Source organism: Pseudomonas sp. EB271-G4-1 (assembly GCF_058791355.1).
The window spans coordinates 1-56,444 of the sequence record NZ_JBYTEO010000036.1 but is presented as its reverse complement, the minus strand read 5'-3'; the positions used below and the strand labels follow the sequence as shown (position 1 = coordinate 56,444).

Sequence of the window (56,444 nt, the reverse complement as noted above, 5' to 3'; positions counted from 1 at the left end):
AAGGCGATCCAGGAAGCCTTCTCCCAGCCAGGCGAGCTGGACATCGATCGGGTCAACGCCCAGCAGGCGCGTCGTTTCCTCGACCGCGTGGTGGGTTACATGGTGTCGCCGCTGCTGTGGGCCAAGATCGCCCGTGGCCTGTCCGCCGGTCGTGTGCAGTCGGTTGCCGTGAAGCTGGTGGTGGAGCGCGAGCGTGAAATCCGCGCGTTCATCCCGGAAGAGTACTGGGAAGTCCACGCCGACCTCGGCACCGCCAAGGGCGCGACCGTGCGTTTCGACGTGGCTCGGGAGAAGGGCGAAGCCTTCAAGCCGCTCAACGAAGCCCAGGCCATGGCGGCGCTGGAGAAGCTCAAGTCTTCCAGCTACAGCATCGTCAAGCGCGAAGACAAGCCGACCAGCAGCAAGCCGTCGGCCCCGTTCATCACGTCCACCTTGCAGCAGGCTGCGAGCAACCGCCTGGGCTTTGGCGTGAAAAAAACCATGATGATGGCCCAGCGTCTGTACGAAGCCGGCTACATCACCTACATGCGTACCGACTCCACCAACCTCTCGGCCGATGCCGTGGCGATGGCGCGTACTTATATTGAAAGCGAGTTCGGCAAGAAGTACCTGCCGGAAAACCCGAACGTCTACAGCAGCAAGGAAGGCGCACAAGAGGCTCACGAAGCGATTCGTCCGTCTGACGCCAACACTGAGCCAAGCAAGCTGTCGGGGATGGAGCGTGATGCAGAGCGCCTCTACGAGCTGATCTGGCGCCAGTTCCTCGCCTGCCAGATGCTGCCGGCGCAATACCTGTCGACCACAGTCACCGTCGGTGCCGGCGACTTCGAGCTGCGTGCCAAGGGCCGTATCCTCAAGTTCGACGGCTACACCCGCGTCATGCCGCAAATCGCCAAGCCGGGCGACGACGACGTGCTGCCGGACATGGCCCAGGGCGACGCGATGAAGCTGATCAAGCTTGATCCGACCCAGCACTTCACCAAGCCACCGGCGCGTTACTCGGAAGCCAGCCTGGTCAAGGAAATGGAAAAACGCGGCATCGGTCGTCCTTCGACTTACGCGGCGATCATTTCGACCATCCAGGACCGCGGCTACGTGGCGCTGCACAACCGTCGCTTCTATTCGGAAAAGATGGGCGACATCGTCACCGAGCGCCTGGCCGAAAGCTTCTCCAACCTGATGGACTACGGCTTCACCGCCGGCATGGAAGAGCACCTCGACGACGTGGCCCAGGGCGAACGCGACTGGAAAAACGTGCTCGATGAGTTCTACGGCGACTTCAAGAAGAAACTCGAGGTAGCCGAGAGTCCGGACGGTGGCATGCGCGCCAACCAGCCAGTGATGACGGATATTCCGTGCACCACTTGCGGGCGTCCGATGCAGATTCGTACCGCGTCGACCGGCGTGTTCCTCGGTTGCTCGGGCTACAGCCTGCCACCGAAAGAACGCTGCAAGGCGACCGTCAACCTGGTGCCGGGCGATGAAATCGCCGCAGACGACGAGGGTGAGTCGGAATCGCTGGTGCTGCGTGGCAAGCACCGCTGCCCGATCTGCAGCACGGCAATGGACGCCTACCTGCTGGACGAGAAGCGCAAGTTGCACATCTGCGGTAACAATCCGGATTGCGATGGTTATGAAATCGAAGAGGGCACCTATCGCATCAAGGGCTATGAAGGTCCGAGCCTGGAATGCGACAAGTGCGGCAGCGAGATGCAGCTCAAGACCGGCCGTTTCGGCAAGTTCTTCGGTTGCACCAACCCGACCTGCAAGAACACCCGCAAACTGCTGAAAAGTGGTGATGCGGCGCCGCCGAAGATGGATCCGGTGAAAATGCCTGAGCTGAAATGCGAAAAGGTCAACGACACCTACATCCTGCGCGACGGTGCGTCGGGCCTGTTCTTGGCCGCCAGCCAGTTCCCGAAAAACCGCGAGACCCGCGCACCGCTGGTGCTCGAGATCGTGCCGCACAAGGATGAGATCGATCCGAAGTACCACTTCCTGTGCGAAGCGCCAAAGAAAGATCCGGATGGCCTGCCTGCCGTGATCCGTTACAGCCGCAAGACCAAGGAGCAATACGTACAGTCCGAAGTCGACGGTAAGCCGACTGGCTGGAAGGCGTTCTACGACGGTGGCAAGTGGAAGGTCGAGGACAAGCGGCCGGCTGCGAAGGCGTAAAAGTCGCCAAACCAAAAAAGCCGCATGAGAACCTTCGGGTTTTCATGCGGCTTTTTTGTGCCCGTTGTCTGCGGAGTTTCGGGTTGCCGGCGAAGGCGGCCCGCCAGCCGACCAATCCCTCGCGGACATACCCGATTTACTGTAGGAGCCCGGCTTGCCGGCGAAGGCGTCCTGACAGACGATCTATTGTTTGTTGACGCGTACATATCCATTCCTGCGGTAACGGCCACTTATGGTTTCGCTCTTACAGCGAGTCACTTGGAAGAGCCCCAAGTAACCAAGGGCTCTTGCCCCTGGCGTTCGGCCCCTCGCTAAGGCTCGGCATGCCCTCGCTCCGGTCCTGCTCCGTGGGCCCGCCGCGATGGGCCATCCTTGGCCCAACGCGGCTAAACCGGCATCCATGCCGGTTTACCCACTGCCCAGAACCTCCACTCGGCCTCTCGATGGGGCAAGAAAATCAAAAGCCAGATCAAGATCAACCGCGAAAGCGAGGCGGCCTTAAAGCCGACCTGATTGCAGGGCTGTCCGCGATCCCATTGTGGGAGCCAGCCTGCTGGCGATGGACTACCAGGCAATGCGTTCATCCAGACAGGGCGCGTTATCGTTGACCTCCATCGCCAGCAGGCTGGCTCCCACAAGGAATTAGGTGCAGCCGTAAAAGTCAGGTCGGCTTTAAGGCCGCCTCGCTTTTGTTTTTGATCTGGGTGCCCCGTTAACCACGATGGCCGAACGCAGGCATTGCGCAGTGGGTAAACCGGCAGGACGCCGGTTTAGCCGCGCTGGGCCATGGATGGCCCATCGCGGCGACCCACGGAGCAATGCCGGAGAGAGGGCATGCCGAGCCCTAGCGAGGCACCAAGTGGTGGGGCAAAGCCTTTTGCTTACTTTTTGGTGTTTCCGGTTTTGAAAAGTGAGTCGCTGTAAGAGCGAAACCCTAGGTGGCCGTTACCGCAGGAATGGATATGTACTCAGACAACCATTTCCCACAGGCTTTGACGCGGGGTCGGCCGCCCTGATCGGGAGTGGTGCACTTTTTCTGCAAGGAGCGGTTTCATTCACAAGGATGGTGGCAATTTATTGAGTGGGAGTGTCATTCGGGATCAGACAATGCTTGCGGGAGAAGGAGTTGATCCACGACACTGTCTGACCTGCGTGAAGCAATTATTTCGTTGTGGAGGCTGCCGTCATGGCCCACGAACTCTATACCCGTACCAACCAGAAGATTTATTTCGCCGGCCTGTCGCTGGAAGCGCTCGCCAAGGCCGAACAGGGGCGGGCGATGAATGCCTTGGCGCTGATCCAGGCGGAGCGAGAATCGGCGTTGTTTCATCTCTACGGAGCCTTGTTGGGCTTGTGTCACGAAATCGCCGGTTTCTATCGTTTGCCCCAGGCTAATGCTTCCCGGGCCGAATCGTTGCTGACCCGCGAAGTGCTGGAAAGTATCGCCATTCCGGAAATGGCCGAGATGGTCGAGCTGGCCAACAACCCGGAAACCTGGCTGGCCAAGTTGCTGGCTGCCCATGCTGTGTTGTTCCAGCCGCCTCGAGCGCCGCGCAAGCCTAAAGGTGATGTGACGCAGCCGTTGATCGTGGCGGTAAATCTCGATGAAGAAGAGGCGCCTCAGGAGCTGGGTCGTGAGGAGCTGGAGAGCTGGCGGCAAAACCTGAAAAGCCTGGCCATCCGTTTTCGCGAAGGCTTGAACGAGTGCTGATCAACTAAACAGCGCAGCAGGCGACCCTTGGGGTTGTTTGCTCGGCTGCCGAGTCATTTTTGCAAGGGTATCTGGTCAAGATCCCGAGCGAAGCTTGGCTGATGCCTATATAATGCTCGCCTTCCGTGGAGAACAGACCTTTATGCCAACGTCCTTTCTAGAAATTGTCGAGTTACCAGACGGCCGAATCGAACTGCGCAGGGCAGAGGACGAGGGTTCTCTGGTTACTTTGGATTTCTCCGAGGATGCCAAGGCGTTCCTGCAAGGCCAGCACGTGGAAGTCGCCAAGGCGATGTTGAGCGTCGGTGTGCAGATGGCGGGACGTATGGTTGAAGGTGAATTCGAGAAGGAAGAGGGGCCGCGGGTCCTTCATTGATCTCCGCCTGTCGGTTTTTCCGGCACTGCCTTCAATAGGCTTCTCTATCCTTGCAGAAGCCCCTCGCGTTCAGCGTGTGCCGTTAACCCAGTCGAATATTCAGGCTTTGAGCGTCCCCGGTCCGGGCGGCGCTGATCAGTTGTTGCCGTGAGATTTTGCTCAACGGGTTGAGCCAGCTGACCACTGTGTGGCTGCGACCAAGGCGAAGGGCTTCGCAAGTCAGTTGCTGGGCGCTTTGGGCGCCACGGGGTTGTAGCAGCAGGATGCGTTCGCGATTGAGTCCGGCATCCCTCAGCCAGGCCTGGGTCAGGCTGGCAGGCGGGGCGATCAGGGTCAGCCAGCGAGCATCCTGGTCCTGGCTGAGCTCGCGCAGGATCGGCGCCAGAAGGTTCAGGCAGTTCCCGGCTGCACCACGCAAAGACAGTTCACTGAACACTTCGGGTTCGGCGCTCCAGGGCGACTCCACTTCCTTCAGGATTGGCGCCATTGGCTGTGCCATGAATGCCTCGAACTGAAGCGGCAGTTGTGCTTGCTGTGATGTGTAGGGGAACTGCATAAAGCCTCCTTTAGCGGCGAATGACGCCGACGCTCAAGCCTTCGATCACCAGTTCCTGATCTTTCAGGTTCACTTCGATAGGGGCAAACTCGGGGTTTTCAGCCAGCAACCAGACTTTGCTACCGTCGCGCTTGAAGCGCTTGACGGTGACTTCGTCGCCGATTCGCGCAACCACGATCTGGCCGTTGCGGGCTTCGCGGGTGGTGTGGACGGCCAGCAGGTCGCCGTCGAAGATACCTACATCCTTCATGCTCATGCCGTGCACGCGCAGCAGGTAATCGGCGCGTGGGTGGAAGAACGCAGGGTTGATGTTGCAGGACTCTTCAACGTGCTGCTGGGCGAGGATCGGCGCGCCAGCCGCGACGCGGCCAATGATTGGCAGGCTGGAGTCGTCGGCCTTGGCCTCGAAACCGGGAATGCGAATACCGCGCGAAGCTCCCGGAGTCATCTCGATCGCGCCCTTGCGGGCCAGCGCCTTGAGGTGTTCTTCTGCCGCGTTAGGCGATTTGAAACCCAGTTCCTGAGCGATTTCCGCGCGGGTCGGCGGGTAGCCGTTGTCTTCCAGGCAGCGTTTGATAAAGGCCAGAATCTCGGCTTGGCGTGGCGTCAGCTTTAGCATATTGATCGCTCTGTCTTTTTATACAGTGACTGGGATTATATACAGTGGAACGGTCTTGGCAATGCCCCTTTTTTTGTGCGCCGCCAGACGGTCGCTCAACCGGCTGATGGAAGCTTTGCGGTTGTGTGGTTAAATGCATGACCGACCATTCCCGAAACGAACTGCCAGACTTGACAACGCACGGGCTGAAACGTATGTTTCAAACAAGTGTTTGTCAGGCGGAGTAGCCATGGCCCAGTCGGAAACCGTTGAACGCATTCTCGATGCTGCCGAGCAGTTGTTCGCGGAAAAAGGTTTCGCCGAAACCTCGTTGCGTTTGATCACCAGCAAAGCGGGTGTGAACCTGGCGGCGGTGAACTATCACTTCGGTTCCAAGAAGGCGCTGATCCAGGCCGTCTTCTCGCGCTTCCTGGGGCCATTCTGCATCAGCCTCGATAAAGAGTTGGAGCGGCGCCAGGCCAAGCCAGATAACAAGCCTTCGCTCGAGGAATTGCTGGAAATCCTCGTCGAGCAAGCCCTGGTGGTGCAGCCACGCAGCGGCAACGACCTGTCCATTTTCATGCGATTGCTCGGACTGGCCTTCAGCCAGAGCCAGGGGCATTTGCGCCGCTACCTGGAAGATATGTACGGCAAGGTGTTTCGCCGCTACATGTTGCTGGTCAACGAGGCTGCCCCGCGCATCCCGCCGATCGAACTGTTCTGGCGCGTGCACTTCATGCTGGGTGCGGCCGCGTTCAGTATGTCCGGTATCAAGGCCTTGCGCGCCATCGCCGAAACCGACTTCGGGGTCAATACCTCCATCGAGCAGGTCATGCGCCTGATGGTGCCGTTCCTGGCAGCCGGCATGCGTGCCGAATCCGGTGTCACCGACTCGGCCATGGCCACCGCGCAACTGCGTCCTCGTAGCAAATCGACACCGGTTGCCGCCAAGGTTTAGCCGCTCATGGGTGGGCGCGGCAGCTGACATCCGATAAGCTAGCCGCCCATGCCGACTCTCGTTTTGAACCCGTTCCCACCGATGATCGCCGACCTCCCGGGTGCAGCCCAGGGCGGCGTATCGTTGCGAGCCGGGTTTATCGTTATCAAGGAATTGTTATGACTGCTGGCCTGCAAGGCTCGTTGATGGTGGACGTCGCCGGTACCTGGCTGACGGCTGAAGATCGCCAATTATTGCGCCAGCCCGAAGTGGGCGGCCTGATCATTTTCGCCCGCAACATCGAACATCCGCGCCAGGTCCGCGAGTTGAGCGCGGCGATCCGCGCCATTCGTCCCGACCTCCTGCTGGCGGTGGATCAGGAGGGCGGGCGGGTCCAGCGCCTGCGCCAGGGCTTCGTGCGCCTGCCGGCGATGCGCGCCATTGCCGACAACCCGAACGCCGAATACCTGGCCGAACAGTGCGGCTGGATCATGGCCACCGAGGTGCTTGCCGTTGGCTTGGACCTGAGCTTCGCCCCGGTGCTGGATCTCGATCACCAGCGCAGCGCCGTGGTCGGGACCCGTTCGTTCGAAGCGGATCCGCAGCGTGCTGCGCTGCTGGCCGGTGCTTTCATTCGCGGCATGAACAGCGCGGGCATGGCCGCCACCGGCAAGCATTTCCCTGGCCACGGCTGGGCCGAGGCGGATTCCCACGTCGCGATCCCCAATGACGAGCGCAGCCTCGAGCAGATTCGTGCCCATGACCTGGTGCCTTTCGCCAAGTTGAGCAAACAGCTGGCCGCCGTCATGCCTGCCCACGTTATTTATCCACAGGTCGATACCCAGCCGGCGGGCTTCTCGCGGCGCTGGCTGCAGGACATCCTGCGGGGCGAACTGCAGTTCGACGGGGTAATTTTCAGCGACGACCTGTCCATGGCCGGTGCCCACGTGGTGGGCGATGCCGCCAGCCGTATCGAAGCGGCGTTGACCGCCGGCTGCGACATGGGCCTGGTGTGCAACGACCGCGCAGCCGCCGAACTGGCCTTGAGTGCCGCCCAGCGTTTGCAGGTCAAGCCGTCGGCGCGCATTGCACGGATGCGCGGCCAGGCGCATGCGAGCACCGAATACCGTCAGGACCCGCGCTGGTTGGCGGCCGTCGGTGCGCTCAGGGATGCACAACTTATCGATTGAGAAGGGGGCGCCATGACGGTTTACGCGATTATCGGCGGCAGCGGCCTGACCCGGCTGGAAGGCCTGCAGATTCGCCAGTCATTGGCGCTGGACACTCCCTACGGTGCGCCGTCTGCAGAAGTGCAGATTGGCGAATATGCCGGCAGCGAAGTGCTGTTTCTCGCCCGTCGTGGTCACCCGCACCGTTTTGCGCCGCATCGGGTGAATTATCGCGCCAATCTCTGGGCGCTGAAGCAGGCCGGTGCCGAGGCCATCCTGGCAGTCAACGCAGTGGGCGGCATCAACGGGGCGATGGGTACCGGGCATTTCTGCGTGCCGCATCAATTGATCGACTACACCAGTGGCCGCGAGCACAGCTACTTTGCCGATGACCTGGAGCCGGTGACCCATATCGATTTCACCTACCCCTACAGCGAATCGCTACGCCAGCGCTTGATTGCAGCGCTGGTGGTCGAAGGCGCGGGTTTCAGCGATCGGGGCGTCTATGCCTGCATGCAGGGTCCGCGGCTGGAAACCGCCGCCGAGATCCTGCGCCTGGAGCGCGATGGTTGCGACATCGTTGGCATGACCGGGATGCCCGAAGCGGCCCTGGCCCGCGAGCTGCAGCTGGATTACGCCTGCCTGGCGCTGGTGGTGAATCCGGCAGCGGGCAAGTCGGCATCGGTGATCAGCATGACAGAGATCGAGCGAGCGTTAGGAGAGGGGATGGTTAGGGTGAGGTCGACGTTGGCGCGGGTGCTCCGGGCTGACTAGCCGATATACCGAGTCGCTCCCTTCGCGAGCAGGCTCGCTCCCACAGGTTCGGTGACATTCCTGTGGGAGCGAGCCTGCTCGCGAAGACTATTTGTCAGGCGCTGCAAACTTTAACGCTTCTCCAGCTTATCCGGCAACGGCGCAAACAGCGCCTCGATGTCATCGCTCTGCAACTTCCAGTCCCCGGCCTGTCGTCCATCCAGCACGCCCGCCGCCAGGTCGGATTTTTCCTTCTGCAGGTGCTGGATCTTCTCTTCCACCGTACCGCGGGCGATCAGTTTGTAGACGAACACCGGCTTTTCCTGGCCGATGCGATAGGCGCGGTCGGTGGCCTGGTTTTCCGTTGCCGGGTTCCACCAGGGGTCGTAATGGATCACGGTATCGGCTTCCGTCAGGTTCAGGCCAACACCACCGGCCTTCAGGCTGATGAGAAAAATCTGACGCTTGCCGCTCTGGAATTCCTTCACCGGTGTACGACGGTCGCGGGTCTGTCCGGTCAGTAGCGCGTAGGGCACGCCGCGCTTGTTCAGTTCTTCTTCGATCAATGCCAGCATTGAGGTGAACTGCGAGAACAATAGAATCTTGCGGCCTTCCTCGAACAGCTCTTCGAGCATTTCCATCAGGCTGTCGAGCTTGCCCGAGGTGCTGCCCCGCGCCGGAAGGGTGGCTTCATTGACCAGGCGCAGATCGCAACACACCTGGCGCAGCTTGAGCAGCGCCTCGAGGATGATGATCTGGCTGCGTGCCACGCCCTTGCGGGTGATTTCGTCGCGGACTTTCTTGTCCATGGCCAGGCGCATGGTTTCGTACAGGTCGCGCTGGGTTTCGTTGAGTTCGACCCAGTGGATGATCTCGGTTTTCGGCGGCAACTCGGTTGCCACCTGTTCCTTGGTGCGACGCAGCAGGAAGGGTTTGATCCGGCTGTTGAGGTGTTGAAGCCTGACTTCGCTGGCGCGCTTTTCGATGGGTACCCGGTAATCACTGTTGAAGCTTTTGACGTCGCCGAGCCAGCCCGGCAGCAGGAAGTGAAACAGTGACCACAGTTCGCCCAGGTGGTTTTCCAGTGGCGTGCCGCTCAGGCACAGGCGCTGGCGGGCATTGAGCTCACGGGCAGCCTGGGCGGCCTTGCTGTTGGGGTTCTTGATGTATTGCGCTTCGTCCAGTACCAGCACGTGCAAGGGCTGCGCCGCCAGGCGTTCCACGTCTTTGGGCAGCAAGGCATAGGTGGTCAGGATCAGGTCGTAATCGGCGAGGTTGTCGAAATGTTTTTTGCGACTGGCGCCGTACAGTGCCAGTACCTTGAGTTGCGGAGTGAAGTGCGCCGCTTCGTCGAGCCAGTTGGGAATCAGGCTGGTGGGCATCACCACCATGCAGGGGCGATCGAGGCGACCGGCGTTTTTCTCGCTGAGGATGTGCGCCAGGGTCTGCAGGGTTTTGCCCAGGCCCATGTCGTCCGCGAGGATGCCGCCGACTTCCAGTTGGCGTAACGACTGCATCCAGCTCAGGCCCTCGAGCTGATAGGGGCGCAGTGTCGCGTTCAGGCCGTCCGGCGCCGAGGCGGTGTAGTCCTTGATGTCGCGCAGGCGTTGGGCAAAGCTGCGGATCTGCTCGCCACCTTCCCAGAGCAGTGGCAGGTCTTCCAGCGAGTTGAGACGCGTGGCGTCGGCCTTGCTCAGGCGCAGCGTGGTTTCGCCAGGTTCTTGAAGGTAGAACTCGCCAAGCGTCGCCAGTACCGGTTTCAGGCGGCCGAAGGGCAGGGCGACTTGCAGGGGGCCGTGCTCGGCGTTCGGCCGGCTGGGTATGTTGACCAGGATCAGCTCGTCGTCGCGCCGGCGAGCGAGGCGTTCCGGATTGAGCAGTTCGGTGTGGGAGCGCATCAGGTTCAACAGGATCGGCAACAGGCTCAGCCGCTCGCCATTGACGATGATCCCCAGCTCCAGGTCGAACCAGTCGCGCTCCGGAACCTGTTCGACCGTGGCGTACCAGTCGTCCACGGCAGTCAGGTCGAAGCCGAAGTTTTCGTTGATTTGCAGCTCCCAACCCTGGGTGCGCAACTTTGGCAACTCATTGAGGGTGAAGGTCAGCCAGGCGCTGTCGTTGACCATCTCGAACAGTTCGCCAGCGCTTTCCGGCAGGGCCTTGCTTTGCCGGGTGGCGATCTTGAAACCGAGGATTCGCAGCTGCTCCCGGTAGGACTGTTCGACGTCCGGGTGGCGTTTTATCCGCAGTGTCTGGGTCTCCTGGCGAATCAGGATGTCGGCATTCTTCTGGCCTGAAACGTACTCGTCCAGGTAACCGAAAGACAGCGCCGCGCGATGCTGGATGTAACGCTGCATTCGCCCGTTGCGCGGTTCGAAGGCGCTGAACTCAATGCTCGCCAGCCACAGGCGCGGTACCGGTTGCACGTTGTCCACCAGCACTTGCGGTGGTGCCTTGGGGCTGCGGTTTTCCAGCACCGCCTGGAGTTTTTCCAGGAGTTCGGCGTCTTTGGCGGCGGCGGGGTAGTCGAGGGTTTCCTGGATTTGCAGGAGCACCGCTGCGCAATGTTTGCAGTTGCTGTGCACCGGGCAGGAGCAGGTGGCATCGACCATCAGCAAGGTGCCTTTGGCCGACTCGCGCAGGCGAATGGTCTGACGGTAAACGTTACCGCCAGAGCCTTCGCACGCCGCGGTGATCGTCGCGTCGCCGACCTCGACGATCCTGACGCGATTCTCCAGGGCATACCGGCGACCGCGCTCCAGGCTCTGTTCCTTGAATCGGCTGACCCAGGAAGGTGCCAGGGGTTTGCTCAGGGTCGCGGACATGGGGGGGGCTCGATCAGTCCGGGACGACTTCAGGGGCTTCCCGGGGAGCGGGCGCCGTCAATGAGGTGATCTTGATCAGCAGGCCCAGGTGGCCGTTGTCGAGGAAGTTGAGCTGGCCGTTCTTGGTATGGCTTTCCTGTTTCAGGCGTTCGCTGGCGGTGACCAGGCCGTCTTCGTTGAACTGGTTGACCCAGAAATCGGCATCTACATCGGTGAAGCGTCCCAGCGTCAGGTTCAGGGTGCCTTCGATCGGGTACTGGCCGTACTGTTCCTTGCCGTCGCTGACCGCCACCTTGACCGGTGTCTCGCCGAGCGTCTGTTGCCACGCCTTGTGCAGCAGCACGCTGTATTCATTGCTGGCGGTGAGTTTTTCCACTTCGTTGTTGAGGCTCGGCGTGCGCAGGCTGTCAGGGCTGACGGTTTGCGCGCCTGCGGCCCAGTCTTCCGGCGCGGCACGGCTGATAATCGCCGGCACGGCATTCTGCCGCACCAGAATCATTTCAATCTGATACAGGTCATCGGCAAACACCGAAGGGGCGACCAGGGTTATCAACAAGGTCAGTGAGCGAAACAGGCGCATGCGGCGTCCTTCAAGCAGTTTTCGGGATAAGACGCTCAAACAGCGCCTCTACAGTATTAAAGCGTTCTTCCGGGCGCTCCATCGGGACCTGGAATTTAAACATCGTCGCGCCTTCGAATTTGTAGCGCTTGGGCTGGCTCTGGATCAGCTTGATCAGGGTCAGCGGGTCGACCGGGGTTTGTGTCGCGAATTCGATTCGACCACCCTGCGGGCCGCCGTCGACTTTCTTGATGCCCAGCAATTCGGCCTGCAATTTCAGTGCGGTGATGCGCATCAGGTTCTTGGTCGGCTCGGGCAACAGGCCGAAACGGTCGATCATCTCGACCTGCAGGTCCTTGAGGCCGTCCTCGTCGGTGGCCGAAGCGATGCGCTTGTAGAGAATCAGGCGGGCATGGACGTCCGGCAGATAGTCTTCGGGAATCAACGCCGGTACGCGCAGGTTGACTTCCGGACCACCGCCCAGCGGTTGATCGAGGTTGGGCTGTTCACCCTTGCGGATCGACTTCACCGCGCGCTCGAGCATTTCCATGTACAGCGTGAAACCGACCGCCTGGATCTGCCCGCTCTGGCCGTCGCCAAGCAATTCGCCGGCGCCGCGGATTTCCAGGTCGTTGGTGGCGAGCACAAAGCCCGCGCCGAGGTCCTGGGTGTTGGCGATCGCTTCCAGGCGCTTTTCCGCGTCCGCGGTGATCTGCTGGCGCGGTGGCGTCAGCAGATAGGCGTAGGCCTGGTGGTGACTGCGACCGACCCGGCCGCGCAACTGGTGCAACTGCGCCAGGCCGAACTTGTCAGCGCGCTCGATGATGATGGTGTTGGCGCTCGGCACGTCGATGCCGGTCTCGATGATGGTCGAGGCGATCAGCACGTTGAAGCGCTTGTGGTAGAAGTCGCTCATCACCTGTTCGAGTTCGCGCTCGCGCATCTGCCCGTGGCCGATGCCGATCCGCGCTTCCGGTACCAGCTCGGCGAGGTCGGCGGCGCATTTCTCGATGGTCTTGACGTCGTTGTGCAGGTAATAGACCTGGCCGCCGCGCAGCAGCTCACGTAGCAGGGCCTCTTTAACCGTGCTCTTGTTCTGCTCCATGACGAAGGTGCGCACCGACAGGCGACGGGCCGGCGGCGTGGCAATGATCGACAGGTCGCGCATGCCCGACACGGCCATGTTCAGCGTGCGCGGAATCGGCGTGGCGGTCAGGGTGAGGATGTCGACTTCGCTGCGCAGCGCCTTGAGCTGTTCTTTCTGGCGGACACCGAAGCGGTGCTCTTCATCGATGATCACCAGGCCCAGGTTTTTGATTTTCACATCGTCGGACAGCAGCTTGTGCGTGCCGATGACGATGTCGATCTTGCCTTCGGCCAGGTCGGCGATCGCCGCGTTCACCTCTTTAGCCGATTTGAAGCGGCTCATCACTTCCACGCTCACCGGCCAGTCGGCGAAGCGGTCGCGGAAGCTGTTGTAGTGCTGCTGGGCGAGCAGGGTGGTCGGTACCAGGATCGCCACCTGGCGACCGCCGTGCACCGCAATGAACGCTGCGCGCATGGCCACTTCGGTCTTGCCGAAGCCGACGTCGCCACACACCAGGCGATCCATCGGCTTGGGCGCGAGCATGTCTTCGCGCACCGCTTCGATGGTGCTTTGCTGGTCTGGCGTTTCTTCGAACGGGAAGCCGGCGCTGAAGGTGGCGTAATCGGCTTTCGGGTCGGCGAAGGCATACCCTTCACGAGCGGCGCGGCGTGCGTAGATATCGAGCAATTCAGCTGCGACGTCGCGCACCTGTTCGGCGGCCTTGCGCTTGGCTTTTTGCCAGGTCTCGGAGCCCAGGCGATGCAATGGGGCGAGGGCGTCGTCGCTGCCGGTGTAGCGGGCGATCAGGTGCAGGTTGGCCACCGGCACATAAAGCTTGGCGTTTTCCGCGTATTCAAGGGTGAGGAATTCGGCGGCCTGGTTGTCGATTTCCAGGATCGTCAGCCCCAGGTAGCGGCCGACACCGTGATCGATGTGCACCACCGGCGCGCCTTCGCGCAGCTCGGTGAGGTTCTTGATGACCGCGTCGTTGTTGGCGTCGGCGCGCTTCTCGCGGCGCCGGCGCTGCATCACGCGCTGGCCGAACAACGGGCTTTCGGCGACCAGCGCCAGGGCCGGATCATCCAGCAGCAGGCCTTCGTCCAGCGGCGCGATGGTGATCGCCAGGCGCTCCTTGCTGGCGACAAAGTCCGGCCAGCTGTCGACGGTCTTCGGTCGCAGCTTCAGGCGCTCCAGCAGTTCGAGCAGCACTTCGCGACGGCCCGCGGATTCGGCAGTGAACAGCACGCGCCCAGGGAACTCGTCGAGGAAACCCGAGAGCGCCGCCAGCGGCTGGGTGGCCTTGGCTTCGATGGCCAGGTTCGGCAATTCCCTTGCGGGGAAGCGCTCGCGGCCAGCGCCGGACTCCACATCCTGTTGGCTGGCGACCACTCGCGGCCAGTTTTTCAGGCGGGCGAAGCAGTCTTCTACTGGCAGGAACAATTCAGCAGGCGGTAATAAAGGACGCGAAGGATCGACGCGCCGCTCTTCATAACGATTGCGCACGTCGTTCCAGAAATTTTCCGCGGCCTGCTCGATGCCTGGCAAGGAGAACACTTGGGTGTCCTGGGGCAGGTAATCGAACAACGTCGAGGTTTCTTCGAAGAACAGCGGCAGGTAGTACTCGATGCCGGCGGGGGTAATCCCGCTGTTCAGGTCCTGGAAGATCGGGCAGCGCCGGAAGTCGACATCGAAGCGCTCGCGAAACCGTGCCTTGAAGCGGGTGACGGCTTCTTTCTCCAGCGGGAATTCCTTGGCCGGCAGCAGCTTGACCGAATCGACCTTGTCGATGGAACGCTGGTTTTCCGGGTCGAAGGTGCGCAGGGTTTCGATTTCGTCGTCGAACAGGTCGATCCGGTAAGGCAGCTTGCTGCCCATCGGGAACAGATCGATCAAGGAGCCACGCACGGTGAATTCGCCATGTTCGTACACGGTATCGACGTAGCGATAGCCAGTGGCCTCGAGGCGGGTGCGCATTTGCTCGACGTCGAGCTTCTGGCCGACGTCCAGGACCAGGCTGCTGCCGAGCAAAAATTTGGTCGGCGCCAGGCGGTGCAGCGCAGTGGTGATCGGCACCACCAGCACGCCATGACTCAGTTCCGGCAATCGATAAAGCGCCGAAATGCGCTGGGAAATGATGTCCTGGTGCGGCGAGAACAGGTCGTAGGGCAGGGTTTCCCAGTCGGGGAAATGCAGCACAGGCAAATCGGGGGCGAAGAAACCCAGCTCCTGTTCCAGTCGTTCGGCACTTTGGCTGTCGGCTGTGAGCAGCAGGGTAAAGCGCTTGGCAGCGCTGGCGGCCTCGGCGATGGCCAGGCTCAGGGCGGCACCAGGCAGGTTGCCCCAGTGCTGTTTACCTGCCGCGGCAGGGAGAAGCGGTAGACGCAGAACGGGCACGGAAGGTTGAGCTCCAAGCGTTGCGACAAAGTCGGTAATTGTAGCGGTCCCGGGTGCCGGCTGTCAGTCGCAGATGTGTCTATTACGCGGGTAAGGAAAAATGTAGTGGTAAAGACAAAATCGCGGTGTTTTTTACCGGAAATTAGCGATTATGTAGTGGCAAAACCAACCGGTGTTACGGATGGTTACGGATAAGGTTGCGCTGTCCCCAAAAAATTGACGAAGCTGGAGGCCCCGGTTTCATTGGGTTTCAGCGGTGCGCGATTTTTTTGAAAGGGAATTTGTTACTGACGGTGCGACAAGCGCGCATTGCTACACGAGGCGCGCGGCGGCATAATGTAGCCCCTTTTTTCTGCCCCTACATGTGGAAGGTTCCCGTGACTCAGAAGCCCGACCAGTGTCTTGGTGAATGGATCGACCGTGAAGCACTCGCAGAAGCGATGATTCCGCTTATCGGTCAGCTTTACCGCAATAACAATGTGGTGAGCTCGATCTATGGCCGCAGCCTGATCAATCGTTCAGTCATTGCGATTCTCAAAGCTCACCGCTTTGCTCGTCACCGTCAAACCGACGATACCGAGCTGTCCGTCCACGAAACATTCCCGCTGCTCAAGGCGATGAGCGAGCTCAAGCTCGGCGCCGCTTCGGTAGACCTGGGCAAGCTGGCAGCCAAGTTCAAGGCTGAAGGCAATGGCCGTACTGCCGAGCAGTTCGTGCGTGAAGAACTGGCCGACGTGGTTGGCCAGCAGAACGCTTCCGCCCGCAAAGGCACCGACGTTGTCCTGTACGGCTTCGGTCGTATCGGCCGTCTGCTGGCGCGCATCCTGATCGAAAAAACCGGTGGCGGCGACGGCCTGCGCCTGCGCGCCATCGTCGTGCGCAAGGGCGCCGAGAACGACCTGGTCAAGCGTGCCAGCCTGCTGCGTCGCGACTCGGTTCATGGCCCGTTCGATGGCACCATCACCATTGATGAAGCCAACAACACCATCACCGCCAACGGCAACCTGATCCAGGTTATCTACGCCAAGAGCCCGACCGAAGTCGACTACACCCAGTACGGCATCGAGAACGCACTGATCGTCGACAACACCGGTGTATGGCGTGACGCCGACGGCCTGGGCCAGCACCTGGCCTGCCCGGGCGCTGCCCGCGTGATCCTCACCGCACCTGGCAAGGGCGCACTGAAGAACATCGTGCACGGCATCAACCATGGCGACATCAGCCCTGACGACAAGATCATCTCGGCCGCTTCCTGCACCACCAACGCCATCGTGCCGGTGCTGAAGGCTGTGAATGACAAGTTCGGCATCGTCAACGGCCACGTCGAAACCGTTCACTCGTTCACCAACGACCAGAACCTGATCGACAACTTCCACAAGGGCAGCCGTCGTGGCCGCGCCGCGCCGCTGAACATGGTAATCACCGAGACCGGTGCCGCCACCGCAGCCGCCAAGGCACTGCCAGTGCTCAAGGGCAAGCTGACCGGCAACGCGATTCGCGTTCCTACGCCAAACGTGTCGATGGCCATCCTGAACCTGAACCTGGAAAAGGCCACCACCCGCGAAGAGATCAACGAGTACCTGCGCCAGATGGCCATGCACTCGGACCTGCACAAGCAGATCGACTACGTCAATTCGCAGGAAGTGGTTTCCACCGACTTCGTTGGCTCGCGCCACGCAGGCGTCGTGGACGCTGAAGCGACCATCACCCAGGATAACCGCGTTGTACTGTACGTCTGGTACGACAACGAATTCGGTTACAGCTGCCAGGTGGTTCGCGTGATGGAAGACATGGCCGGTGTAAACCCGCCAGCTTTCCCGCGCTAAGCTCCTTTAGCTGCACGTGAAAACGCCCCGACCTTGGTCGGGGCGTTTTTGTTTGTGCGTGAAGACTTTTTCTTACGGAATAAATGCTCTTTAGAAAGACTCTTGTAGGAAAAGGATTGTTTCTTTCGGCGAAACTTCTGAATCGTCTTTTTGACCCTGCCGTGAGGCTCCCAACGCTGTTAGCGTCCGCTGCATTATTTCTGAACACCCTTCCAATGATAAGGAGTTTGAAATGAATGCACCCTTGCAGCCTTCGTATACCAACGACGTTTCCCCAGAGTACCTCCGCAGCCTGGACACCCCGCACTTCACTGAGCAGCAAATTGAGCAATTCCATGAGTAAGCCCAAGTGGCTGTTCGTCATCAGCAGACGTACATCGACACTCATCCCGCCATCGCCATCTTCCGGTGCGCCGCCGAGGGCAGCCAGACTCGTAAAGGTGGGGTGATTCAGCAAGGGACAGGGCCGCTGGCCTTCAAGTTGGAAAGTGGGTTGTCGGTGCGCGTAGCGCTCAAAGGCGACTACGTCAGGTATGCCGATGGCAGTACGGCGCAGATCATCACAGGTGCCGGGCAAGCCAACAATGATGTGGCGCTGGTCGGCAGCGTGCTCAGCAATGGCGACGAGATCATCAATACGCCACAGGGCGGCTACGTATTTATTGCGCGCGAAGGTGTCTCGATGGTCGAAGATTTTCTGCCAGCTATCGCGCACTGAACGATCAAGTCTGGCGCTGCCCACGGCCGTCTCAGTGCGGCGTTGCTTGAATGCTGACGCAGCTGACGGTCGCAACCCCTCGCCGTAAACCTTCTGGACTCTACCGGAAGTCATGGAGAAGAAGTTCAATGAGAGAAGGACATTTCATCGGTTTGAATGACCGAAGCACCTGTGGCGGCACAGTTCTCGATGGTGACACCCGGATCATGATGTATGGCGTTGCCCACGCCTGTGATGGTGATCGAGTCACCTGTGGAAAGGGCAGAAAGACCTATCGGATCGTCGGTGGCATCTCGTACATGACCAGTCATGGAAGGCCCATGGCTGGCACCCTGGATAGCTACAGTAACTGCCCTTGTAGAGCCGGTCTGATCCCCTCGGTGCTCACGGCAACTTACACGAAAGCGGATGCTGCACCGCCGGTGTCCAGAAAATCGGCTGAGCCGACCGCCCCCGTCGCTAGCACTCAGCCGGCAGTGCCACGTCAATCCGGATTCGCCCCTTCAAGTCATCCGGCTCCAGCCGCATTCAACAAAGCAGACCTACCGGAACCCGGATTCTACGTTGTCCCCAACAGCATGACCCGCGAACAACTGGAAGCCACGCTTTTCCCCTCGCGCCAACACGCGACCATGAGCAAGTTCCAGGCGCTCAACCCTGATCGAAGCGACCTCAAAGCCGGTTCAATGATCGTGCTGAGCGATCCGAGCAACACTTCCTGTACCTACCAGGAAGCCCAACTCATGCAAACCGCTCAACAGGTCAAGGCAGCCCTCGATCCCCTGACGCCAGCAGAAGCGGAATTCATGTTTCGCCACGGCGCCGAAATCGCCAGTTTTACCGGCGAGACTTCGACCTGGCTCGGTGTCAGTTCGGCGGTGATGGAAAAACACCTTTCCCGACTGCGTGACACCCTTCAAGCGATGGAACGTCTGCATCAAGCAACCTATCGCCAACACGGCCATCTTAAATCACCGCAATTCTTCGCCGAGCGCCAGCGCCTGCTCGCCCAGCTGGAAGCCCATCTACTGAATTCCACGCGCCTTCGTGGGGTGACCACATTGGGTGATCATCCCAAATTGAAGACTGCCCTCGGCATTTCCAGTCGTAGCCTGGTGCACCACTGGGACAAGGCCGGGGCGCCTGGGCAGATACCGGGTTATGCGACTCATGTGAATACGGTCAGTCGGGCTGCCAAGTACATGAGCACTGGTGGATACATCGGTATAGGAATTGGCGGGGTTTCTTCATTGTTGGCCATACAGGCGGTTTGTGTCGGGGATTCTGGCGCTGCTTGCGAGAAGGTTAAGTTTACTGAAGGGGGGAAATTTCTAGGGTCCACCGGTGGCGGCATTCTGGGCGCACGGCTAGGCCTGGTTGCCAGTGGTCCAATCTGCCTGGCACTTGGAGTCACTACAGGTATTGGAGGGGTTGTCTGCGTCGCTACGCTTATAGGTGTTGGGGCTTGGGTGGGTACGACCGATGGAGGTGAAAGGGGAGAGGTCATCGGTGAGACACTGTATGAGGCTATGCAGCCATGAACAGCAGTTGGCCTGTCTGGGCGGTTCTGATTTTCAATGGCGGGCGAATACTGCTGGGATTTGTGAGTTTCGCGTACGCCCTATACCTGGGACGTCACCTGGATGCCATGATGGAGGCTTTGAAGAACAGTCGTTGTATCTATATTTGGGGGCCAGGTCTGCGGAAACAGGGTTGGTTTGGGTGCTTTCTCTTAGTGACCAAAATTACCGGAGTGGTAATGATGCCAAAAACGTCAATCCGCCTCGGTGAACTGGACCCTGTCGATATTGAAAACTTTCCTCCATATCTAAAACGACTTCTGCAAGTTGATGCGGTGATACTGGTTGGTGGTGCAATTTGGCTGGTGGTTGCATGCTTACTGGTAAAAATATAAGGAGCTTGGTGGATATTCCAGTCTCTACAGGTATAGGTGGTGTCGTTTGTGTCGCAGCAATAGTTGGGGTTGGCGCGTTGGGGGGGACGATTGCTGGCGGTAAGGTAGGAGAATGCGTAGGCGAGAAGTTTTTTGAATCTATACAGCCATGACCAGTATTGATACCTGGTCTCCCTGGGTTGCAATCATTGTTGTTGGTGGCCCAATCCTACTGAGTTACGTGAGCTTCTTTTACAGTCTGTACTTGAGTCGCTGTCACTTGGAGCGCCTTGTTGAGGCCTTGAGCGGTAGTCGCGATATCGTTATTAGCGCTGCAGGATTGATGCAAGGCGGATGGCTGAGTCGGATGATGTTAGTTGCAAAGATCACCTTTGTGGTGATGTGGCCCGGGCCGAGACTTCGTGCAGGGGATCTTGATCCTGATGATTTCCGTAACTTCCCTTTGAGCTTGAAGCGACTGCTAAAAGCGAAGGCCATTCTGATGTGCGTCATTGTGGTTTGGGGAGCGATTGCGTTCGCACTAGTGGAGCTTAGGTAATTTAATGCTTGGCCATCCCATGCTGGAATCGGCCCAGGTAAATTTCAGTAAAAATCTGGCGTGTCCCAGGGGAGATCTGTTCGCCAAGCCAATAAGCGCAGAAATGTGAACGGCACCATAAGGTGCCGTTTTCATTTGTACTTGATTCCCTTAAACGCACCAACGCCTGAATGCAGGTTGTTCTACAAGCCGATCACGGGTGACTTATATCGTTTTAATCTCTCCACTAAAAATTTAAGAATTATCTAGAAATCGATACAAAGTTCATTTCGCAATAAAAAATAAAAATCACTAGTAAAAATAACAGCTTGGCAATCAACTCAGCTGAAACGGCTTATGTGGATCCAATCATCGGGCCGCTACATATTTGACGCCATTTAATTGCTCCATTCATTTACTTGACACCCCAAGGCACTGAATCTAGTGTCGCCAATGACACCGCCCGCTCTGCCTCGGGCAACACGAAAGTCACGCTCCACAGCAACTCTCCAAAAAGACGGGAATCCCATTACCGCTCACCTCACAATAAAATCATATCAATCAGCGTCGGCTTAATTGCCGTCCAGCGATCAATTGCGTTTGCTCACCCTGCCAAAAGTGTTTTCGCAGTCAGGCCTGCTATTGCCTGGCTGTTATGCGGTTGGTCTATCGGGAGAGTCGAACATGGCGCAAGAACGCTCGAAGTTGTTATCGCTGTTACCGCGCCTGGTGGGATTGGGGGTGCTGGGGTTTATCGTCTGGCTGTTGCTCTCGACCTTGCTCATGCCGCTGGTGTCGGCCTCTGCCACCCGGGCGATTTTGAATGCGCCGGTGATTCTGTTGACCACGCCGATCGATGGCGTGGTGAGTTCCCTGGCGGTCAAGCCCGGGGTGACGTTTAGCCAGGGCCAGAAGATTGCCGTGGTGGAAAATCCGCGGGCGAACCAGGAAACCTTGCTGACCCTGCAAACCCGGCGCCTGACCCTGGAGCAACAGCTGTCGTCTTCGGCCAGCCAGGCCGAGCACGATCAGCGTTATTACGAGGAGCTGGAGAAAACCAGCCAGCGTTACCAGGCCGCGTTTCACACCCGCCAGCTTTACACGCAAAAAGCCTTGAAAGCCGAGAACAGTGCCGCCAGCGCGCGGTTGATCGATGCCCAGGAAACGGTCGAGCGCAATCTCGAGTTGTTCGTCCAGGGGGCGGTCAGTGGTGCGGTGGTGGCTTCGTCGAAAGCGCAGCTGGCTTCGTTGCAAGGCGCGGCCGAGTCGGTGCGTTCGCAGTTGCGGATCACCGATGGTGACGTCAGTGCCGCCAATAAACAGGTGTACCTCGATCCCGATCAACTGCGCATGTTCGATCTCAGCGCGCAAATGACCACGCTGAAACTCAGCCTGGAGAATCAGGCGCGCAACCGGGTGACCTATCAACAGGAACTCGACAATCTCAACCAACTGATCGAAACCGAGCAGAACCGCGTCCGGATGATGGCCGGCTACGACGTCGTGGCGTATTCGCCCGGTACTGTCCAGGAACTGCTGGCGCCCCAGGGCACGCTGGTGCAGGCCGGTTCGACCTTGCTGCGGGCCACCGATTGCGCGCAGAGCTATGTGATCGCGGTGTTCCCCGAGCGCATGGCCAGCAAGATCGACCGCGACAGCGTGCTCACCGTGAAAATTCGCGGCCTCGACCAGCCCCTCAAGGCCAGTGTGGTGCAGTTGTTGTCCAGCGCCTCGGATATCCGCGCCAATACCTACAGCGTGCCGTTTCCCTATGCCGAGCAAAATTCCGTGTACGTGGTCGGCACCTTTGCCGCTGACCTCACGGACAGCCAGCGCGCCATGACCTGCAACCCGGGGTTGTGGGCCAGTGCCGAGGTGTCGCGGCCATGAGCATTGTATTGCGAGCGATGGTGGGGCTGATGTTGATGATCGGCACGGCAAGCGGATGGGCTGCACAAGCCCAACCGCAACTGGCGGCAATGACCTGTGCGGCGCTGGATCAGGCCGTGACATCGCAGCCGGCGGGGCCGGTGCTGGTAGCCAGTTATCCGCCGCTGGATGGCCAGCCTGCGCCGATCCTGGCGTTGCGCGGCGTGGCGTTCACCTATGACAACGCACTGGCGAGCATTGCCTTGTTTGCCTGCGGCAAGGCCGGGTCGGCGCGGCGGATCGCCGATGCATTGGCGTTCGCCACAGGCCATGACCCGGAGTACCGGGACGGACGCCTGCGCAACGCCTACGCCGCCGGCCCGGTGGCGGCGCCGTCGATGAAGTTGCCGGGCTATTGGAGTGTCGAGCGCAATGCCTGGAACCAGGACGCCTATCAAGTCAGCAGCGCCACCGGCAATCAAGCCTGGGCGGCATTGGCGCTGCTGGAAGCATTTCGCCAGAGCGGTGAGGCGTCCTACCTGGAAGCCGCGCGAAAAGCCCTGCACTGGTCGCAGCAAAACACCTACGACGGGCAAGCGCCCGCCGGATTCAGTGGTGGCTATTACGGGTACTTTGACAAGCAGGTCCAGCAGAACTGGAAATCCACCGAGCACAATGTCGACCTCGCGGCGGCGTGGTCGGCACTCGACGCGGTGGCCCCAAATCAGGAGGCGGCAAAGCAAGCGCAAATTGCCCGGCAGTTTGTCTCCAGCCAATGGGACGCCGGGGAAGGGCGTTTCCTGATCGGCACGGGCGCGGACGGCCAGACCTCGGACCGCGTGCGCTCGGGGCTGGATGCGCAGATCTGGCCGTTGATCGCCCTGCATGAGCCACCCAAGGACTGGCGGCGCGTTTTCGCCTTCATCGACCGCGCTCACCGTGCCGGCGAAGGTTACGGTTTCAATCGCGATCCCGATGGCCTGTGGACCGAGGGCACCGCCCAGGCCGCTGCCGTGGCGCGCTTGAGCGGGCTCAGTGACAAGGCGCAACCGTTGTGGAGCGTGCTGCTGGCCCAGCAGGCCGGCAACGGCTGGCTGTTCGCAACACCGGCAGAACGCATCAGTACCGGGCTGGCCATAGGCCCGGACTCGGTCAGCAACGATTTTTTCTACTACCACCTGCCTCACCTGGGCGCCACAGCGTGGGCGGCCATTGCCGCCACCGGCGTCAATCCCTTTACCGGTTTGCGAGAGGCTGACTGACATGCAGGCACTGGACTCGCTGCAACTGCTGCAAATCAATTTCTGGACGCTGGCAGCGGTGATTCTGTTCACCTGCCTGACCCACCGCGATCAATGGGCCGCGCGGGTCGGTTTCGGTGCCATCACCGCCTTCCTGCTGATCAACTATGCGGCCTGGCGGATTCGCGACACCTTGCCCGATGGGCATTCCGGATTCGCTACGGTGTGGGCTTACACCTTCCTGTTCTTCGAGATGCTGGCGATTGGTTACACGCTGTTTTCCATTGTCGTGATGCTCTGTCGGACGGATCACCGCACAGATGCCGATGCCGGTGAACGCCGGCTCAGAGAGCAAGGCAGCGCGGTCCCTGCGGTGGACATCTTCATCGCCACCTACAACGAAGGCCTGGAAATCCTCGAAAAAACCATTATTGCCGCCCAGGCCATCGACTACCCTAACTTCACCATCTGGGTACTCGACGACACCCGCCGCGACTGGCTGCGCGACTACTGTGCGCAAATGGGCGTGCAGTACGCGCGGCGCCCCGACAACTCCCACGCCAAGGCCGGCAACCTCAACAACGGTCTGCGTCAGTCGGCGGCCCTCAGCAATGCGCCGTACATCCTCGTGCTCGATGCCGACTTTGCGCCGCAGCAGCCGATCCTCTTGCGCACCCTGGGACTGTTCGACGACCCCAGGGTCGGCCTGGTGCAGACGCCACAGTTCTACTACAACCCCGATCCGATCCAGCACAACCTCGGCACGTCGGCCTGTTGGGTGGATGAGCAACGGGTGTTCTTCGATGTGTTCCAGCCGGCGAAGGATGGCTGGGATGCGGCGTTTTGTGTTGGCACGTCCTTCGTAGTGCGGCGCGATCTGATTACCGAAATCGGCGGTTTTCCTACAGGCTCGGTGTGCGAAGACATCTACACCACTTACCGTTTGTTGCAAAAAGGCTATGTCACCCGCTGGTTGAATGAGCGTCTGTCCATTGGTTTGTCTGCCGAAGGCTTGACCGAGTACATCAATCAACGTGGGCGCTGGTGCCTGGGCACGATCCAGGTGGCATTGCTCAAGGAGGGGCCGTTGCGCGGCAGCGGCTACACGCTCAATGACCGGCTGCACTATGTCCATGGGCTGATGCACTGGTTTTCCAAACCCTTCATCTTGATGATGCTGGTGTCGCCGGTGCTGTACTGGTATTTCGGCATCGCTGGGTTCTACGCCAATCCGCTGGATTTCCTGGCGTTCGGCATGCCGGCGCTGATTGCGTTCTGGGGCTATGGGACCTGGGTGACGGACCGGCGGACCTTGCCGATTTTTACCGAGGTCACGCAGATCGTTGCCTCGCTGGCGGTCACTGCCACCATCGCCAGCGCCATGATCCGACCGTTCGGGCGCCCGTTCAAAGTCACCGCCAAGGGCCTCGACCGGACGAAAACCATGGTGCATTGGAAGCTGTTCGGGTTCTTCCTGGCCTTGACCTTGCTTTCGCAGTTTGGCGCCTATATCGCCATCAGCACGGCTGCCTCGTTCGACGGCAACATGCTGTTCAATCTCTGCTGGACGGTGGTTGCGTTGGTGTACAACCTCGCGACCCTGGTGGCCTGTGTCGACCGCCCACGCTTGCATGGCGAAGAGCGCTTTCCATTCGATAAACCCACCGGGTTTCGTTTCGGCGGCAAGGTCCTGGCGGGGCGCCTGGTGGATATTTCCCTTAGTGGCGCGTCGCTCAATTGCGCCTTCGCTGCCTCGATCAAGCCGGGGCTGTGCGGTCAGATCTGGATCGACAAGCTGGGTTGGCTCGATGTCGAAGTCATGCGCAATCACGGCGAGGACCAATTGGGCCTGCGTTTCGCCGACCTTGATGAAGGGGTGCGCCAGCGCCTGATCGCGCGGTTGTTCAGCGACGCGACCATCAATGTCGTCAGCAAGGCCGAGCCGGCACAGGCCTTTGGCACTTTGCTGCAGCGCTCGCTACTGGGCGAAAAAAGTCTGGCGCCGCGTTCCATCAAGCCGCTCAAGACGCCGAGCCATGTCTCGCCGCCTCGTTGGCGGCCGATCAGTGTTCCTTCGCGCAAACCGGCTGTGCCGCACATCAGTGTCGAGCGGTCGGGTCTGTGGTCGTTGCTTCTTTCCCCCTTGCGAGCTTTGCTCGGCCAACGTTTTTAGGTGCGCGCCATGAACCATTGCCTACCCACCTCATGTTTCATGACCTTGTTTTTGCTTGGCGGTTGCTCGCTGGAACCGACCTACGAGAAACCCGAGGCACCGATCGACCAGCAGTGGCCGGCGAACACGGCCGGTGAATGCTGTAACGGCAAGCAGGCGTTCGATAAGGATTGGCGCGGTTTTGTGGTCGACGAGCGCCTGCGCCAGTTGATTGACATGGCCCTGGCCAACAACCGCAGCCTGCGACAGTTCGCGGCCAGCGTCGAGGAGGCGCGGGCCGGGTATGACAGTGCGCGCTCAGGGCTTTTTCCTACGATCGGCATCGACACTTACGCCGGTCGCAGCAAGTTACCGCCATTGGTGCGCACACCGGGAGGCGGCGATACGGCGGGCAGCATCGCCAACACCTATCAGGCAACGGCCGGCTTTACCTCCTACGAGTTGGACTTGTTCGGGCGTATCCGCAGCCAGCGTAATGCCGCGGGGGCACGGTTCGAAGCGTCCGAGGCGGATTACCAAACGGCGCGGCTGGCGCTGATCGGCGAAGTTGCCAGCACCTGGTTGAGCCTCAAGGCCAATCAGCATTTGCTCGACCTTGCGCAGAACACCTGGCAATCCCAGGACCGCTACGGGCAGCTGTTGCGCAAAAGTTATAACCTCGGTTCCAGTGCGCGGATCGATGTCCACCAGGCAGATGCACAAACCAACACGGCGGCGGTGCAGGTCAACACCTATCGCATGCAAGTGGCGCAGGACATGAACGCGCTGCGGGTGCTGGTGGGGCAACCGGTACCGGTGGGGTTGCTGCCGACCGGCGCGCTGGGTGAGCAGTTGGCGACCCTGGACGTGCCGGCGGGTTTGCCTTCGGCGCTGGTTGAGCGACGGCCCGACATCATGTCGGCCGAGGCGCAGTTGCGTGCAGCCAACGCGGATATCGGCGCGGCCCGTACGGCGTACTTCCCGACTTTTTCCCTGACGTCGGCGCTGGGCAGCCTGACCGGGGAGTTTTCCCAATTGCTCAGTGGTCCGGCCGAGTTCTGGTCGGTGGCGCTGGCCGGCTCGTTGCCCTTGATCGACGGGGGCGCGCGGCGGGCGCAAGTGGACGCCAGTCATGCCCGCTTCGCCGGCCAGGCGGCGGCCTATGAAGCGACGGTGCAGAATGCATTTCGAGAAGCGGCCGATGCCTTGAACGCCCGGCAGGAAATGCTCACCCAGGTCGAGTTCCAGAAAAAACTGGTCGGGGATTATCAGGAAGCCTACCGCCAGTCTCGCCTGCGTTTCGAGTCGGGGCTGGACAGCTATTTTTCTACCATGGATGCCCAGCGCTCATTGTTTGATGCGCAGCAGAAGTGGGCGCAACTGGAGTTGGCGCGGGAGATCAACCAGGTGACGTTGTACAAGGCGTTGGGGGGAGGGTGGAGCCAATCGTTGAAGATGGCGGATCGTTGAGGCGCGCGATACCCTCACACCACAAATCCCTTGTGGGAGCGGGCTTGCTCGCGAAGGCGGTGTGTCAGACGGCATTGTTGTCATCTGGTGCACCGCCTTCGCGAGCAAGCCCGCTCCCACATTTGTATCGCATAATGGCTGAGCCTGGCGTTGTGTCCGGGAATGATTGGGGGGAGATTTGTTGACCTGGCGACGGTATGGTCTTTTGGTGCTGATCGGCACCTTGTCCGCCTGCGGCAATGGCGATTCCCTGGAAAGCTTCGGCGGTCCAACCATGGGCAGCACGTATTCGGTCAAGTACGTGCGTCACGCCGGTCTTCCTGCCCCGGCAGACGTCCAGGTCGAGGTCGAGAAGATCCTGGCGGAGGTCGACCGGCACTTATCGACCTATCGCAGCGACTCGGACATCGCGCAATTCAACGCATTACCGGCCAACCACTGTCGGGTAATGCCTGCGTCGGTCCTGCAATTGGTCCGCGTCGGCGAGCAGCTGTCCATGCAAAGTGCAGGCGCTTTCGATTTGACGGTCGAGCCGCTGCTCAATCTCTGGGGGTTCGGCCCACAGGCCCGTGAAGAAAAAATCCCCACTGCACAGGCGCTGGCCGAGGTGCGTCAACATGTCGGTCACGATCATCTGCGCATTGACGGCGAGCAGCTATGCAAGGACGCCGCCGTGGAAGTCGACTTCAACAGTATCGCCGCCGGTTATGCGCTGGACACGATTGCCGCGAAGCTCACGGCCATGGGCATCCACGACTATCTTGCCGAAGCCACCGGTGAACTCAAGGCCGCCGGCAGGAAACTCGACGGCACCGCATGGCGCATCGCTGTGGAAGAACCTCGCGACGATCAACAGGTGGCCGAGCGCATCATCGCCATCGACGGTTATGGCCTGTCGACTTCGGGTGACTACCGTAACTATTTCGTGCAGGGTGGCCAGCGCTTTTCCCACACCCTCGATGCGCGCACAGGTTTACCGGTCTCACACAACCTGGCGTCTGTCACGGTGATTCATCCTTCAGCGTTGATGGCCGATGGCTTATCGACGCTGTTGCTGATTCTCGGCCCGGAGCAGGGTTGGGACTACGCGGAAAAACACGACATCGGCGCATTTTTTGTGATGCGTGCCGATACAGGTTTCGTCACACGCAGCAGTCACGCCTTTGAGCGTTTGAGTGGCAGGAAAACCGAGTGATTGCGGCGATTCGGGCATTGAAACCTGGCGTTGTAGTGCAGGCAAAACTAGCCTACGACGCGACCAAGGGTTAATGTGCGCGGCGTTGACGCTTCTATAGACTGTGTCCGGGTTCTGCATGGACCCCAAATTGTTCCTTCATGCCACAGATTGGCGTGATTTAGCCGCAGGTGCCGCTGGTGCCGCGGCCTGTTCTGAGGAGTACGCATGGCTGTCTACAACTACGACGTGGTGGTGTTGGGTTCCGGCCCGGCGGGGGAAGGCGCGGCAATGAACGCCGCCAAGGCAGGGCGCAAGGTGGCGATGGTCGATAGCCGTCGCCAGGTCGGCGGCAACTGCACTCACTTGGGCACCATCCCGTCCAAGGCACTGCGTCACTCGGTCCGGCAGATCATGCAGTTCAACACCAACCCGATGTTCCGGGCCATTGGTGAGCCGCGCTGGTTCTCGTTCCCGGACGTGTTGAAAAGCGCCGAGAAAGTGATTTCCAAGCAAGTCGCCTCGCGCACCGGCTACTACGCCCGTAATCGCGTCGACGTGTTCTTCGGCACCGGCAGTTTCGCCGACGAGCAAACCATCGAAGTGGTCTGCGCCAACGGCGTGGTGGAAAAACTGGTGGCCAAGCACATCATCATCGCCACCGGTTCGCGCCCTTATCGCCCGGCCGACATCGATTTCCATCACCCGCGTATCTACGATAGCGACACCATCCTCAGCCTCGGCCACACCCCGCGCAAACTCATCGTCTACGGTGCCGGCGTGATTGGTTGCGAATACGCATCGATCTTCAGTGGCCTGGGTGTACTGGTCGAGCTGGTGGATAACCGCGGTCAGTTGCTGAGCTTCCTCGACTCGGAAATTTCCCAGGCCCTGAGCTACCACTTCAGCAACAACAACATCACCGTTCGCCACAACGAAGAGTACGACCGCGTCGAAGGCGTGGACAACGGCGTTATCCTGCACCTCAAGTCTGGCAAGAAGATCAAGGCCGACGCCTTGCTCTGGTGCAACGGCCGCACGGGCAACACCGATCAGTTGGGCCTGGAAAACATCGGCGTGAAGGTCAACAGTCGTGGCCAGATCGAAGTCGACGAGAACTACCGCACCGGCATCCAGAACATCTATGGCGCGGGCGATGTCATCGGCTGGCCGAGCCTGGCCAGTGCCGCCCACGACCAGGGCCGTTCGGCCGCTGGCAGCATTGTCGACAACGGCAGCTGGCGCTTCGTCAATGACGTGCCGACCGGGATCTATACCATTCCGGAGATCAGTTCGATCGGCAAGAACGAGCAGGAGCTGACCCAGGCCAAGGTGCCGTACGAAGTGGGCAAGGCGTTCTTCAAGAGCATGGCGCGGGCGCAGATCGCCGGTGAGCCGCAAGGCATGCTCAAGATCCTGTTCCACCGTGAAACCCTGGAAGTGCTGGGCGTTCACTGCTTCGGTTACCAGGCGTCGGAGATCGTGCACATCGGCCAGGCGATCATGAACCAGCCCGGCGAGCTCAACACCTTGAAGTACTTCGTCAACACCACGTTCAACTACCCGACCATGGCCGAAGCCTATCGGGTTGCCGCGTACGACGGCCTCAACCGGCTTTTTTGAGCGGCTCCGGCCGGTGGCCTGAGCCGGCCGGGGAGACCGATTTCAGCAATTCTCGAGCGTGGCAGTGGCCAAACCGGGAAAGTCTGTAATCAGGCTGTCAACGCCGAAATCAGCGAGCCTGCGCATCAGCGCGGGTTCGTTGACTGTCCACACCGACACATGCAGCCCCTGGCGCTGCGCCTTCTCCAGGCGTTCCGGCGTACACAGGGTCCAGTTCAACGCCAGGATCTCGCAGCCATAGCCTTGCGCAACCTTCAACGGGTCGAGCCAGGCGTATTCGGCCACCAGTCCGCGGGACACGTCCGGCACCAGGTCCAGCGCCGCCTTCAATACTTCCCGTGAACTCGACGTGATGGTGATCTTGTCCAACAGGCCATGTCGTTGCGCCATTTCGCGAATCGCCAGCACCGTTGTGGCGGCGCGGGTGCGTGACGCGCTCTTGACTTCCAGCTGCCAGTGCTCGAAATCGCATTTCTCGAACAGCTCTTCCAGGGTTGGAATCGGGCATGGCGTGATCCAGCCCGGTCCACCCTTGCGCGCGTCGTAGGTCACCAGCTCTGCCGCGGTGTGCTCCACGACCTTGCCGCGCCGGTCGGTGGTGCGCTTGAGCGTCGGATCGTGGATGACCATCAGCTCGCCGTCCATGGACAGGTGCAGGTCCAGTTCACAACGGCGCACGCCGTGCTTGAGACATTGCTGGAAGCTGGTCAGGGTGTTTTCCGGTGCTTCGCCCTTGGCGCCGCGGTGGCCGTAGATGAGGGTCACGATCGTTCCTTAATTTAAATGCCTGATTCGTTCAGTTCGCGGGCCAGGCGTCGTTCCTGGGCCTGCTTTTGCAAAATGTAGCGCGCCAACAGTTGTCGCTGGGCATCGGTCAAGTGTTCGAACTCGGTGCCGACGTCGTAGCCCTCGCCCTTGCGGTCGCAGTGGGTGACGCGTGCGCGCAGCAACAGGCCCAGGGCCTGGGGCATCAGCACCAGCTTGATCGACAGGCGCGCGTCGGCGGCGATGGGGGTCGGGTGCTGGAAGTCGATGCCGCCTTCGGAAATGATCACCGGCTGGGGGACGCCGATCTGCCCGAGCACGGTGATGGCGATCACCTGGCTGAGCAGGTCGATGCGCTTGTTCTGGGATTTGAGGAACGCCGCGAGGTTGCGGTCGCGCTCGCTGATCTGGCGCAGCAGGTGTTGCGACTCGAATTCGCTCAGGTGCAGTTCGCTGAGCAGATTGAATAGCGGGGAAGCATCCTGCAACACTTCCTGCCCTGCGGCTTCAAGGGCGGACAGGGGCCGAATTTCCAGTGCGATCATGTCCTCGATACGGTAGTATTCGCGGCGATCTTCTTCATCTAATGTCGACATGGCGAACCCATGGTAGCGGCGGTGGTCTGAGTGTAAAGCTGGTTATCGACCCCCGCCACAAGGACGTTCCTTTTCCCTCCGAACAAGCCCCGACATGTTCAGACCTCTCTTCGTATTTATCGGCACGCGTTATACCCGTGCAAAGCGTCGCAATCATTTTGTGTCATTCATTTCCCTGACCTCGATGATCGGACTCGCCCTTGGCGTGGTCGTGATGATCGTGGTGCTGTCGGTCATGAACGGCTTCGATCATGAGATGCGTACCCGCGTGCTGGGCATGGTGCCCCACGCGACCATCGAATCCGGCGAGCCGATCAGCGATTGGCAAGGCCTGGCCGCCAAGATCAAGCAGAACCCGCAGGTAGCGGCCGTGGCGCCGTTCACGCAAATGCAGGGGTTGCTGACCAACAACGGCAAGGTCAACAAGATCCTGCTCAATGCCATCGACCCGGCGCAGGAGCGCCAGGTGTCGATCATCGACAACTTCATGCTGCAGGGCAAACTCGACGACCTGGCGCCGGGCGAATTCGGCATCGTCATCGGTGACAAGGCCGCGGCCAAGCTCGGTGCGGCCGTGGGCGACAAGCTGACGTTCGTGGCGCCGGAGGTCACTGTGACGCCCGCCGGGATGTTCCCGCGCATGAAGCGCTTCACCGTGGTCGGCATCTTCCATGTCGGCGCCGGTGAGCTCGATGGTTACCTGGGCATCACCAACCTGCAGGACCTGGCGCGCTTGCATCGCTGGAAACCGGACCAGGTCCAGGGCCTGCGGCTGAAGTTCGACGATCTGTTCCAGGCGCCGCGCGAGGCGTGGAACATCGCCCGCGAGCTGGGCGAAGACCGCTACTACGCCCGCGACTGGACCCGCACCCATGGCAACCTGTACCAGGCCATCCGCATGGAAAAAGCCATGATCGGCCTGTTGTTGTTGCTGATCGTTGCGGTCGCCGCGTTCAACATCATTTCCACGCTGGTGATGGTGGTGAACGACAAGAAGGGCGATATCGCGATCCTGCGCACCCTCGGCGCCACGCCGGGCACGATCATGCGCACCTTCATGGTCCAGGGCACGGTCATCGGCGTGGTCGGCACGGCCATCGGCGCGGTGGTCGGGATTTTCGCCGCGCTCAACGTCAGCGCCGCGATCTCGGCGCTTGAAGGCTTGATCGGCCACAAGTTTCTCAATGCCGACGTGTATTTCATCGATTACCTGCCGTCGCAAGTGCAGAGCCAGGACGTGGTCATGGTCTGCTGTGCGGCGCTGGTCCTGAGTTTCCTCGCCACCCTGTATCCCGCCTGGCGTGCCGCGCGCACCCAGCCGGCGGAGGCGCTACGTTATGAGTGAGTCGCGCATGAGTGATAAAGCAATCTTGAGCTGCCGCAGCCTGGGCAAATCCTACGAGGAAGGCCCGGAGTCAGTGGAAGTGTTGGCGGGCCTGCAACTGGAGTTGCACCCGGGCGAGCGTGTGGCGATCGTCGGCAAGTCGGGCTCGGGCAAGAGTACCTTGCTCAACCTGCTGGGCGGCCTCGATACGCCGACCAAGGGCAGCGTCTGGCTCGACGGTGAAGAACTGTCGGCGCTGAGCGAAAAGAAGCGCGGCCTGCTGCGTAACCGTGCCCTGGGCTTCGTGTACCAGTTTCACCACCTGCTGCCGGAATTCACTGCCCTGGAAAACGTCTGCATGCCGCTGCTGATCGGCAAGACCGCGATTCCCGAGGCGCGCAAGCGTGCCACGGCGTTGCTGGAGCGGGTCGGCCTGGGCCATCGCCTGGAGCACAAGCCTGCCGAGCTGTCCGGTGGCGAACGCCAGCGCGTGGCCATCGCCCGTGCCCTGGTGAACAACCCCGGCCTGGTGATGCTCGACGAGCCGACCGGCAACCTCGACGCCCACACCGCCCAGGGTATCCAGGACTTGATGCTGGAACTCAGCACTTCGATGCGCACGGCGTTCCTGGTGGTAACCCACGACATGAACCTGGCCCGCCAGATGGACCGCGTCCTGCATTTGCAGGAAGGTTGCCTGACGCCTATCTGACGGGTTGAAACCCGACGGCACTGAAAAGTCCGTCGGGTCTTTTATTTTTATACGGTGCCCCAGCGAATGTTCAGACCGTTATCGATCTTTATCGGCACGCGCTATACCCGCGCCAAGCGCCGCAATCGCTTCGTTTCCTTCATCTCGATGACCTCGATGATCGGCCTCGCCCTGGGCGTGCTGGCGATGATCGTGGTGCTGTCGGTGATGAACGGCTTCCAGCGCGAAATGAGCTCGCGCATCCTCGGCATGGTGCCGCATGCGACCATCGTCGGCGTTAATCCGATCGACGATTGGCAGCCGGTGGCCGCCGCCGCGATGAAAAATCCGCAAGTGACCGCCGCCGTGCCGTTCACCGAGATGGAAGGCATGCTGTCCTACAAGGGCACCATGCAGCCGATCCAGGTCAGTGGCGTCGACCCGGCGCTGGAAGGCCAGGTGTCGATCGTCGCCAAGCACATCGTCCAGGGGCGGCTGGATGCCCTGAAACCGGGTGAGTTCGGTGTGGTGATCGGCGAAATCACCGCGCGCCGTTTTCGCTTGAACGTGGGCGACAAGATCACCCTGATCGTGCCGGAAGTCAGCAACGCGCCGGGCGGTATCACCCCGCGCATGCAACGGCTGAACGTGGTCGGCGTGTTCAAGGTCGGTGCCGAACTGGACGGTTCGATGGCGCTGATCCACCTCGCCGATGCCGCGCAAATGCAGCACTGGGAGCCGAATCAGGTGCAGAGCGTGCGCCTGGCGGTGAAGGACATGTATGCGGCGCCGCAAGTGTCGGGCGACATCGCAAACGCCCTCGGCGCAGCCTACAAGGCTGACGACTGGACCCACACCCAAGGCAGCCTGTTCAGCGCCATGAAGATGGAAAAAACCATGATTGGCCTGTTGCTGCTGATGATTGTCGCGGTGGCCGCGTTCAACATCATCGCGACCTTGATCATGGTGGTGAACGACAAGGGTGCGGACATCGCGATTTTGCGCACCATCGGCGCCACGCCACGGCAGATCATGGCGATCTTCATCGTGCAGGGTACGGTGATCGGGGTTGTCGGCACATTGATCGGTGGGGTGTTGGGCGTGATTGCGGCGTTGAACGTCAGCGCCATGGTCGGCTGGGTAGAGCGGGTCAGTGGCCAGCACATCTTCAGTTCCGACGTGTATTTCGTCAGCAACCTACCCTCTGAGTTGCAGGGCGCGGACGTGGCCCTGATCTGCACGGCGGGGTTTGTCATGAGCTTCTTGGCCACGGTTTACCCGGCATGGCGGGCGGCGAAGGTCGAGCCGGCTACCGCATTGCGCTATTCGTAAGCCGTTACACCGCCTTCGTCGGAACGCCGCCCGGAGCAAGCTCGCTCTGCGTGATTTCCCGACGAAGGGGGTCAGGACTGCTGGCCTCATTCTCCCTTTGGTAACTCAATCACAAACCGCGTCCACCCATTTTCCGATTCACAACGAATCTGCCCACCATGGGCGCGGACAATCGACTGGGTAATCGCTAACCCCAATCCCGCATGCTCGCTGCTGCCTTCATGGCGCGCCGGGTCTGCGCGGTAGAAGCGATCGAACAGGCGTGGCAGCAGATCTGCCGGAATTCCTTCACCGCTGTTTTCCACCGACAGGCTCAAGCTTTTGGCCTGGTCGTTGATCCGCACCCGAACCTCACCCCCGGCCGGGGTAAAGCGCAACGCATTGTCCAGCAAGTTGGACAGCGCCCGGCGCAACATGTTGCGGTCGCCTTGCAGGCGGGCATCGCCATCACGGCTCAACGTCACTCGCGCGTCTTCGGCCAGGGGCGCAAAAAACTCCAGCAACAGGTCCACTTCCTCTGCCAGCTCCAACGGTTCGCGCTTGGGCATCAACAGCCCGTGGTCGGCCTTGGCCAGGTAAAGCATGTCGTTGACCAGTTGCGCCATCCATTGCAGCTCCTCGAGGTTACTGTGCAGCGCTTCGCGGTAATCCTCGAGGGGGCGGGGGCGGGTGAGGGTGACCTGGGTGTGGGTCAGCAGGTTTGACAGCGGGGTGCGAAGTTCATGGGCAATGTCGGCGGAGAACGCCGACAGGCGCTGGAAGGAGTCGTCGAGACGCCCGAGCATGGCGTTGAAATGGTGGGCCATTTCCGCCAGCTCCGGCGGCATGTCTTCTTCCGGCAGGCGTGCGTTGAGCGATTGCGCCGAGACACCACTGGCGACTGCGCTCATGCGGCGTAACGGTCGCAGCCCGCTGCGTGCGGCCCAGGCACCGAGCAGGGCGGTGGCCAGGGCGGACAGGCCGACGGTCAGCCAGATCAGGTGTTGCATGCGCTGCAGGAAATGCTGGTGATGGGTGATGTCCAGCAGCAAGCTCAATTGCGGCGAATCGGGTGTGTCGGGGTACAGCGGTGCGTTCAGCACGCGGTAGTCGGTGCCATCGTGGCTCACCGTGGACAGTCCGGGCTGGTGCGGCAAGGTCTGCGGCAGGTTGGAGGAGCTGTCATACCAGCGGCGGCCATCGCTGCCACTGATGCGCAGTGAAAGATCGGCCTGCCGGCTCAACTCGTCGGCCAGCCGGGCGTCACGCTGGCTTGATTGAATGTCCGGCAATGCCCGTCGCAAGCCAATCAGCTTGTCCTCGAGCAACTGCTGGTCGAGCTCGATGAAGTGCGCCTCGCTGGCGCGGCTGAACAGCAGGCCGGCGAACAGCGAGACCACGGCGGTGCATGCGGCGAATAACAGGGCCAGGCGAGCGCTCAAGGACAGCCGGCGCATCAGCACTGGCGCTCTTCGAGCACATAGCCCATGCCGCGCACGGTATGGATCAGTTTGTTCGGGAACTCGTCGTCGATCTTCAGGCGCAAGCGGCGGATCGCGACTTCGATGACGTTGGTGTCGCTGTCGAAATTCATGTCCCAGACCTGGGACGCGATCAGCGATTTGGGCAGGACTTCGCCCTGGCGGCGCAGGAGCATTTCCAGCAGGGCGAACTCCTTGGCGGTCAGGTCGATGCGCTGGCCGCCGCGCTCGACCCGGCGGCGGATCAGGTCCAGGCGCAAGTCGGCCAGTTGCAGGCTGGTTTCCTGGTGCGTGCTGCTGCCCCGGCGCAACAGGCTGCGGACCCGGGCGAGCAATTCGGAGAAGGCGAATGGCTTGACCAGGTAATCGTCGGCGCCCAGTTCCAGGCCATAAACCCGGTCCTCGACGGCGTCCCGGGCGGTCAGGAACAGCACCGGCGTGTCGAGGCCGGCGCTGCGCACCGCTTGCAGGATCTGCCAGCCGTCGCGGCCGGGCAGCATCACATCGAGAATCAGCAGGGCATAGTCGCCACTCAAGGCCAGTTGCTGGCCAGTGCTGCCGTCGGCCACCAGTTCCGTATTGAACCCGGCCTCGGTCAGGCCCTGGCGCAGGTAATGGCCGGTTTTCGGTTGGTCTTCGACGATCAGCAGTTTCATGGGCGACTCGGGCTAAATGGAACGACAGCGTTATACCGTGGGCGACGAGGCTGCGGGCCTTGCTGACAAAGTTGTAATTTGGCTGTCAGGTAAAGGGCAGCGGTGACAGTTTAGAGTTTTCCACAGGCTGAACCTTAATCTTGTTGGAGTACTTCGATGTTTTTGCGTAAATCCGTGTTGCTGGCCAGCTGTCTGTTGGCACTGGGTTCGCCGGTTTGGGCGGCTCCAGAGGTTACCTATGATTTTGGTCAACCGGCCCCGGCAGCCAAGGCGACCCGTAGCGTGGAGGTGGTCATGGCTGACATGACATTCACCCCCAAGTCTATCGAGATCAAGGCAGGGGAGACCGTGCGTATCGTGCTGGTGAATAAAGGCCAGTTGCTGCACGAATTCAACCTCGGCGATGCAGCGATGCATGCCCGGCACCAACAGGAAATGTTGCAGATGCAACAGAGCGGCATGCTTACGCCTACCGGCATGAAGGCAATGGACCACGGCGCCATGGCCGGAATGGACCACGGCGCCATGGCCGGAATGGGGCATGCCATGCAGCACGACGACCCCAATAGCGTGCTGGTGGCGCCTGGCAAGACCGCCGAGCTGACCTGGACCTTCAGCAAGGCCACTCGCCTGGAATTTGCCTGCAACATCCCCGGTCATTACCAGGCCGGCATGGTCGGCAAGTTGACTGTCAGTCAGTAAGCACTCAAAGGCTGCGGCAAAGGCTGGTAGAATCCGCTGATTCTTCAGTCAGGTTTCCGCCATGCATCCCGCAGCCGAACACTCGCCGCTGGGCAAATCCAGCGAATACATCGCCACTTACACGCCGTCCCTGCTGTTCCCGATCCCGCGTACCGCGAAGTGGGCCGAGCTCGGCCTGACGGCTCAGACACTGCCGTACAAGGGCGTGGATTTCTGGAATTGCTTCGAACTGTCGTGGTTGTTGCCATCGGGCAAGCCGGTGGTGGCGATCGGCGAGTTCAGCATCCCGGCGGATTCGCCGAACATCATCGAGTCGAAGTCGTTCAAGCTCTACCTCAACTCCTTGAACCAGACGCCGTTCGCCGACACCGCGAGTCTTGAAGCGACCCTGGCCAAGGACCTGTCGGCCGCGGCCGGCAAGCCTGTGGGCGTGCGCATCCGCAGCCTGAAAGAGGTCGAGGCCGAAGGCGTGGTGGCGTTGCCCGGCGTGTGCATTGACGATCTGGACATCAGCGTCAGCAACTACGAGCACCCGCGCCCGGAACTGCTGCGTTGCGATGAGTCGCGCATTGTCGAGGAGAGCGTGCACAGCCATTTGCTCAAGTCCAATTGCCCGGTGACCAGTCAGCCGGACTGGGGCAGCGTGGCGGTGGAGTACCGTGGCGCGGCGCTGGATCACGCAAGCCTGCTGGAATACATCGTCAGCTTCCGCCAGCACTCGGACTTCCATGAGCAGTGCGTGGAGCGGATTTTCCTTGATCTGCAGCGGTTGCTGAAACCGGAGAAATTGACGGTGTATGCGCGTTATGTGCGGCGGGGTGGGCTGGATATCAATCCGTATCGCAGTACCGAAGAGGTGCAGCTGCCGAACCATCGCCTGGTCCGTCAGTAACGATTCATTGTGTAGGAGCGAGCATGCTCGCGAAAAACCAGAGGGCAACGCGGGGCATCAGGTTTCCCGCGTTATCGTTGACCTCCATCGCGAGCATGCTCGCTCCTGCAGGGGATTTCTGCGTTTGGTTCAGATTCCCATGCTGTGCAGGGCCGTGCCAATCTGGCGCAGCGTGCTGGCGAGGGTCGGGTGTTCGAGTTCGAAGCGATCGACAGCCAGGTTGACGTTATCGGCGAGGCTCGAGTCCTGTGTCTTGGTTTCGAGCTCCAGCTCAAATTCGATCTTCTGCATCAGTTCGCGCAGGTCGTCACGCTCTGCGTCGGTCAGCGGAGGATTCTGTTCCAATTGCTCGCGCAGGGCATTGAGCTGTTCTTGCAGTTCGCGGGCAGACATGGCGTTCTTCCTTTTATCGATAGGCACTGGCATAGACCGCGACGGCGCGCCAAAGGTCTATGGCTTACCTTTAGATTAATCCACCCGCGCGTAACCTGCATGATCTGAATCAGGGCTTTTCGCCCTTGAGCCGACGCAAGCTGATGTCGGCCAGGCAAGTGTCGAGTTCACCAAGGTGATCGATTACCGAATGCACGCCCAGGCCGAACAGCTGCACCGTTGCCTTGCTGCGCTTGATGTCGCGCTCCTGCGCGGACAATGCCTGCCATTGCTCGGGCGAAAGCCCGCAGAGCGAGCCACAGGACGCCAGGCCGATGGTCCACAAGCCGGCATTGAGTCCCGATTGCAGCAGTCGTGGTTCGCCGCTGACCAGCACGCAGCCATCGAGTCTTTCGATGTCCAGCGCCATCAACGCTTGCCAACACGCATTGGGCGCCGGCCAGGGTTTGATTGTTTCAGCGTATTGCGAAGGTCTTATCCATTGCGGCAGGCCGCCGGCCAATGCCTGGCTGATGGCGGGGGAGAGCTCATCGAGCCAGGCGCAGGGGATTTGCTGGCGCTGCAGGCTGATCAGACTGTCCAGGGCGCCGGGGGTGGCTTGTGCGTGATCAGTGCCTGGGTTGCCCTGAAGGCGCGTGCGGGCACCGAAATCCACCAGGCAGCCACTCAGCCCGAACAGCACGGCAGTCAGGTTCGGCGCATTTTGCGGGGTGGTTTCGGCGTGCGGCATATCAACGTCCCTGAAATAGTCTCAAGGCTAGAGGGCGACGGTGACAGTTGAGTGACACTGTTGTGAATTGCTCGCATTCTGCCAAGATCGTGCGCGGGGACGGGCCCCATGCTGCCTAAAGTGGCCGAATCGTCTTATACTGGCAGCCTTTGCGCCGGGCCAAGCGTCCGGCGACGGTATAGTCCAAGGAGTTTTTTTATGCGCTGGAGCAATCCTCTCGCTCGGCTTTGTGTATGCGCCGGTGCGCTGCTGATTCCGTTTGCTGCGCAGGCAGCCTCGGAAGATGATCCTTGGGAAGGCATCAACCGTCCGATCTTCAAGTTCAACGACTTCGTCGACACCTATGCCCTCAAGCCTCTGGCCCAGGGCTATCAGTTCGTGACACCGCAGTTTCTTGAAGATGGCATCCACAACATGTTCCGCAACGTCGGCGACGTGACCAACCTCGCCAACGATATCCTGCAGGCCAAACCCACCGCCGCGGGTGTCGACACCGCGCGACTGATCTTCAACACCACCTTCGGCGTGCTGGGCTTCTTCGACGTGGGTACCCACATGGGGCTGCACCGCAACGACGAAGACTTTGGCCAGACCCTCGGTTACTGGGGCATGGGCAGCGGGCCTTATGTGATGCTGCCGCTCCTGGGACCTAGCACCGTGCGTGATGCGCCATCCAAGTTCGTCGATAGCTACACCGGTCCTTATCCGTACATCAACGACGTGCCGGTGCGTAATTCGATCTTCGGCCTGAACATCGTCGATACCCGGGCGGACCTGCTGTCCTCCGAGAAGTTGATTACGGGCGACAAGTACACGTTCATCCGCAACGCCTATCTGCAGAACCGCGAATTCAAGGTGAAGGATGGTCAGGTCGAAGACGATTTCTGATCCACAGCGGTAAAAAGAAGGCGGCCATCGAGCCGCCTTCTGCATTTTTGTCGTTCGCCAGGACCTTTCATTGGGTTTCGGTCAGGACGGTTCTTATAACTCCCGGTGATTTCAAAAGTGCCGGCGCCAAGCGACCATCGGCGTGAGCTTGAAACGCCTCGCGGATGGGAGTACCGTCTGCGCCTTAGAAGGGCACCTCTGGTGTACGTGTGGATCGGGTAAATGCTCGAAAACAGTGCGCCAGAGAGGCTAGAAAGCGAATCCAGTAGTCAGAGCCGGGCCAAAATCCGCGCCGCTACGCCAACCTAATTCTGGCGCCGTTTGCCCACATGCCAAAAACCAGTGCCACGCTGCTGATAATCGATGATGACGAGGTAGTGCGCGCGAGCCTCGCGGCCTATTTGGAAGACAGTGGTTTCAGCGTCCTGCAGGCCAGCAACGGTCAGCAGGGTCTTCAGGTATTCGAGCAAGACAAGCCCGACTTGGTCATCTGCGATCTGCGCATGCCACAGATGGGCGGACTCGAACTCATCCGCCAGGTCACCGAGCTTTCGCCGCAAACACCGGTGATCGTGGTGTCGGGCGCCGGCGTAATGAACGATGCGGTCGAGGCCTTGCGCCTGGGCGCGGCGGATTACCTGATCAAGCCTCTCGAAGATCTGGCCGTGCTCGAGCACTCTGTGCGTCGGGCCCTGGATCGTGCGCGCCTGCTGATGGAAAACCAGCGCTATCGCGAGAAGCTGGAGAAGGCCAACCGCGAGCTCGCCGCCAGCCTGAACCTGCTCCAGGAAGACCAGAACGCCGGTCGCCAGGTGCAGATGAACATGCTGCCGGTCAGCCCCTGGGCCATCAACGACTTCAAGTTTGCCCACCAGATCATCCCGTCGCTGTACCTGTCGGGGGATTTTGTCGACTATTTCCGGGTCGACGAGCGCCGCGTGGCGTTCTACCTGGCGGATGTTTCCGGGCACGGTGCCTCTTCAGCCTTTGTCACTGTGCTGTTGAAATTCATGACCACGCGCCTGTTGTTCGAGTCCAAGCGCAGCGGTACCTTGCCGGAATTCAAGCCGTCTGAGGTGCTTGGGCATATCAACCGGGGCCTGATCAGTTGTAAGCTGGGCAAACACGTCACAATGGTCGGTGGAGTCATCGACGAGGAGACAGGTTTGTTGACCTATAGCATCGGTGGTCATTTGCCGTTGCCTGTGTTGTACACACCCGACAGTGTCAGTTATCTGCAAGGGCGTGGTCTGCCGGTAGGCCTCTTCAATGAAGCCACCTACGAAGATCACGTGCTGGAGTTGCCGCCGACGTTCAGCCTGACGCTGATGTCAGATGGCATTCTGGACCTTTTGCCAGAACCCACACTCAAAGAAAAAGAAGCTGCGTTGCCCGAACGGGTCAAGGCGGCGGGCGGCAGCCTGGATGGCCTGCGGCAGGTTTTTGGATTGGCCACGCTAGGGGAGATGCCGGATGATATCGCCCTGTTGGTGTTGAGCAGGAATCTTTGATGAGTACCGGTAGAATCCAGTTCGCCGAACAGGACGGCACCTTTGTCCTGAAATTCGTCGGTGAAGTTCGCCTGACCCTGTGTTCGGCGTTGGATGCGACTATTGATCGGATCTTCACCGCGTTGAATTTCAACGCGATCGTGATCGACCTGACCGAGACCCGCAGCATCGACAGCACGACTTTGGGCCTGTTGGCCAAATTGTCGATCCTGTCGCGGCAGAAGGTCGGGCTGCTGCCGACCGTGGTCACCACCCACGAAGACATCACCCGTCTGTTGCAGTCGATGGGGTTCGAGCAGGTGTTCAACATCGTCGACCAGCCAGTGCCATGCCCGGAATGCCTGGACGACCTGCCTGATCAGGATCAGTCGGAAGAAGTGGTGCGGATCAAGGTGCTGGAAGCGCACAAGATCCTCATGGGGCTGAACGACTCCAATCGTGAAGCCTTTCATGACCTGGTGAATGCGCTGGAGCGGCATTGATGGTTGGCCGGGCTGGCCCCTTCGCGAGCAGGCTCGCTCCCACAGGGGAGCGAGTTACGTAATACGAAGGACATTGTGGGAGCGAGCCTGCTCGCGAAGGCGTCAGAAAGATCGCCACATCCAATCAGGACGCACAAAAAAGGGCGAACCCACCAAGGTTCGCCCTTTTTGCAATTCGCCGATTCAGATCACAGCTTGGCCTGCAACAACGCCTCCAGCTTCTCCTGGTCACGGGCGAACTGGCGAATGCCCTCGGCCAGTTTCTCGGTCGCCATGGCGTCCTCGTTGGATAGCCAGCGGAATTGCGCTTCATTGAGGTTCAAGCGCGCTTCACCGGCATTGCCCGGCGCCAGTTTGCGCTCCAGCTTGCCGGTGTCTGCCGCCAGCTTGTCGATCAGGTCCGGGCTGATGGTCAGGCGGTCGCAGCCGGCCAGTTGCTCGATCTGGCCGAGATTGCGGAAGCTTGCGCCCATGACCACTGTCTTGTAGTCATTGGCCTTGTAATAGTTGTAGATGCGGGTCACCGACTGCACGCCTGGATCGTCCGCGCCGACGAAGTCGTTACCGGTGGCTTTCTTGTACCAGTCGTAGATGCGGCCCACGAACGGCGAAATCAGGAATACCCCGGCGTCGGCACAGGCAGCGGCCTGGGCAAACGAGAACAGCAGGGTCAGGTTGGTCTGGATGCCTTCCTTTTCCAGGATCTCGGCAGCGCGGATGCCCTCCCAGGTGGAGGCGATCTTGATCAGCACCCGGTCACGGCCGATGCCGGCGTTTTCGTACAGCTCGATCAGACGATGCGCGCGCTTCAAGACGGCGTCCGTGTCGAACGACAGGCGTGCATCCACTTCGGTGGAAATGCGGCCAGGAATCACCTTGAGGATTTCCTGCCCCACCGCGACGCCAAAACGGTCGCTGGCCAGGCCTACATCGCCCTTGCAGTCGCTGACGCAGGCGTTCAGCAATTCGGCATAAGCGGGAATCGACGCCGCCTTGAGCAGCAGCGACGGGTTGGTGGTGGCGTCCACGGGTTTGACGCGAGCGATTGCTTCGAAGTCGCCGGTATCGGCAACAACAGTGGTCATCTGTTTGAGTTGTTCCAGCTTGGAAGTCATGGGCGTGCTCTGTCCTATGGGTCTGATGACATTACCCGAGCGCTGACAGCCACTCAAGGGCATGTAGGTGTATCGACGGCCCCAGTGGCAACAACCGCGAAACGGCTGTTTGAATGGTGGGGCGCGGTATCGGTAGATTCGATACCGAAACGCCGCGCAGGTTCCAGGCAACTGACCGGTTGTGCGGATTCATATAGACCTGTGGGAGCGAGCCTGCTCACGAAAGCTTTATATCAGCTGACGTATACGTAGGCTGACACACCGCTTTCGCGAGCAGGCTCGCTCCCACAGTTGATGGGGGGGTTGGTTAGACGCGGAACTGGTCCATCAGGCTCTGCTGTTGATTGGCCAGGCGATTGAGCGACTGGCTTACCCGCGCCGACTCATTGGCTTGCCCCGACAGCGATTCGGTGACGTCGCGGATGGTCGCCACGTTGTGGTTGATTTCCTCGGCCACGGCGCTTTGCTCTTCGGCGGCGCTGGCGATTTGCAGGTTCATGTCGCTGATCACGGTGACCGCGTCACCGATCTGCTGCAGCGCCGTCACGGCCTGGCCAACCTGTTCGACACTGTCCTGGGCCTGGCGGTGGCTGTTGCCCATCGAGCCGACCACGTCCTGGGTGCCGCTTTGCAGTTGTTCGATCACCAGGCGGGTTTCTTCGACCGATTCCTGGGTGCGGCGCGCCAGGTTGCGCACTTCGTCGGCCACCACGGCAAAACCGCGCCCGGCTTCACCGGCACGGGCGGCTTCGATGGCGGCATTGAGGGCCAGCAGGTTGGTCTGTTCGGCAATGGCGCGAATTACTTCCAGGACCGAACCGATTTTCTCGCTGTTGGCCGCCAGGCCTTCGACCTGGACCATTGCCGCGCTCATGTCGGCGGCGAGGTTGTCGATGCTGGTGGTGGTGCGGTCGATCACGGTCAGGCCCTGGCGGGTGGCCTGATCGGCATCCCGTGCCGCCTGTGCCGCTTGTGCGGCGCTGCGGGCGACGTCCTGGGCGGTGGCACTCATTTCGTGGGAGGCGGTCGCCACCTGGTCCACCTGGCGGTATTGCTGCTCCATGCCGGCGCTGGTCTGGGTGGCAATGGCGGACGACTGGTCCGCCGTGCCGCGGGCGTCCTGTACCGAGCGCTTGACCTCGGCAATGATCGGTTGCAGCTTGTCGAGGAAACGGTTGAACCAGCCAGCCAATTGCCCCAGCTCATCCTGCTTGTCATAGGCCAGGCGGCGGGTCAGGTCACCTTCGCCACTGGCGATGTCCTGGAGCATGTGCGCCACGCCGAGAATTGGCCGGGTCACGCTACGTGCCATCAGCCAAACCAGCAGCAAGCCGATCAGCGCCGCGAGGATGCCCAGGCCGAGTTCGGTCAGCGTGCCGGCGGTGTTGCTGTCATCCAGTTGTTTTTTCAGGGCCTCAGCCGGGCCGACGAGGACTTTTTCCGGCACATCGAGCAGCACGCCCCAGGCTTTGCCGCCGGGAATCGGCTGGAACGGCGCCAGCACTTTCAATTGCTGATGGCTGTGCAGGCTGGCGGTCTTGCTGTTGGTGGTGAGCATGTGCATCAGTTCGGCGCCGGTGGTGGTGTCCACCGCTTCCAGGCGCTGACTGAGTTTGCTGGCATCCAGGCTGTAACCGGCGAGCAGACCGGCCGGGCTGACGATGCTGACGCTGGTCTGGCCGTCATAGAGCTTCTGGCTTGCGCTCTGGCTGATCGCCTGCAGGCTGTTGAGGTTGATGTCCACCGATAGCGAGGCGATGACCTTGCCATTGACCATCAGCGGGAAAACGATGCTGGTCATCAGCACGTTCTGTCCGTCGATCATATAAAAGTACGGCTCGATCACGCAGGGTGCGAGGCGGATGCGCGGGCAGGTGAACCAGGCGTTGGCCGGTTCGCCGCTGGGGCCGGTGCGCGTGTCGGCGATGTCGCTTTCGGGCAGCGCCATGGACGTCACCTTGCCCGGTGTCGGTTGCGACCAATAGAGGGCGAAACGGCCCTTGTCGTTGCTCCCCAGTTCGGCCTGGCCGCTGAACAGATCGTCCTTGCCGTCCAGTGCGTTGGGTTCGAACACCAGCGATAGGCCCAGCAGCTCGGGGTTGGCTTGCAAGGCCGACTTGACCTGGCGGGTCAGGTCTTCGCGCAGGTCGAAGGCATCGAGGAAGCGCTTTTCCGCCTGCTCGCGCAGAAACAGCACCTGGCGCGAAAAACCGTGGCCATATTGATAAGCGTCCATGAACTGCTGGCGGATCATCAGCGCCTGGTTTTCACCCTGGGACTCGATCCGGGCCTGGGCGGCTTCGGTCAGCATCTCCATGCTCGAGGCTTTCACCAGTGCGGAGCTATGCTCCATGCGATACAGCGAAAGACCCACCAGCAGGGTCACGATGCCCGCCAGGCATAACCCGGCCAACAGGGTGATTTTCCATTGGATGGAAAGTTGTCTGAGCGACATGGACGCGTCCTTATTCGATAAATATCTGCGACTTTGCTCTGTAACGGCCGCGATCGGCCTTTCTTTACGCCGCCCCACAAATATCGAATTATCCCCTGTAGGAGCTGCTGAAGGCTGCGATCTTTTGACTTTCAACCTCCTTGAAGGCGCTGAAGATCGAAAGATCGCAGCCTTCGGCAGCTCCTACAGGTGCAGTGTTGGCTTTGACAAGGCGGCAGCCGTCCGGCAAAGTGCGCGCCCTCTAATAAAACCCATTCCTTTATCCGTAGACGGCGCTCGCAGACTGCCGGCCGGACTCTTTTCGCTTGCCCAGAGGTAACGACAATGAATGCAGTAATTGCCGCGGTCGGCATCATGCTGATACTCAGCCTGTCCCGCGTGCATGTGGTAATCGCTCTGATCGTGGGGGCGCTGGTTGGGGGGCTGACCGGTGGCCTTGGCATCGACGCGACGCTCAAGGCGTTCAACAGCGGCCTGGGCGGTGGGGCAACGGTGGCATTGTCCTATGCGTTGCTCGGCGCGTTTGCGGTGGCGATTGCCAAATCCGGACTGGCCCATGCCTTGGCGGACAGGGCCTTGGCGATGGTCGACCGGCAGCATGCCAGTGGCGGTGGCCAGGTCAAATGGCTGCTGATCGGCCTGTTGTGGATCGTGGCCATCGCTTCCCAGAACATCCTGCCGATTCACATCGCGTTCATTCCGTTGCTGGTGCCGCCGCTGCTGTATGTGTTGACCCGGCTGCAACTGGATCGTCGATTGATCGCCTGCGTCATGACCTTCGGCCTGATCACCCCGTACATGTTCTTGCCGGTGGGCTTTGGCAACATTTTCCTCAATGAAATCCTGCTGGCCAACGTCGCCCGCAGTGGCGTCGATATCAGTGGCATCAACGTGACCCATGCCATGGGTATCCCGGCACTGGGCATGTTCGTGGGCCTGCTGATCGCGTTTGTCAGCTACCGCAAGAAGCGCGTCTACGACCTGGAAAAGATCGAGCAGGTCGAGCAGGTCGCGGTGCAGTACAACCCCCTGAGCCTGATTGTCGCTGGCGTGGCGATTGCCGCGGCATTCATCATTCAGTTGCTGCTTGATTCGATGATCATTGGCGCGTTGGTGGGCTTCCTGATTTTTTCGGTGTCGGGCATCGTCAAGTGGCGCGACACCGATGACCTGTTCACCGAAGGCATGAAGATGATGGCGATGATCGGTTTCATCATGATTGCCGCTTCCGGTTTTGGCGAAGTGATCAAGGCCACCGGGCAGGTGCAGACGCTGGTCGAGACCTCGGCCTCGTGGATCGGCCACAGCAAGGCCGTCGGCGCCTTGCTGATGTTGCTGGTCGGGTTGTTGGTGACCATGGGGATTGGTTCGTCATTTTCCACCGTGCCGATCCTGGCGGTGATTTTCGTGCCCTTGTGCGTGCAGCTGGGCTTCAGCCCGATCGCTATCGTTAGTATCGTCGGGACCGCAGGTGCATTGGGCGACGCCGGATCACCAGCGTCGGATTCGACCCTGGGCCCGACCTCTGGCCTGAACATCGACGGTCAGCATCACCACATCTGGGACACCGTGGTCCCGACTTTCCTGCACTACAACCTGCCATTGCTGGTGTTTGGCTGGATAGCGGCGATGGTGCTCTGATTTCACCCATCGCCTCGCCAGCAAGCCGGCTCCTACAGGTCCCAATAGGGGACTTCGCCAAAGCATTCGACAAAGAAGTCGATCACCGTCCTGACTTTCACCGACAGGCGGCGGCTGCCGGGCCAGAGCACGGCGATCTGCTGCGGCTCAAGGCTGTTGGAGACCTGGTAGTCCCCCAGCACCGGCACCAGCGTGCCGTTGCGCACCGCCTCGCCGATCAACCATGACGGAAACATCACCAGCCCCAGGCCCTGCACGGCGGCCTGGGTCAGGGTGTCGGCGTGGTTGCCGGTGATCGGCCCTTTCACCGCATAGGGGGTCCATGGCAGCTGGCCTTTGCGGAAAAACCAGCGTTGCAGGCCTGCCACCCCTTTGTAGGCCAGGCATTGATGGGCGGCGAGATCGTCAGGGTGTCGCGGCGTGCCGTAGCGTTGCAGGTATGCCGGGCTCGCCGCGACCTGAAAGCGCTGTGGTGCCAGTATTCGCCCCTGCATGCTGGAGTCGTGCAGGGGGCCGATGCGAAACAGCAGGTCGGCGCCTTCCTGCAAGGGGGCGACGTAGGTGTCGGTCTGCTGGATATCCAGTTGCAGTTTCGGATAACGCGCGCACAACTGCCCCAGCCACGGGGTCAGATGCCGCTGGCCGAACACCACCGGCGCGTTGATCCGCACCAGTCCGCTCGGCTCGCTTTGCTGTTCCTGCAGGGCCTGTTCGGCTTCTTCCAGTTGCACCAGTACCAATCGCGCGTGTTCTCCCAGCAGCCGTCCGGCCTCGGTCGGCGTGACGGCGCGCGTGTGGCGGTAAAGCAATTGCTGGTTCAGGGCCTGTTCCATCAACTGGATCTGGCGGGAAATCGAAGAGGGCGCCACGCCCTCGCGGCGGGCTACTTCGGAAAAGCTGCCGTGGTCGAGCACCGCGACAAATAGCCGGAGTGCCTTGAAACCCAGTTCGTTGAGGCCGTGCATCGTTAGTCCTGCTGTGCGCGTTGCGCAAAAGTGTTGTCCAGATGCTCCCATTTATCGCACAGAAGTGACAATCGATAATGCGCGCCATGTTTCCTTGAACGGAGTTTTACCGTGCAGTCTTCTTCTCTCGACAGCGTCGCTGCCGTTGCAACGCCGACCGCTCGGCCAGGGCTGCGCCTGTTGCTGCTGCCCCTGGTGATCCTGGCGGGCATGGGCTTGTCCGTGGAGGCCGGGTTGCTGGGGCCGTTGGGCATTCAGGTCGGTCATTTATGGGCGACCTTGAGCATTTTTGGCGTCGGCTCGGCGATTCTGTTTTTCCTGTTGCTGCTCAGCGGCCCGCAACAGGGCCCGGCGCTGAGCCAATTACCGCGCTGGCAATTGATCGGCGGTTTTCTCGGGCCGGTCTATGTCGTGGTGCTGACGCTGGCCACACCGCACATCGGCATTGCGATGACGATGATCGCGATCCTGTCCGGGCAGGTCGGCAAAAGTGTGCTGATCGACCATTTCGGCTGGTTCGGCACCACCCGCAAGAAAGTCAACGCTGAGCGCTGGCTGGCCTTGCTGCTGATTGTCGCGGCACTTGTCCTGATTGCACGGGGTTGATGATGAGTCTGATTATTTTGTTGGCGCTGGTCGTGGCGGCCGGTGCGATCCTGAGCGTGCAGGCGGCGATCAACGGGCGCCTGGGTGAAACGGTTGGCGTGTTGCGCAGCAGTTTGCTCACTTTCGTGGTGGGGACGGTGCTGACCGGGTTACTGATCGTATTTTTCGAACCGGCTCACGCCGTGAGCCTGCTGGACGTGCCGAAGTGGCAGCTCGGCGGGGCGCTGTTCGGTGTGGTCTACATGATGGTGATGGTGGGGGCGGTGCCACGGGTGGGCACGGCGGTGGCGACGGTGGCGGTGATCGTCGGGCAACTGGGGATGGGGATGCTGATCGATAATTTCGGCTGGCTGGGCAATCCGGCGATCGAGTTGTCGGGGAGTCGGGTGCTGGCGATGGTGCTATTGGGCCTGGCCCTGGTATTGATGTATCGCAGCAGCAGTCGGGTAACGGGTTGAACGCTTGAGGCGGCCTGCCTCCTGATCAACTCCTACACTGGTACAACGGGCTGCTCATCCAGCCCGCCGACGACCACTGCCAAAGGAGTCTGCGCCATGACCGATGAAAAAAGCATCTGTGACTGTCCGAAGTGCAACTGCAAGCTCGGTGAACATCCTGTCGTGCGTCACGGCAAGCATTACTGCTGTGAAGCCTGTGCCAAGCACCACGAGCACGGCGAAGAGTGCGCCCATCAAGGCTGCAAGTGTGCGCACTGACCCTTGTGCGCAGGAACGTGGGGCCTAGTCGGGCTCCACTTCCAGTTTCAGGCTGTCGTCATCCTGCCGTTCGCTGTGGCGCACGGTGCCCGCCAGGCGTCGACCATCGACCCTGACCACCACCGTCTTGGCCTGCTCCAGATCGTCCGGCAAAGGCGCCGGGACTCTCACTGCAAAGCGCGTCGGATCACCTTCGACCTGTTCCAGGCCGACCCGGCACTCGGTGCTGCGGGTGACGCGGCCGAACAACGTATCCAGACCGTAGTCCAGATGTGCAGGGCTGCTGACGAGTGTCGAAGTCATTTTCTTCCCCCCAATCCTGATCGCTGCCCGGCTAGCCGGCCGGGCGCCACTTGACGTTCTCCACGCCGAATTTTTCTGCCATCGGTTTGCTGGTCTTTTGCACTTTTTCACGGCCAAAGCGAGGGATGCGTCCAACCCCCGCGTCGCAGCTTGCCCAATGCCAGGCCTCCGCGTTGTCCATTTTGTCCAGACGGATGATGAACGACTTGGGGACGCCATGAAGAGTGTATTCAATGACGAACAGTTTTGCGTTGTTCATAGAGCCTTTGTTCCTCCCTGTTGTACATAGAGGGATCGTTGGGCGCTGGGAAAATTCATTCGGATTGTCCGACGGTGCATGTCATCCGCGCATTCCGGCAGGCGGCGCCCACTTGGGCAGTGGCGGCTCTGGTAGAATCGGCCCCATTGATCCCAAGAGGTGCCCCCATGAGCGAGCCGATCCGCCTGACCCAATACAGCCATGGTGCTGGTTGTGGCTGCAAGATTTCCCCCCAGGTGCTGGAAGTGATTCTGGCCGGCAGCGGGGCGCAGAATCTTGATCCGAAACTGTGGGTCGGCAATGCCTCGCGTGATGACGCGGCGGTTTACTCCATCGATGAGGAACGTGGCGTGGTGTCGACCACCGACTTTTTCATGCCGATCGTCGATGATCCTTTCGATTTTGGCCGCATTGCCGCCACCAATGCCATCAGCGATATCTACGCCATGGGTGGCGATCCATTGATGGCGATCGCGATCCTTGGCTGGCCGGTCAATGTGCTGGCGCCAGAGATTGCCCGGGAAGTGATTCGCGGCGGGCGCTCGGTGTGCGATGAGGCCGGGATTCCCTTGGCGGGCGGGCATTCGATCGACGCACCGGAGCCGATCTTCGGTCTGGCCGTCACCGGTTTGGTGCAAAAGCGCCACATGAAGCGCAATGACACGGCCACGGCCGGTTGCCTGTTGTACCTGACCAAGCCCCTGGGCATCGGCGTGCTTACCACGGCCGAAAAGCAGGGCAAATTGCGCAGTGCCGATGTGGGCCTGGCCCGCGACTGGATGTGCACCCTGAACAAACCCGGCAGCCGTTTTGGCAAGCTGGACGGCGTTACCGCAATGACCGATGTCACCGGTTTCGGCCTGCTTGGGCACCTGGTGGAAATGGCCGATGGCAGCGGCCTCACCGCCCGCATCGACTATGAACGGGTGCCACGCTTGCCGGGCGTCGAGTATTACATCGACCAGGGCTGTGTGCCGGGTGGCACATTGCGCAATTTCGACAGCTACGCCGACAAGCTCGGGCGCCTCCAGGAGCTGCACAAGCGGGTGCTGTGCGACCCGCAAACCAGCGGTGGCCTGCTGGTTGCCGTGACGCCCGAGGGCAACGCCGGCTTCCTCGCGGTCGCCGCCGAACTGGGACTGAACCTGACGCCAATCGGTGAACTGGTCGAGCGACAGAGCCGCGCGGTCGAGGTGTCGTGATGCCCGTCGACTGTACTGATTACCGCGACATTTTTCTCAACGACCGGCCAATGATGGACGCTCGTGCGCCGGTCGAGTTTCTCAAGGGCTCGTTTCCCGGCGTGGTCAACCTGCCGCTGATGAATGATCAAGAACGGCAGCGTATCGGTACCTGTTACAAGCAACACGGGCAGCAGGCGGCGGTTGAGCTGGGCCATCAGTTGGTGTCCGGCACCCTCAAGGCCGAGCGCATCCAGGCCTGGGCGGATTTTGCCCGGGCCCATCCTGATGGCCTGTTGTATTGTTTTCGTGGTGGCCTGCGCTCGCAGATCGTCCAGCAATGGCTCAAGGACGAGGCGGGCATTGACTATCCGCGGGTAGGCGGCGGCTACAAGGCCATGCGCACCTTCTTGCTGGAAACCCTGGACCAGGCAGTGGCCCAATGCGATTTCGTCTTGTTGGGCGGCATGACCGGCACCGGTAAAACCGAGCTGCTCACGCAACTGGACAACGGCCTGGACCTTGAGGGACATGCCAACCATCGCGGTTCCAGTTTCGGCAAGCGCGTAACTGCCCAGCCGTCGAACATCGACTTCGAAAACCGCCTGGCCGTGGACGTGCTGAAAAAGCGTGCCCGCGGTTTCGAACAGTTCGTGCTGGAAGACGAAAGCCGCGCGGTCGGCAGTTGTGCACTGCCACTGCCGCTGTACCAGGGCATGCAGCAGTTCCCGATGGTCTGGCTCGAAGACAGCCTGGAGGGGCGGATCGAGCGAATCCTGCGCGATTACGTGGTGGACCTGTGTGCAGAGTTCATCGCGGTGCATGGCGAGGAAGGTTTTGCGCTGTTTTCCGAGCGCTTGCTGGCGAGCCTGGACAATGTGCAAAAGCGACTGGGCGGCGAGCGGCACCGGCGCATGCTGATCCTGATGGAAGAGGCTTTGGCCGAGCAAGGGCGCAGTGGTGCGGTGGATTTGCACCGGGGCTGGATCGAGGGCTTGCTGGTTGAGTATTACGACCCGATGTATGCCTTTCAGCGGGAGAAGAAAGGGGCGCGGATCGAGTTTGCCGGGGAGCGGGGGGCGGTGTTGGAGTATTTGCGCGAGCGGGGCATTCAGCGCGGGTGAGGGTGGTCTTGCTGGACCCTTCGCGAGCCTGCTCGCGAAGGCGTCCTATCAGGCACCCCAAAATCAGGTCGGGCAACTCTCCTGCCCGTTATCCAGCCCCTGCTTGTAGCTATGGCTTTGCAAGCTGGCCTTGCCGTTGTGCCAGGTCAGGGTCAGCACGTACAGCGAGTCATAGTCGCTCGATTCCCAGTCCTCGGTGATCTTCTGTTTCTTGCCGACGGCTTCACCGGCGACCTTGTTGATCAGTTCTGGCAGATAGCCGTGGGACCAGGCCGTATAGATGACCGAGTTGTGGTACTTGTCGTGGAGCAGTTCATCGGCCAGGTCACTGGTGTCGTTGGCCGAGAAGTTGATGTTCACCGGCAAACCGAGCTTGATCGCGCTGGGGCTGATGGTCATCAAGGGGCGGATGTAGCTGTAGGAGTTGTCCAGTTCGCCTTCCTCGACATTGCGCGTCGGGTTGGCGGCGAACACGTAGTCGGCCTTGCCGAATTTTTCTGGCAGCAGGGTGGCCAGGTCGATGGCGCGGTTCAAGCCCTGGCAATTGAGCTGGCCCAGGCCGCCCTCGGGCTTTTCCGCATGGCGCAGGAACACCAGGGTCTGGGTGCCATCCACCGGCTGGGCGCGGCTTTCGCTGGACTCCAGCACCAAAAACAACGTGCTGGCTGCCAGCAAGGCAGGCAGGAGCAAATACGCACGATGTTTAAAGTGTCGGGTGAATTTCAAGGGATTGATCATTGAATAAAAGGTTCTTCAGCGCATTGGGTTAAGGCTGACAAACCTTTGCACCGCGACTTTCCTGCGTCGGGTGTTTTCCATGTCGTGGAGCCGTTCCGTATCAAAGGGACATTACTCAGAGTCCCCTGAAGCCCGTTTGGTTCGATTCCGGCCGAGAGCGCAGCACTCTACCGATAACCTTTGGCGGGTTGCAGCAAAGGTTATCGACAGGATGTTGCGAAATTATTGACACCCTACACGAGCGGTCAGACAAACACAGTTATCTCGCTTGATCTTGACCATCAGCGATAATCATGGCGCCAGACGCCGCAGTCCGGGTCATCTCCTTTATGATCGGCATTCTCAATTTCTCGTGGAGGCTCCCATGACCGATTTGTCTGCGTTCCCCATCACCCGCAAATGGCCGGCACGCTACCCTGAGTGGATTCAACTGTATTCCTTGCCGACCCCCAATGGCGTCAAGGTTTCGATCATGCTCGAAGAGATCGGCCTGCCCTATGAGCCCCATCGCGTCGGCTTCGACACCAACGACCAGCTGTCGCCCGAGTTCCTGTCGCTGAACCCGAACAACAAGATCCCGGCCATTCTCGATCCCCATGGTCCGGACGACCAGCCGTTGCCGCTGTTCGAGTCCGGGGCGATCCTGATCTACCTCGCCGACAAGAGCGGGCAATTGCTGGCCCAGGAAACGGCGGCGCGCTACGAGACCATTCAGTGGCTGATGTTTCAGATGGGCGGCATTGGCCCGATGTTCGGCCAGCTCGGTTTCTTCAATAAATTCGCCGGCAAGGACTACGAAGACAAGCGTCCGCGTGACCGCTATGTCGAGGAAAGCCGACGCCTGCTCAGTGTCCTCGATGCACGCTTGCAAGGGCGCGACTGGATCATGGGCGAACGCTATACCATCGCCGATATCGCGACCTTCCCGTGGGTGCGCAACCTGATCGGTTTCTATGAAGCCGCCGACCTGGTCGGCATCCAGAACTTCCCCAACGTCACGCGGGTGCTGGAGAAATTCCTGGCGCGGCCGGCGGTCAAGCGCGGGCTGGAAATCCCCAAGCCAAACGATTCGATCTGATCAGGACCAGGGACGGCCATGCATTCATTCAATTTCAAGCAAGTCGATGTCTTCAGTCGCGTACCACTCAAAGGCAATCCGCTGGCGGTGGTGTTTGCTGCCGACAAGCTGAGCGATGAACGCATGGCGGCGTTCGCGACCTGGACCAATCTCAGCGAAACCACGTTCATCCTGGAACCGCAGGATCCCCGTGCCGATTATCGGGTGCGGATATTCACCACCCTCAAGGAGTTGCCATTCGCCGGACATCCGACGCTGGGCACTTGCCATGCCTGGCTTGAAGCCGGCGGTGTGCCCAAGGGCGAAGAGATTATCCAGGAGTGCGGTGTCGGCCTGGTGCGGGTTCGTCGGCAGGGCGCGGAGCTGGCGTTTCTCGCTCCGCCACTGCTCAAGACCGGGCCGGTGGACGCCAGTCTGATGGCGCGTGTGTGCTTGGGTTTGGGGCTGGAGCCGCAGGCGATTGTCCGCGCGCAATGGGTTGATAACGGTGCGGGCTGGCTGGCGGTGTTGCTCGCGGATCGCCAGCAAGTCCTGGACTTGCGACCGGACCATTCGCACATGCTCGGCCTCGCCGTGGGTGTCATCGCGCCGTGGCATGCGGAACGCGATGGCGATGAAGCGCAGTTCGAAGTCCGCGCATTCATTTCCGGTGACGGTATGCCCGAAGATCCGGCCACGGGCAGCCTCAACGCCGGGATTGCCCAATGGCTGCTCGGTGAAGGGCTGGCGCCGGCCCGCTACGTGGTCAGCCAGGGATTGACGATGGGCCGCGCGGGGCGCATCCAGGTGGAACAGGTGGGGGATGAAATCTGGATCGGCGGGGCGGTGGTGACCTGTATCGACGGCACGCTGGCCCTTTGATTGACCCGACCTGTGCAGGAGCGATTATTGCGGGTGCGGTAAGGGTAATTTCTCCCGGGTGATTTGTGCCCTGCACCTTGCAGGGCATAAGCTTTGCCCCCTCTACGACTTTCATCTTGTTTTTCGTTTTTTGAGGCATCTCCATGTCCAGTCAGTTCCCCGAAGCACGCCCACGCCGTCTGCGCCGCAATGCAAGCCTGCGCAGTCTGTTCCAGGAAACCGAGTTCAGCTTGAACGACTTGGTACTGCCGATTTTCGTCGAAGAAGAAATCGACGATTTCGTGCCGATCAAGAGCATGCCCGGTGTGATGCGCATTCCGGAATCGAAGCTGGCGGGGGAGATCGAGCGATATGCCCGTGCCGGGATCAAGTCGGTGATGACCTTTGGCGTGTCCCATCACCTGGACAGCAATGGCAGCGACACCTGGAACGACAATGGCCTGGTGTCGCGCATGTCGCGCATCGCCAAGGACGCCGTGCCGGAAATGATCGTGATGTCCGATACCTGTTTTTGTGAGTACACCGACCACGGGCATTGTGGCGTGATGCACAACCTTGAGGTCGATAACGACCAGACCCTGCTCAACCTCGGCAAACAGGCGGTGGCTGCTGCCCGTGCCGGTGCTGACGTGATTGCCCCATCGGCCGCCATGGACGGGCAGGTCCAGGCTATTCGCCGGGCGCTCGATGCCGCCGGGTTCACCCAGACGGCGATCATGGCCTATTCGACCAAGTTCGCCTCGGCGCTCTACGGACCGTTCCGCGAAGCTGGCGGCAGCGCGCTCAAGGGCGATCGCAAAAGCTACCAGATGAACCCGATGAATCGTCGTGAGGCGGTGAGGGAGTCGCTGCTGGACGAACAGGAAGGCGCCGATGCGCTGATGGTCAAGCCGGCCGGAGCGTACCTCGACATCATCCGCGACATTCGCGAAGCCTCGCGCCTGCCCTTGTCGGCGTATCAGGTGAGCGGGGAGTACGCGATGATCAAGTTCGCCGCACAGGCCGGGGCTATCGATGAAGATCGCGTGGTGCGCGAAAGCCTGGGCGCCATCAAGCGGGCCGGGGCTGATCTGATTTTCACGTATTTTGCGATGGACCTGGCACTGGCGGGGATCTGAAAACAACCACAACCCTTGTAGGAGCCAGGTTTGCCGGCGAAGAACGATGACGCGGTCTAGGGGTACATATCCATTGCTGCGGTTACGGCCTCCTATGGTTTCGCTCTTACAGCGACTCACTTTTTCAAACGCCAAAAAGTAAGCAAAAGGCTTTGCCGGTATGACTCACCCACATAGGTAACAAAACAGTTCAAGCACATAGGTAACAGTTTTTAAC

At 60.6% G+C, this 56,444-nt stretch carries 50 protein-coding genes and 1 pseudogene (1 of these 51 running past the window's edge); 33 read left to right on the top strand and 18 right to left on the bottom strand.

Features of this window, described 5'->3' with window-relative positions; translation table 11 throughout:
* The 3 genes from topA to AC3WWR_RS18715 form a co-directional block, all read left to right on the top strand.
* Positions 1-2,175 carry the 3' portion of a type I DNA topoisomerase gene (gene topA, locus AC3WWR_RS18725; protein WP_020800560.1) on the top strand. Its footprint begins 453 nt before the window's first position, so 2,175 of the gene's 2,628 nt are visible here — the last part of the coding sequence; the start codon falls outside the window, past its left edge; the stop codon is at positions 2,173-2,175.
* 1,186 nt (positions 2,176-3,361) lie between these two features.
* A complete protein-coding gene (locus tag AC3WWR_RS18720; RefSeq protein WP_492598942.1) occupies positions 3,362-3,886 on the top strand; it encodes a DUF6586 family protein in 525 nt (174 codons plus the stop codon).
* 142 nt (positions 3,887-4,028) lie between these two features.
* Complete coding sequence (locus AC3WWR_RS18715) at positions 4,029-4,262, top strand: hypothetical protein (RefSeq protein ID WP_008064452.1); 234 nt, start codon at positions 4,029-4,031, stop codon at positions 4,260-4,262.
* An 82-nt stretch (positions 4,263-4,344) separates the two neighbouring features.
* Here AC3WWR_RS18715 and sulA read toward each other — a convergent pair whose 3' ends face one another.
* Complete coding sequence (sulA, locus tag AC3WWR_RS18710) at positions 4,345-4,818, bottom strand: SOS-induced cell division inhibitor SulA (protein ID WP_020798503.1); 474 nt, start codon at positions 4,816-4,818, stop codon at positions 4,345-4,347.
* 10 nt (positions 4,819-4,828) lie between these two features.
* Positions 4,829-5,437, bottom strand: coding sequence for a transcriptional repressor LexA (lexA, locus tag AC3WWR_RS18705; protein ID WP_008064450.1), 609 nt, complete (start codon positions 5,435-5,437; stop codon positions 4,829-4,831).
* Positions 5,438-5,666: 229 nt separating this feature from the next.
* Here lexA and AC3WWR_RS18700 point away from each other — a divergent pair, with 229 nt between their 5' ends.
* The 3 genes from AC3WWR_RS18700 (at position 5,667) to AC3WWR_RS18690 (ending at position 8,296) form a co-directional block, all read left to right on the top strand.
* The gene (locus AC3WWR_RS18700; RefSeq protein ID WP_020798502.1) at positions 5,667-6,374 is read left to right on the top strand and encodes a TetR/AcrR family transcriptional regulator; all 708 of its coding nucleotides are present in this window, start codon (positions 5,667-5,669) and stop codon (positions 6,372-6,374) included.
* A 158-nt stretch (positions 6,375-6,532) separates the two neighbouring features.
* Positions 6,533-7,543, top strand: a complete 1,011-nt coding sequence (nagZ, locus tag AC3WWR_RS18695; RefSeq protein WP_020798500.1) for a beta-N-acetylhexosaminidase — start codon at positions 6,533-6,535, stop codon at positions 7,541-7,543.
* 12 nt (positions 7,544-7,555) lie between these two features.
* Positions 7,556-8,296 carry an S-methyl-5'-thioinosine phosphorylase gene (locus tag AC3WWR_RS18690; protein WP_492598941.1) on the top strand — a complete coding sequence of 247 codons (741 nt, stop codon included), beginning with the start codon at positions 7,556-7,558 and terminating at the stop codon, positions 8,294-8,296.
* Positions 8,297-8,406: 110 nt separating this feature from the next.
* Here AC3WWR_RS18690 and AC3WWR_RS18685 read toward each other — a convergent pair whose 3' ends face one another.
* From AC3WWR_RS18685 to mfd, 3 genes are read right to left on the bottom strand one after another with little or no spacing between them, the layout of a single operon-like run.
* Positions 8,407-11,100, bottom strand: a complete 2,694-nt coding sequence (locus tag AC3WWR_RS18685) for an SNF2-related protein (protein ID WP_492598940.1) — start codon at positions 11,098-11,100, stop codon at positions 8,407-8,409.
* 13 nt (positions 11,101-11,113) lie between these two features.
* The gene (locus AC3WWR_RS18680) at positions 11,114-11,680 is read right to left on the bottom strand and encodes a CsiV family protein (RefSeq protein ID WP_083348551.1); all 567 of its coding nucleotides are present in this window, start codon (positions 11,678-11,680) and stop codon (positions 11,114-11,116) included.
* 10 nt (positions 11,681-11,690) lie between these two features.
* Positions 11,691-15,140 (bottom strand): transcription-repair coupling factor, encoded by a 3,450-nt coding sequence (gene mfd / locus AC3WWR_RS18675; RefSeq protein ID WP_454866459.1) that lies wholly within the window; start codon positions 15,138-15,140, stop codon positions 11,691-11,693.
* 362 nt (positions 15,141-15,502) lie between these two features.
* Here mfd and AC3WWR_RS18670 point away from each other — a divergent pair, with 362 nt between their 5' ends.
* From AC3WWR_RS18670 to sthA, 10 genes are all read left to right on the top strand, one after another.
* On the top strand, positions 15,503-16,966 hold the full coding sequence (locus tag AC3WWR_RS18670) for a glyceraldehyde-3-phosphate dehydrogenase (protein ID WP_033043386.1): 1,464 nt from the start codon (positions 15,503-15,505) through the stop codon (positions 16,964-16,966).
* 349 nt (positions 16,967-17,315) lie between these two features.
* Positions 17,316-17,684 carry a hypothetical protein gene (locus tag AC3WWR_RS18665; RefSeq protein ID WP_492598939.1) on the top strand — a complete coding sequence of 123 codons (369 nt, stop codon included), beginning with the start codon at positions 17,316-17,318 and terminating at the stop codon, positions 17,682-17,684.
* Positions 17,685-17,812: 128 nt separating this feature from the next.
* Entirely contained in the window at positions 17,813-19,225 is a 1,413-nt protein-coding gene (locus AC3WWR_RS18660; RefSeq protein WP_492598938.1) for a PAAR domain-containing protein, read from the top strand.
* A complete protein-coding gene (locus tag AC3WWR_RS18655) occupies positions 19,222-19,599 on the top strand; it encodes a hypothetical protein (protein WP_492598937.1) in 378 nt (125 codons plus the stop codon). Before AC3WWR_RS18660 ends, AC3WWR_RS18655 begins: the two co-directional genes overlap by 4 nt.
* A gap of 1,201 nt (positions 19,600-20,800) precedes the next feature.
* Entirely contained in the window at positions 20,801-22,006 is a 1,206-nt protein-coding gene (locus tag AC3WWR_RS18650; protein ID WP_033040050.1) for an HlyD family secretion protein, read from the top strand.
* On the top strand, positions 22,003-23,247 hold the full coding sequence (locus AC3WWR_RS18645) for a hypothetical protein (protein WP_492598936.1): 1,245 nt from the start codon (positions 22,003-22,005) through the stop codon (positions 23,245-23,247). Before AC3WWR_RS18650 ends, AC3WWR_RS18645 begins: the two co-directional genes overlap by 4 nt.
* A 1-nt stretch (position 23,248) precedes the next feature.
* Positions 23,249-25,399 (top strand): glycosyltransferase family 2 protein, encoded by a 2,151-nt coding sequence (locus AC3WWR_RS18640; protein ID WP_020798490.1) that lies wholly within the window; start codon positions 23,249-23,251, stop codon positions 25,397-25,399.
* 9 nt (positions 25,400-25,408) lie between these two features.
* A complete protein-coding gene (locus tag AC3WWR_RS18635) occupies positions 25,409-26,848 on the top strand; it encodes an efflux transporter outer membrane subunit (protein ID WP_020798489.1) in 1,440 nt (479 codons plus the stop codon).
* Between the two features lie 178 nt (positions 26,849-27,026).
* Positions 27,027-28,043 carry an FAD:protein FMN transferase gene (locus AC3WWR_RS18630; protein WP_080725284.1) on the top strand — a complete coding sequence of 339 codons (1,017 nt, stop codon included), beginning with the start codon at positions 27,027-27,029 and terminating at the stop codon, positions 28,041-28,043.
* A gap of 207 nt (positions 28,044-28,250) precedes the next feature.
* Positions 28,251-29,645, top strand: a complete 1,395-nt coding sequence (gene sthA / locus AC3WWR_RS18625) for a Si-specific NAD(P)(+) transhydrogenase (protein ID WP_020798487.1) — start codon at positions 28,251-28,253, stop codon at positions 29,643-29,645.
* 42 nt (positions 29,646-29,687) lie between these two features.
* On the opposite strand, the gene AC3WWR_RS18620 is transcribed toward sthA, so the two are convergent.
* On the bottom strand, positions 29,688-30,410 hold the full coding sequence (locus AC3WWR_RS18620; protein WP_020798486.1) for a glycerophosphodiester phosphodiesterase: 723 nt from the start codon (positions 30,408-30,410) through the stop codon (positions 29,688-29,690).
* Positions 30,411-30,424: 14 nt separating this feature from the next.
* Positions 30,425-31,006, bottom strand: coding sequence for a PilZ domain-containing protein (locus AC3WWR_RS18615; RefSeq protein ID WP_020798485.1), 582 nt, complete (start codon positions 31,004-31,006; stop codon positions 30,425-30,427).
* Between the two features lie 94 nt (positions 31,007-31,100).
* On the opposite strand from AC3WWR_RS18615, the gene AC3WWR_RS18610 reads away from it, so the two are divergent.
* The 3 genes from AC3WWR_RS18610 to AC3WWR_RS18600 all read left to right on the top strand — a co-directional run bounded on the left by AC3WWR_RS18610 (position 31,101) and on the right by AC3WWR_RS18600 (position 34,353).
* Positions 31,101-32,351 carry a lipoprotein-releasing ABC transporter permease subunit gene (locus tag AC3WWR_RS18610; protein WP_492598935.1) on the top strand — a complete coding sequence of 417 codons (1,251 nt, stop codon included), beginning with the start codon at positions 31,101-31,103 and terminating at the stop codon, positions 32,349-32,351.
* A gap of 7 nt (positions 32,352-32,358) precedes the next feature.
* On the top strand, positions 32,359-33,042 hold the full coding sequence (gene lolD, locus AC3WWR_RS18605; protein WP_168757547.1) for a lipoprotein-releasing ABC transporter ATP-binding protein LolD: 684 nt from the start codon (positions 32,359-32,361) through the stop codon (positions 33,040-33,042).
* A 66-nt stretch (positions 33,043-33,108) separates the two neighbouring features.
* Entirely contained in the window at positions 33,109-34,353 is a 1,245-nt protein-coding gene (locus AC3WWR_RS18600) for a lipoprotein-releasing ABC transporter permease subunit (RefSeq protein WP_033039795.1), read from the top strand.
* 86 nt (positions 34,354-34,439) lie between these two features.
* Here the strand turns inward: AC3WWR_RS18600 and AC3WWR_RS18595 are convergent, their stop codons facing one another.
* Positions 34,440-35,789 carry a heavy metal sensor histidine kinase gene (locus AC3WWR_RS18595; RefSeq protein WP_151141224.1) on the bottom strand — a complete coding sequence of 450 codons (1,350 nt, stop codon included), beginning with the start codon at positions 35,787-35,789 and terminating at the stop codon, positions 34,440-34,442.
* On the bottom strand, positions 35,789-36,469 hold the full coding sequence (locus AC3WWR_RS18590; RefSeq protein WP_151141227.1) for a heavy metal response regulator transcription factor: 681 nt from the start codon (positions 36,467-36,469) through the stop codon (positions 35,789-35,791). The genes AC3WWR_RS18595 and AC3WWR_RS18590 overlap by 1 nt, the downstream gene beginning before the upstream one ends.
* A 156-nt stretch (positions 36,470-36,625) precedes the next feature.
* Here AC3WWR_RS18590 and copI point away from each other — a divergent pair, with 156 nt between their 5' ends.
* On the top strand, positions 36,626-37,171 hold the full coding sequence (copI, locus tag AC3WWR_RS18585; RefSeq protein WP_151141230.1) for a copper-resistant cuproprotein CopI: 546 nt from the start codon (positions 36,626-36,628) through the stop codon (positions 37,169-37,171).
* 61 nt (positions 37,172-37,232) lie between these two features.
* On the top strand, positions 37,233-38,063 hold the full coding sequence (gene queF / locus AC3WWR_RS18580) for an NADPH-dependent 7-cyano-7-deazaguanine reductase QueF (RefSeq protein WP_020798478.1): 831 nt from the start codon (positions 37,233-37,235) through the stop codon (positions 38,061-38,063).
* Between the two features lie 129 nt (positions 38,064-38,192).
* On the opposite strand, the gene AC3WWR_RS18575 is transcribed toward queF, so the two are convergent.
* Positions 38,193-38,456, bottom strand: a complete 264-nt coding sequence (locus AC3WWR_RS18575; RefSeq protein ID WP_020798477.1) for a DUF4404 family protein — start codon at positions 38,454-38,456, stop codon at positions 38,193-38,195.
* A 109-nt stretch (positions 38,457-38,565) separates the two neighbouring features.
* The gene (gene pcrP, locus AC3WWR_RS18570; protein ID WP_492598934.1) at positions 38,566-39,186 is read right to left on the bottom strand and encodes an HAD superfamily inactivated hydrolase PcrP; all 621 of its coding nucleotides are present in this window, start codon (positions 39,184-39,186) and stop codon (positions 38,566-38,568) included.
* A gap of 198 nt (positions 39,187-39,384) precedes the next feature.
* Between pcrP and AC3WWR_RS18565 the strand changes: the two genes are divergently transcribed.
* The 3 genes from AC3WWR_RS18565 to rssC all read left to right on the top strand — a co-directional run bounded on the left by AC3WWR_RS18565 (position 39,385) and on the right by rssC (position 42,067).
* Positions 39,385-40,074, top strand: coding sequence for an MlaA family lipoprotein (locus AC3WWR_RS18565; RefSeq protein WP_020798475.1), 690 nt, complete (start codon positions 39,385-39,387; stop codon positions 40,072-40,074).
* Between the two features lie 329 nt (positions 40,075-40,403).
* A complete protein-coding gene (gene rssB, locus AC3WWR_RS18560; protein ID WP_020798474.1) occupies positions 40,404-41,585 on the top strand; it encodes a two-component system response regulator RssB in 1,182 nt (393 codons plus the stop codon).
* Positions 41,585-42,067, top strand: a complete 483-nt coding sequence (rssC, locus tag AC3WWR_RS18555) for an anti-sigma factor antagonist RssC (RefSeq protein ID WP_020798473.1) — start codon at positions 41,585-41,587, stop codon at positions 42,065-42,067. Before rssB ends, rssC begins: the two co-directional genes overlap by 1 nt.
* A gap of 188 nt (positions 42,068-42,255) precedes the next feature.
* On the opposite strand, the gene tal is transcribed toward rssC, so the two are convergent.
* The 3 genes and pseudogenes from tal to AC3WWR_RS18540 all read right to left on the bottom strand — a co-directional run.
* Positions 42,256-43,182, bottom strand: coding sequence for a transaldolase (gene tal / locus AC3WWR_RS18550; protein WP_020798472.1), 927 nt, complete (start codon positions 43,180-43,182; stop codon positions 42,256-42,258).
* Positions 43,183-43,489: 307 nt separating this feature from the next.
* On the bottom strand, positions 43,490-44,245 hold the full coding sequence (locus AC3WWR_RS18545; RefSeq protein ID WP_404821803.1) for a methyl-accepting chemotaxis protein: 756 nt from the start codon (positions 44,243-44,245) through the stop codon (positions 43,490-43,492).
* 102 nt (positions 44,246-44,347) lie between these two features.
* Positions 44,348-44,494 (bottom strand): annotated as a pseudogene (locus AC3WWR_RS18540) (HAMP domain-containing protein); the annotation flags it as partial.
* Positions 44,495-45,961: 1,467 nt separating this feature from the next.
* Here AC3WWR_RS18540 and AC3WWR_RS18535 point away from each other — a divergent pair.
* Positions 45,962-47,278 carry a Na+/H+ antiporter family protein gene (locus AC3WWR_RS18535; protein ID WP_033045183.1) on the top strand — a complete coding sequence of 439 codons (1,317 nt, stop codon included), beginning with the start codon at positions 45,962-45,964 and terminating at the stop codon, positions 47,276-47,278.
* A 32-nt stretch (positions 47,279-47,310) separates the two neighbouring features.
* On the opposite strand, the gene AC3WWR_RS18530 is transcribed toward AC3WWR_RS18535, so the two are convergent.
* Positions 47,311-48,243 (bottom strand): LysR family transcriptional regulator, encoded by a 933-nt coding sequence (locus AC3WWR_RS18530; protein ID WP_033045185.1) that lies wholly within the window; start codon positions 48,241-48,243, stop codon positions 47,311-47,313.
* A gap of 111 nt (positions 48,244-48,354) precedes the next feature.
* On the opposite strand from AC3WWR_RS18530, the gene AC3WWR_RS18525 reads away from it, so the two are divergent.
* From AC3WWR_RS18525 to AC3WWR_RS18515, 3 genes are all read left to right on the top strand, one after another.
* Positions 48,355-48,849 carry a DMT family transporter gene (locus AC3WWR_RS18525; protein WP_020799444.1) on the top strand — a complete coding sequence of 165 codons (495 nt, stop codon included), beginning with the start codon at positions 48,355-48,357 and terminating at the stop codon, positions 48,847-48,849.
* Positions 48,849-49,307, top strand: coding sequence for a DMT family transporter (locus AC3WWR_RS18520; protein ID WP_020799443.1), 459 nt, complete (start codon positions 48,849-48,851; stop codon positions 49,305-49,307). The genes AC3WWR_RS18525 and AC3WWR_RS18520 overlap by 1 nt, the downstream gene beginning before the upstream one ends.
* A 96-nt stretch (positions 49,308-49,403) precedes the next feature.
* Positions 49,404-49,565 (top strand): Prokaryotic metallothionein, encoded by a 162-nt coding sequence (locus AC3WWR_RS18515; RefSeq protein WP_020799442.1) that lies wholly within the window; start codon positions 49,404-49,406, stop codon positions 49,563-49,565.
* Positions 49,566-49,589: 24 nt separating this feature from the next.
* Here AC3WWR_RS18515 and AC3WWR_RS18510 read toward each other — a convergent pair whose 3' ends face one another.
* Positions 49,590-49,868 carry a hypothetical protein gene (locus tag AC3WWR_RS18510; RefSeq protein ID WP_033045186.1) on the bottom strand — a complete coding sequence of 93 codons (279 nt, stop codon included), beginning with the start codon at positions 49,866-49,868 and terminating at the stop codon, positions 49,590-49,592.
* A gap of 31 nt (positions 49,869-49,899) precedes the next feature.
* A complete protein-coding gene (locus AC3WWR_RS18505) occupies positions 49,900-50,127 on the bottom strand; it encodes a DUF6555 family protein (RefSeq protein WP_020799440.1) in 228 nt (75 codons plus the stop codon).
* Positions 50,128-50,294: 167 nt separating this feature from the next.
* On the opposite strand from AC3WWR_RS18505, the gene selD reads away from it, so the two are divergent.
* Positions 50,295-51,329 (top strand): selenide, water dikinase SelD, encoded by a 1,035-nt coding sequence (gene selD / locus AC3WWR_RS18500; RefSeq protein ID WP_033045187.1) that lies wholly within the window; start codon positions 50,295-50,297, stop codon positions 51,327-51,329.
* A complete protein-coding gene (gene mnmH / locus AC3WWR_RS18495; RefSeq protein ID WP_033045188.1) occupies positions 51,329-52,432 on the top strand; it encodes a tRNA 2-selenouridine(34) synthase MnmH in 1,104 nt (367 codons plus the stop codon). The genes selD and mnmH overlap by 1 nt, the downstream gene beginning before the upstream one ends.
* Positions 52,433-52,495: 63 nt before the next feature.
* Here the strand turns inward: mnmH and AC3WWR_RS18490 are convergent, their stop codons facing one another.
* Entirely contained in the window at positions 52,496-53,170 is a 675-nt protein-coding gene (locus AC3WWR_RS18490) for a hypothetical protein (protein ID WP_020799436.1), read from the bottom strand.
* 364 nt (positions 53,171-53,534) lie between these two features.
* Between AC3WWR_RS18490 and AC3WWR_RS18485 the strand changes: the two genes are divergently transcribed.
* The 3 genes from AC3WWR_RS18485 to hemB all read left to right on the top strand — a co-directional run bounded on the left by AC3WWR_RS18485 (position 53,535) and on the right by hemB (position 56,227).
* Positions 53,535-54,248, top strand: coding sequence for a glutathione binding-like protein (locus AC3WWR_RS18485; protein ID WP_492598933.1), 714 nt, complete (start codon positions 53,535-53,537; stop codon positions 54,246-54,248).
* 18 nt (positions 54,249-54,266) lie between these two features.
* Positions 54,267-55,109, top strand: coding sequence for a PhzF family phenazine biosynthesis protein (locus tag AC3WWR_RS18480; RefSeq protein WP_492598932.1), 843 nt, complete (start codon positions 54,267-54,269; stop codon positions 55,107-55,109).
* Positions 55,110-55,252: 143 nt separating this feature from the next.
* Positions 55,253-56,227, top strand: a complete 975-nt coding sequence (hemB, locus tag AC3WWR_RS18475) for a porphobilinogen synthase (protein WP_020799433.1) — start codon at positions 55,253-55,255, stop codon at positions 56,225-56,227.
* Positions 56,228-56,444: the final 217 nt, after the last annotated feature.

What these genes read in the sequence shown, in the direction of transcription:
- mnmH (WP_033045188.1), top strand. Translation starts at nt 51,329, where the DNA reads ATGCCCGTCGACTGTACTGATTACCGCGACATTTTTCTCAACGACCGG.
- AC3WWR_RS18660 (WP_492598938.1), top strand. Translation starts at nt 17,813, where the DNA reads ATGAGAGAAGGACATTTCATCGGTTTGAATGACCGAAGCACCTGTGGC.
- AC3WWR_RS18670 (WP_033043386.1), top strand. Translation starts at nt 15,503, where the DNA reads ATGTGGAAGGTTCCCGTGACTCAGAAGCCCGACCAGTGTCTTGGTGAA.
- AC3WWR_RS18485 (WP_492598933.1), top strand. Translation starts at nt 53,535, where the DNA reads ATGACCGATTTGTCTGCGTTCCCCATCACCCGCAAATGGCCGGCACGC.
- AC3WWR_RS18700 (WP_020798502.1), top strand. Translation starts at nt 5,667, where the DNA reads ATGGCCCAGTCGGAAACCGTTGAACGCATTCTCGATGCTGCCGAGCAG.
- AC3WWR_RS18530 (WP_033045185.1), bottom strand. Translation starts at nt 48,243, where the DNA reads ATGCACGGCCTCAACGAACTGGGTTTCAAGGCACTCCGGCTATTTGTC.
- hemB (WP_020799433.1), top strand. Translation starts at nt 55,253, where the DNA reads ATGTCCAGTCAGTTCCCCGAAGCACGCCCACGCCGTCTGCGCCGCAAT.
- AC3WWR_RS18520 (WP_020799443.1), top strand. Translation starts at nt 48,849, where the DNA reads ATGATGAGTCTGATTATTTTGTTGGCGCTGGTCGTGGCGGCCGGTGCG.
- sulA (WP_020798503.1), bottom strand. Translation starts at nt 4,818, where the DNA reads ATGCAGTTCCCCTACACATCACAGCAAGCACAACTGCCGCTTCAGTTC.
- AC3WWR_RS18565 (WP_020798475.1), top strand. Translation starts at nt 39,385, where the DNA reads ATGCGCTGGAGCAATCCTCTCGCTCGGCTTTGTGTATGCGCCGGTGCG.
- AC3WWR_RS18590 (WP_151141227.1), bottom strand. Translation starts at nt 36,469, where the DNA reads ATGAAACTGCTGATCGTCGAAGACCAACCGAAAACCGGCCATTACCTG.
- AC3WWR_RS18545 (WP_404821803.1), bottom strand. Translation starts at nt 44,245, where the DNA reads ATGGAGCAGCAATACCGCCAGGTGGACCAGGTGGCGACCGCCTCCCAC.
- nagZ (WP_020798500.1), top strand. Translation starts at nt 6,533, where the DNA reads ATGACTGCTGGCCTGCAAGGCTCGTTGATGGTGGACGTCGCCGGTACC.
- selD (WP_033045187.1), top strand. Translation starts at nt 50,295, where the DNA reads ATGAGCGAGCCGATCCGCCTGACCCAATACAGCCATGGTGCTGGTTGT.
- AC3WWR_RS18635 (WP_020798489.1), top strand. Translation starts at nt 25,409, where the DNA reads ATGAACCATTGCCTACCCACCTCATGTTTCATGACCTTGTTTTTGCTT.
- AC3WWR_RS18515 (WP_020799442.1), top strand. Translation starts at nt 49,404, where the DNA reads ATGACCGATGAAAAAAGCATCTGTGACTGTCCGAAGTGCAACTGCAAG.
- AC3WWR_RS18720 (WP_492598942.1), top strand. Translation starts at nt 3,362, where the DNA reads ATGGCCCACGAACTCTATACCCGTACCAACCAGAAGATTTATTTCGCC.
- lolD (WP_168757547.1), top strand. Translation starts at nt 32,359, where the DNA reads ATGAGTGATAAAGCAATCTTGAGCTGCCGCAGCCTGGGCAAATCCTAC.
- lexA (WP_008064450.1), bottom strand. Translation starts at nt 5,437, where the DNA reads ATGCTAAAGCTGACGCCACGCCAAGCCGAGATTCTGGCCTTTATCAAA.
- AC3WWR_RS18655 (WP_492598937.1), top strand. Translation starts at nt 19,222, where the DNA reads ATGAACAGCAGTTGGCCTGTCTGGGCGGTTCTGATTTTCAATGGCGGG.
- rssB (WP_020798474.1), top strand. Translation starts at nt 40,404, where the DNA reads ATGCCAAAAACCAGTGCCACGCTGCTGATAATCGATGATGACGAGGTA.
- copI (WP_151141230.1), top strand. Translation starts at nt 36,626, where the DNA reads ATGTTTTTGCGTAAATCCGTGTTGCTGGCCAGCTGTCTGTTGGCACTG.
- tal (WP_020798472.1), bottom strand. Translation starts at nt 43,182, where the DNA reads ATGACTTCCAAGCTGGAACAACTCAAACAGATGACCACTGTTGTTGCC.
- AC3WWR_RS18535 (WP_033045183.1), top strand. Translation starts at nt 45,962, where the DNA reads ATGAATGCAGTAATTGCCGCGGTCGGCATCATGCTGATACTCAGCCTG.
- pcrP (WP_492598934.1), bottom strand. Translation starts at nt 39,186, where the DNA reads ATGCCGCACGCCGAAACCACCCCGCAAAATGCGCCGAACCTGACTGCC.
- AC3WWR_RS18650 (WP_033040050.1), top strand. Translation starts at nt 20,801, where the DNA reads ATGGCGCAAGAACGCTCGAAGTTGTTATCGCTGTTACCGCGCCTGGTG.
- AC3WWR_RS18690 (WP_492598941.1), top strand. Translation starts at nt 7,556, where the DNA reads ATGACGGTTTACGCGATTATCGGCGGCAGCGGCCTGACCCGGCTGGAA.
- AC3WWR_RS18640 (WP_020798490.1), top strand. Translation starts at nt 23,249, where the DNA reads ATGCAGGCACTGGACTCGCTGCAACTGCTGCAAATCAATTTCTGGACG.
- AC3WWR_RS18575 (WP_020798477.1), bottom strand. Translation starts at nt 38,456, where the DNA reads ATGTCTGCCCGCGAACTGCAAGAACAGCTCAATGCCCTGCGCGAGCAA.
- AC3WWR_RS18490 (WP_020799436.1), bottom strand. Translation starts at nt 53,170, where the DNA reads ATGATCAATCCCTTGAAATTCACCCGACACTTTAAACATCGTGCGTAT.
- AC3WWR_RS18595 (WP_151141224.1), bottom strand. Translation starts at nt 35,789, where the DNA reads ATGCGCCGGCTGTCCTTGAGCGCTCGCCTGGCCCTGTTATTCGCCGCA.
- sthA (WP_020798487.1), top strand. Translation starts at nt 28,251, where the DNA reads ATGGCTGTCTACAACTACGACGTGGTGGTGTTGGGTTCCGGCCCGGCG.
- AC3WWR_RS18680 (WP_083348551.1), bottom strand. Translation starts at nt 11,680, where the DNA reads ATGCGCCTGTTTCGCTCACTGACCTTGTTGATAACCCTGGTCGCCCCT.
- queF (WP_020798478.1), top strand. Translation starts at nt 37,233, where the DNA reads ATGCATCCCGCAGCCGAACACTCGCCGCTGGGCAAATCCAGCGAATAC.
- AC3WWR_RS18615 (WP_020798485.1), bottom strand. Translation starts at nt 31,006, where the DNA reads ATGTCGACATTAGATGAAGAAGATCGCCGCGAATACTACCGTATCGAG.
- rssC (WP_020798473.1), top strand. Translation starts at nt 41,585, where the DNA reads ATGAGTACCGGTAGAATCCAGTTCGCCGAACAGGACGGCACCTTTGTC.
- AC3WWR_RS18715 (WP_008064452.1), top strand. Translation starts at nt 4,029, where the DNA reads ATGCCAACGTCCTTTCTAGAAATTGTCGAGTTACCAGACGGCCGAATC.
- AC3WWR_RS18645 (WP_492598936.1), top strand. Translation starts at nt 22,003, where the DNA reads ATGAGCATTGTATTGCGAGCGATGGTGGGGCTGATGTTGATGATCGGC.
- AC3WWR_RS18480 (WP_492598932.1), top strand. Translation starts at nt 54,267, where the DNA reads ATGCATTCATTCAATTTCAAGCAAGTCGATGTCTTCAGTCGCGTACCA.
- AC3WWR_RS18510 (WP_033045186.1), bottom strand. Translation starts at nt 49,868, where the DNA reads ATGACTTCGACACTCGTCAGCAGCCCTGCACATCTGGACTACGGTCTG.
- AC3WWR_RS18610 (WP_492598935.1), top strand. Translation starts at nt 31,101, where the DNA reads ATGTTCAGACCTCTCTTCGTATTTATCGGCACGCGTTATACCCGTGCA.
- AC3WWR_RS18505 (WP_020799440.1), bottom strand. Translation starts at nt 50,127, where the DNA reads ATGAACAACGCAAAACTGTTCGTCATTGAATACACTCTTCATGGCGTC.
- AC3WWR_RS18600 (WP_033039795.1), top strand. Translation starts at nt 33,109, where the DNA reads ATGTTCAGACCGTTATCGATCTTTATCGGCACGCGCTATACCCGCGCC.
- AC3WWR_RS18685 (WP_492598940.1), bottom strand. Translation starts at nt 11,100, where the DNA reads ATGTCCGCGACCCTGAGCAAACCCCTGGCACCTTCCTGGGTCAGCCGA.